The 48,384-nt window shown below is 67.2% G+C and carries 42 protein-coding genes; 24 read left to right on the top strand and 18 right to left on the bottom strand.

Translation table 11 applies throughout. The annotated features are described in order from the left end of the window. Positions 1–70: 70 nt before the first annotated feature. Positions 71–232 carry a hypothetical protein gene (locus tag KCI33_RS15525; RefSeq protein ID WP_212525721.1) on the bottom strand — a complete coding sequence of 54 codons (162 nt, stop codon included), beginning with the start codon at positions 230–232 and terminating at the stop codon, positions 71–73. Positions 233–445: 213 nt separating this feature from the next. On the opposite strand from KCI33_RS15525, the gene KCI33_RS15520 reads away from it, so the two are divergent. From KCI33_RS15520 to KCI33_RS15475, 10 genes are all read left to right on the top strand, one after another. Then, on the top strand, positions 446–1,960 hold the full coding sequence (locus KCI33_RS15520) for an ABC transporter substrate-binding protein (protein WP_212525720.1): 1,515 nt from the start codon (positions 446–448) through the stop codon (positions 1,958–1,960). A 79-nt stretch (positions 1,961–2,039) separates the two neighbouring features. Beyond that, the gene (locus tag KCI33_RS15515; RefSeq protein ID WP_212525719.1) at positions 2,040–3,053 is read left to right on the top strand and encodes an ABC transporter ATP-binding protein; all 1,014 of its coding nucleotides are present in this window, start codon (positions 2,040–2,042) and stop codon (positions 3,051–3,053) included. Beyond that, on the top strand, positions 3,043–4,053 hold the full coding sequence (locus KCI33_RS15510) for an oligopeptide/dipeptide ABC transporter ATP-binding protein (RefSeq protein ID WP_212525718.1): 1,011 nt from the start codon (positions 3,043–3,045) through the stop codon (positions 4,051–4,053). Before KCI33_RS15515 ends, KCI33_RS15510 begins: the two co-directional genes overlap by 11 nt. Then, positions 4,053–5,000 (top strand): ABC transporter permease, encoded by a 948-nt coding sequence (locus KCI33_RS15505; RefSeq protein ID WP_212525717.1) that lies wholly within the window; start codon positions 4,053–4,055, stop codon positions 4,998–5,000. Before KCI33_RS15510 ends, KCI33_RS15505 begins: the two co-directional genes overlap by 1 nt. Before the next feature lie 2 nt (positions 5,001–5,002). Continuing rightward, positions 5,003–5,902: an ABC transporter permease gene (locus KCI33_RS15500; protein ID WP_212525716.1), complete on the top strand. Its 900-nt coding sequence runs from the start codon at positions 5,003–5,005 to the stop codon at positions 5,900–5,902. Positions 5,903–5,924: 22 nt separating this feature from the next. After that, positions 5,925–6,872, top strand: a complete 948-nt coding sequence (locus tag KCI33_RS15495; protein ID WP_212525715.1) for a D-2-hydroxyacid dehydrogenase — start codon at positions 5,925–5,927, stop codon at positions 6,870–6,872. Further along, positions 6,872–7,837, top strand: coding sequence for a D-2-hydroxyacid dehydrogenase (locus KCI33_RS15490; protein ID WP_212525714.1), 966 nt, complete (start codon positions 6,872–6,874; stop codon positions 7,835–7,837). Before KCI33_RS15495 ends, KCI33_RS15490 begins: the two co-directional genes overlap by 1 nt. A gap of 30 nt (positions 7,838–7,867) precedes the next feature. After that, entirely contained in the window at positions 7,868–9,079 is a 1,212-nt protein-coding gene (locus tag KCI33_RS15485; protein WP_212525713.1) for a hypothetical protein, read from the top strand. 2 nt (positions 9,080–9,081) lie between these two features. After that, entirely contained in the window at positions 9,082–9,987 is a 906-nt protein-coding gene (locus KCI33_RS15480; protein WP_212525712.1) for an NAD(P)-dependent oxidoreductase, read from the top strand. A gap of 286 nt (positions 9,988–10,273) precedes the next feature. Further along, positions 10,274–10,789: a DUF2478 domain-containing protein gene (locus KCI33_RS15475; protein WP_212525711.1), complete on the top strand. Its 516-nt coding sequence runs from the start codon at positions 10,274–10,276 to the stop codon at positions 10,787–10,789. Positions 10,790–10,808: 19 nt separating this feature from the next. On the opposite strand, the gene glp is transcribed toward KCI33_RS15475, so the two are convergent. From glp to KCI33_RS15425, 10 genes are all read right to left on the bottom strand, one after another. After that, positions 10,809–12,074 (bottom strand): gephyrin-like molybdotransferase Glp, encoded by a 1,266-nt coding sequence (gene glp / locus KCI33_RS15470; RefSeq protein ID WP_212525710.1) that lies wholly within the window; start codon positions 12,072–12,074, stop codon positions 10,809–10,811. After that, complete coding sequence (locus tag KCI33_RS15465; RefSeq protein ID WP_212525709.1) at positions 12,071–12,688, bottom strand: carbonic anhydrase; 618 nt, start codon at positions 12,686–12,688, stop codon at positions 12,071–12,073. The genes glp and KCI33_RS15465 overlap by 4 nt, the downstream gene beginning before the upstream one ends. After that, positions 12,678–13,250, bottom strand: a complete 573-nt coding sequence (locus tag KCI33_RS15460; protein ID WP_212525708.1) for a hemerythrin domain-containing protein — start codon at positions 13,248–13,250, stop codon at positions 12,678–12,680. The genes KCI33_RS15465 and KCI33_RS15460 overlap by 11 nt, the downstream gene beginning before the upstream one ends. 12 nt (positions 13,251–13,262) lie before the next feature. Further along, positions 13,263–14,063, bottom strand: a complete 801-nt coding sequence (locus KCI33_RS15455) for a peptidylprolyl isomerase (protein WP_212525707.1) — start codon at positions 14,061–14,063, stop codon at positions 13,263–13,265. 4 nt (positions 14,064–14,067) lie between these two features. After that, positions 14,068–14,790: a respiratory nitrate reductase subunit gamma gene (gene narI / locus KCI33_RS15450; protein ID WP_212525706.1), complete on the bottom strand. Its 723-nt coding sequence runs from the start codon at positions 14,788–14,790 to the stop codon at positions 14,068–14,070. Between the two features lie 11 nt (positions 14,791–14,801). Next, the gene (gene narJ / locus KCI33_RS15445; protein ID WP_212525705.1) at positions 14,802–15,512 is read right to left on the bottom strand and encodes a nitrate reductase molybdenum cofactor assembly chaperone; all 711 of its coding nucleotides are present in this window, start codon (positions 15,510–15,512) and stop codon (positions 14,802–14,804) included. Next, complete coding sequence (gene narH, locus KCI33_RS15440) at positions 15,512–17,035, bottom strand: nitrate reductase subunit beta (RefSeq protein ID WP_212525704.1); 1,524 nt, start codon at positions 17,033–17,035, stop codon at positions 15,512–15,514. The genes narJ and narH overlap by 1 nt, the downstream gene beginning before the upstream one ends. Beyond that, positions 17,032–20,763 (bottom strand): nitrate reductase subunit alpha, encoded by a 3,732-nt coding sequence (locus KCI33_RS15435; protein WP_212525703.1) that lies wholly within the window; start codon positions 20,761–20,763, stop codon positions 17,032–17,034. Before KCI33_RS15435 ends, narH begins: the two co-directional genes overlap by 4 nt. Before the next feature lie 66 nt (positions 20,764–20,829). Beyond that, positions 20,830–22,437: an antiporter gene (locus KCI33_RS15430; RefSeq protein ID WP_212525702.1), complete on the bottom strand. Its 1,608-nt coding sequence runs from the start codon at positions 22,435–22,437 to the stop codon at positions 20,830–20,832. Positions 22,438–22,507: 70 nt separating this feature from the next. Beyond that, positions 22,508–23,878, bottom strand: a complete 1,371-nt coding sequence (locus tag KCI33_RS15425; protein WP_212525701.1) for a nitrate/nitrite transporter — start codon at positions 23,876–23,878, stop codon at positions 22,508–22,510. A gap of 259 nt (positions 23,879–24,137) precedes the next feature. Between KCI33_RS15425 and KCI33_RS15420 the strand changes: the two genes are divergently transcribed. Next, positions 24,138–24,836 (top strand): cyclic nucleotide-binding domain-containing protein, encoded by a 699-nt coding sequence (locus tag KCI33_RS15420; protein ID WP_212525700.1) that lies wholly within the window; start codon positions 24,138–24,140, stop codon positions 24,834–24,836. 120 nt (positions 24,837–24,956) lie between these two features. On the opposite strand, the gene KCI33_RS15415 is transcribed toward KCI33_RS15420, so the two are convergent. From KCI33_RS15415 to KCI33_RS15395, 5 genes are all read right to left on the bottom strand, one after another. Continuing rightward, positions 24,957–25,886, bottom strand: coding sequence for a 3-keto-5-aminohexanoate cleavage protein (locus tag KCI33_RS15415; protein ID WP_212525699.1), 930 nt, complete (start codon positions 25,884–25,886; stop codon positions 24,957–24,959). 15 nt (positions 25,887–25,901) lie between these two features. Continuing rightward, positions 25,902–26,834: a 3-hydroxyacyl-CoA dehydrogenase gene (locus KCI33_RS15410; protein ID WP_212525698.1), complete on the bottom strand. Its 933-nt coding sequence runs from the start codon at positions 26,832–26,834 to the stop codon at positions 25,902–25,904. Between the two features lie 12 nt (positions 26,835–26,846). Continuing rightward, the gene (locus KCI33_RS15405) at positions 26,847–29,357 is read right to left on the bottom strand and encodes a branched-chain amino acid ABC transporter ATP-binding protein/permease (RefSeq protein ID WP_212525697.1); all 2,511 of its coding nucleotides are present in this window, start codon (positions 29,355–29,357) and stop codon (positions 26,847–26,849) included. Positions 29,358–29,362: 5 nt separating this feature from the next. Beyond that, complete coding sequence (locus KCI33_RS15400) at positions 29,363–30,238, bottom strand: branched-chain amino acid ABC transporter permease (RefSeq protein WP_212525696.1); 876 nt, start codon at positions 30,236–30,238, stop codon at positions 29,363–29,365. A 79-nt stretch (positions 30,239–30,317) separates the two neighbouring features. After that, entirely contained in the window at positions 30,318–31,562 is a 1,245-nt protein-coding gene (locus KCI33_RS15395; protein ID WP_212525695.1) for an ABC transporter substrate-binding protein, read from the bottom strand. Between the two features lie 170 nt (positions 31,563–31,732). Here KCI33_RS15395 and KCI33_RS15390 point away from each other — a divergent pair, with 170 nt between their 5' ends. Continuing rightward, on the top strand, positions 31,733–32,473 hold the full coding sequence (locus KCI33_RS15390) for a GntR family transcriptional regulator (protein ID WP_212525694.1): 741 nt from the start codon (positions 31,733–31,735) through the stop codon (positions 32,471–32,473). Continuing rightward, positions 32,470–33,237, top strand: coding sequence for an SDR family oxidoreductase (locus KCI33_RS15385; RefSeq protein ID WP_212525693.1), 768 nt, complete (start codon positions 32,470–32,472; stop codon positions 33,235–33,237). The genes KCI33_RS15390 and KCI33_RS15385 overlap by 4 nt, the downstream gene beginning before the upstream one ends. Before the next feature lie 349 nt (positions 33,238–33,586). On the opposite strand, the gene KCI33_RS15380 is transcribed toward KCI33_RS15385, so the two are convergent. Next, complete coding sequence (locus KCI33_RS15380) at positions 33,587–34,285, bottom strand: GntR family transcriptional regulator (protein WP_212525692.1); 699 nt, start codon at positions 34,283–34,285, stop codon at positions 33,587–33,589. A 210-nt stretch (positions 34,286–34,495) separates the two neighbouring features. Here KCI33_RS15380 and KCI33_RS15375 point away from each other — a divergent pair, with 210 nt between their 5' ends. The 7 genes from KCI33_RS15375 to KCI33_RS15345 are packed head-to-tail and all read left to right on the top strand — an operon-like array spanning position 34,496 to position 42,158. Continuing rightward, positions 34,496–35,362: an oxaloacetate decarboxylase gene (locus tag KCI33_RS15375; RefSeq protein ID WP_212525691.1), complete on the top strand. Its 867-nt coding sequence runs from the start codon at positions 34,496–34,498 to the stop codon at positions 35,360–35,362. Further along, positions 35,352–36,053 carry an isochorismatase family protein gene (locus tag KCI33_RS15370; protein ID WP_212525690.1) on the top strand — a complete coding sequence of 234 codons (702 nt, stop codon included), beginning with the start codon at positions 35,352–35,354 and terminating at the stop codon, positions 36,051–36,053. Before KCI33_RS15375 ends, KCI33_RS15370 begins: the two co-directional genes overlap by 11 nt. Before the next feature lie 55 nt (positions 36,054–36,108). Further along, complete coding sequence (locus KCI33_RS15365) at positions 36,109–37,482, top strand: FAD-dependent oxidoreductase (protein WP_212525689.1); 1,374 nt, start codon at positions 36,109–36,111, stop codon at positions 37,480–37,482. After that, the gene (locus tag KCI33_RS15360) at positions 37,479–38,864 is read left to right on the top strand and encodes an MmgE/PrpD family protein (RefSeq protein WP_212525688.1); all 1,386 of its coding nucleotides are present in this window, start codon (positions 37,479–37,481) and stop codon (positions 38,862–38,864) included. Before KCI33_RS15365 ends, KCI33_RS15360 begins: the two co-directional genes overlap by 4 nt. Then, entirely contained in the window at positions 38,861–40,252 is a 1,392-nt protein-coding gene (locus KCI33_RS15355; RefSeq protein WP_212525687.1) for an amidohydrolase family protein, read from the top strand. Before KCI33_RS15360 ends, KCI33_RS15355 begins: the two co-directional genes overlap by 4 nt. Next, the gene (locus KCI33_RS15350) at positions 40,253–41,263 is read left to right on the top strand and encodes an asparaginase (protein ID WP_212525686.1); all 1,011 of its coding nucleotides are present in this window, start codon (positions 40,253–40,255) and stop codon (positions 41,261–41,263) included. A 1-nt stretch (position 41,264) separates the two neighbouring features. After that, a complete protein-coding gene (locus KCI33_RS15345) occupies positions 41,265–42,158 on the top strand; it encodes a polysaccharide deacetylase family protein (protein ID WP_212525685.1) in 894 nt (297 codons plus the stop codon). Positions 42,159–42,169: 11 nt separating this feature from the next. Here KCI33_RS15345 and KCI33_RS15340 read toward each other — a convergent pair whose 3' ends face one another. Beyond that, a complete protein-coding gene (locus KCI33_RS15340) occupies positions 42,170–43,528 on the bottom strand; it encodes a nitroreductase family protein (protein WP_212525684.1) in 1,359 nt (452 codons plus the stop codon). A gap of 175 nt (positions 43,529–43,703) precedes the next feature. Here KCI33_RS15340 and dctP point away from each other — a divergent pair, with 175 nt between their 5' ends. From dctP to KCI33_RS15320, 4 genes are all read left to right on the top strand, one after another. Next, entirely contained in the window at positions 43,704–44,720 is a 1,017-nt protein-coding gene (gene dctP / locus KCI33_RS15335; protein WP_212525683.1) for a TRAP transporter substrate-binding protein DctP, read from the top strand. Between the two features lie 65 nt (positions 44,721–44,785). Further along, positions 44,786–45,295 (top strand): TRAP transporter small permease, encoded by a 510-nt coding sequence (locus KCI33_RS15330; RefSeq protein ID WP_212525682.1) that lies wholly within the window; start codon positions 44,786–44,788, stop codon positions 45,293–45,295. 66 nt (positions 45,296–45,361) lie between these two features. After that, positions 45,362–46,672: a TRAP transporter large permease gene (locus KCI33_RS15325; protein ID WP_212525681.1), complete on the top strand. Its 1,311-nt coding sequence runs from the start codon at positions 45,362–45,364 to the stop codon at positions 46,670–46,672. 26 nt (positions 46,673–46,698) lie between these two features. Then, positions 46,699–48,081, top strand: coding sequence for an MmgE/PrpD family protein (locus tag KCI33_RS15320; RefSeq protein WP_212525680.1), 1,383 nt, complete (start codon positions 46,699–46,701; stop codon positions 48,079–48,081). Positions 48,082–48,384 lie beyond the last annotated feature (303 nt).

The raw sequence follows: 48,384 nt of genomic DNA, 5'->3' as shown, positions 1-48,384 counted from the left end.
GAAGGCCACGTCATAGAGACCGTCGAGGCCCTGCGCCGGGTCGATCACCCGGCCGCCCTTGAGGAGCAGATCATACATCGTCATTCATCCTGTTGCCGTCGATGCCGCGCAAGACCCCGCCGCCATCGCCCGCGGCGCGGCGTCCCGTGGGGTCAGGGTTTTCTTTCACGGAAAGCCATTCCCCGGCAAAGCGCAAATGCCGTATGCGGATCGTTTGATGCTGTTTTTTCATAACTGACGCCGGCGCCGCCCATGCGCGGCGGGCATGAGCGGATACCAAATCAGCATTGGCCTGTTTCTCGATCTGGCCGCGACACTAGCCGCGGCGTCGGATCTCAATGAACAAAGAAAAACTCCTGCGCCGGATCAATCAGGAAGCTGGACAGCCGGCCCGATCGGCCGCTGTGCACCCCGGTTTCCGCACAACAACAGGAGAGGAATTCAGATGCGATCTGCGATTCGAAACTTGGCGGGGCTGGCAGCGGCCGGCCTGCTTGCGTTCGGGGCCACCGGCGCCGCCAATGCCCAGGACAGGGCGTCCACACTGATCGTCGCCGAGGACGTGGTGCCTCAGACCTTCGACCCCATCCAGTCGTCGCAAATCCGGACATGGTATGTCTGGCAGCTGGTCTACGAGGGCCTCGTGCGCGCCGAGCTGGACGGTTCCATCACGCCGCTGCTGGCCAGCAGCTGGACGATCGACGAGACCGGCACCGTCTACGACTTCTCGCTGCGGGACGGCGCCCGTTTCTCGGACGGCAGCGCGGTCACAGCCGATGACGTCGTGTTCTCCTTCGAGCGGCTCAAGGCCGACGGCCTGCCCTACGCGCAGGACCGGTTCAAATCGCTGGTCTCGGTCGCCAAGGTCGATGACGCCACCGTCCGCTTCACCCTCAGCGGCCCCGACGCGGGTTTCCTGCTGAACCTCGGCAGCCCCTTCGTCGTGGGCTCGGCCATCATGAAGGCGGATTGGGTCAAGAGCCACGATCCCAAGCAGGAAATGCTGGGCACCGGCCCGTTCGCGCTGGTCTCCTACGCGCCCAACAGCGAGCTGGTGCTGAAGCGCAACGACAACTACTGGAACCCCGAGGCCGCCGCCAAGGTCGAGAACCTCAAGATCCGCTACATGCCCGAGCAGTCGGCGCAGATCGCGGCCATGCTGTCGGGCCAGATCGACCTGATGTTCCCCAGCGCCGAAAGCATGCTGCAGCTCAAGCGCGTGCCGGAGGTTACCACCGTCGCGGTCAGCTCGACCAACACGGTGCGGCTGAACATCAACACCAACCTGGAGCCCTTCAGCAACCCCGACTTCCGCCGCGCGATGTCGCTGTCGCTGAACCGCGACGAGATCGTCGCCGGCGCCTTCCTGGGTGAGGCCACGCCCAGCGCGCAGGTGCCTCCCTCCTACAGCTGGGGCCCGAAACTGGCCGATCTGAAATACCAGAAGCAGGACATCGCCAAGGCCAAGGAACTGCTGGCCAAGGCGGGCTATCCCAACGGCATCGACATCACGCTGAACCACCTGGCGGGCTATGCCACCTACCTGGACCGCTTCGCGGAAATCCTGAAGGGCCAGATGGCCCAGGCCGGCATCCGCGTGACCATCGAGGCCAACCAGACCGCCGTCTGGCTGGATAAGCAGAACTCGGCGAAATACGAGATCATGACCAACGAATACGCCTTCCAGGCGGATCCGCTGTTCTATCTCATGCCGCGCCCGGGCCGTCAGGGCCCCAACCCGCAGGAGATGGACGACCTGATCAACGCCGCCAAGAGCGGGCCGGCGGCGGAGTATTCCGCGAAGCTGGCCGAGGTCGCCGTGATGCAGGATGACCTGGTCTTCCCCGACATCACCGTCGCGGCGCGCAATGCCTGGGTGGCCTATGGCGATCACGTCGTCTCGGCCGAACCCGACGCCACGATCTCGCGCACCTTCCTGGCCGGCGTGGCACTGAAGTGACCCCTCCCCCGGGGCTGCCCGACCGCGCGTCGGGTGGCCCCGGCCCCTTTTGCCTCACCATTCGCCGGGAACCGGAACATTGAGCACCCCGCCCGTTCTCAGGGTCAGAGACCTCACAACGCGCTTCCACACCAGCCACGGCACCGTCACTGCCGTAAACGGCGTGTCCTTCGACGTCGCCCGGGGCGAGACCCTGGGGCTGGTCGGGGAATCCGGCTCGGGCAAGAGCGTGACCGCCATGTCCGTGCTGCGGCTCGTGGCCAAGCCCGGACGGATCGTGGGCGGCCGCGTCGAACTGAACGGCACTGACCTGCTGACGCTGAACGAGGAAGAGATGCGCCAGCGCCGCGGCAGCGAATGCGGCATGGTGTTCCAGAACCCGATGACCGCGCTCAACCCGGCGTTTTCCGTGGGCTGGCAGATGCGCGAGGCCCTGACCGCCCATGAGCGCGGCAACGGGACGGCCGGCCGCATCCACGCCGCGCTGGCCGATGTCGGTATGCCCGACCCCGAGCGCCAGGCGGCCTCCTTTCCGCACCAGATGTCGGGCGGCATGCGCCAGCGCGTGGTCATCGCCATGGGCATGATCAACGAGCCGCAGCTGCTGATCGCGGACGAGCCGACGACCGCGCTGGACGTCACCATCCAGGCGCAGGTGCTGGACCTGATGAAAAACCTCACGCGCGACCACGGCACCGCGCTGCTGCTGATCACCCACAACATGGGAGTGGTCGCCAAGATGTGCGATCGCGTGGCGGTGATGTATGCCGGCGAGATCGTCGAAGAGGCGCCCGTGGACGAGCTGTTCGGAAATTCGCGCCACCCCTACACCCGCGGGCTGCTGCGCTCCATCCCCAGGGCCGACCGGCCCCGCCAGAAGACTCCGACCCTCCCCGGATCGCCCCCCGACATGAGCCGCCTGCCCGCCGGCTGCCGCTTCCGCGACCGCTGCGTCTTCGCCGATGACCGCTGCGAGAACCACCCGGACCTGCTGGCCGTGGGCGCGCGTCACAAGGCGCGCTGCTGGAAAACCCAGAACGGCGAGACGCTGGACGAGACCGCCCTGTCCCAGGAGGTGCCGCATGGCGTCTGAAGGCAAGACCCCGCTGCTGCAGGTCGAGAACCTGAAAAAGCAGTTCCACGTCCGAAGCCGCGGCGCCCGCGACATCCGGCTGCTGCGCGCGGTCGACGGCGTGTCGCTGCACCTCGAGGCCGGCGAGACCCTAGGGATCGTGGGCGAATCGGGCTGCGGCAAGTCCACCCTGGCGCGGCTGACGGTGGGGCTGTTGCAGCCCTCGGAGGGCCGGGTGCTGATCGACGGTGGCGATATCTGGGAACCCGGCGCCGCCGGGAGGGAGCGCCGGCGAAAGTTCCAGATGGTGTTTCAGAACCCCTCGGGTTCTATGAACCCGCGCCGAACGGTGGGGGCCAGCGTGGCCGAGCCACTGCAGGCCAAGGGCGTGCGCAATACCGCCGAGGCGGTGGAGCGGATGCTGACGCTGGTCGGGCTCGACCCGGCGCTGGCCACGCGCAAGCCGCATCAGCTGTCGGGCGGGCAGCAGCAGCGCGCCTCGATCGCGCGGGCGCTGATCGCCGACCCGGCGATCGTGGTGCATGACGAATCCATCGCCTCGCTGGACATCTCGTTGCAGGCCCAGATCCTGAACCTGCTGCTGGATCTGCAGGAGGACCTCGGCACCTCCTACCTGTTCATCAGCCACGACCTGGCCGCGGTGCAGGCGATCAGCCACCGGGTGATCGTGATGTATCTCGGCGAAGTGGTCGAGGCCTCGGCCGCCGAGGAGTTCTCCGGCCGGCCGCTGCATCCCTATTCGGTGGCGCTGCGCAATGCCACGCTGCTCCCCGATCCGGCGCACGAGCGCGCCCGCGGCGACACCGCGCTGCGCGGCGACGTGCCCAGCCCGATGAACCCGCCCAGCGGCTGCCGGTTCCATACCCGCTGCCCGCTGGCCACCGATCTGTGCGCCCAGCAGAAACCGCTGCTGCGCGATGCCGGGCGGGGTCATCTCGTTGCCTGCCACTATGCCGAGGCCGGGGCCGGGGAAGTCGCCACTCAAGAGGGGGCCCTGTGATGCTCAAGATGATCGTGATGCGCCTGCTGGGCGTGGCCCTCGTTCTGCTGGCGGTGTCGGCGCTGGTCTTCGCCTTCGGGGCCCTGATCCCCGGCGACATGACCAGCGTCATCGTCGGGCAGGAGGGCGCGACCCAGGAGCAGTTCGAGGCCGTGCGCCAGCGGCTGGGCCTCGACAAGCCCCTGCCCGTTCAATACGTCAACTGGCTCGCCAACGCCCTGCAGGGCGATTTCGGGACCTCGCCGATCACCGGCCGCAGCGTCGCCTCGGACCTGGTCCGGCAGTTCCCGGTGTCGCTGGAACTGGCGCTGCTGACCCTGCTGGTCTCCACCGCCATCGGCTTGCCGGCGGGCATCGTCGCCGCGGTCCACGCCAACCGGCGGCTGGACGTGCTGATCCGCGTGACGCTGCTGTTCACCTTCTCGGTGCCGATCTTCGTGATCGGCATCCTGCTGCTGCTGGTCGGATCGCGCTGGGCGCCGGACCTGTTCCATGTCTCCTTCACCCCCTGGTCCGAGGACCCGGTGATGCATGTCCGCTCGATGGCGATGCCGCTGCTGACCATCGCCTTCCCGATAACCGCGATGACCATGCAGATGACCCGCGCCTCCATGCTTGAGGTCCTGCACGCGCCCTATGTCGTCACCGCCCGCGCCGGCGGGGTCCGCGAAAAGCGCATCGAGTATCTGCACGCGCTGCGCAACGCGCTGCCGCCGATCGTCACCTTCATCGGCTTCCAGCTGGGCATCCTGCTGGGCGGGCTGATCGTGGTCGAGCAGATCTTCAGCCTGCCGGGGCTCGGCCGCGGCATGCTGGAGGCGATCAACACCCGCGACTACCCGATGGTCACCGCCACCACCCTGGTCTTCGCCACCGCCTTCGTGATCATCAACGCGCTGGTCGACCTTCTCTATCCCCTTCTCGACCCCCGCCAGAGAGGACGATGACCATGAGCACGGCCCCTTCCGCTCCGCTGCCCAAGACCCGCCTGCGCCGGCCCTACCTGCTGGACCAGCTGCTGCGCCACAAGGGCGGCGCCTTTGGACTTGCCATCATGGCGCTGTTCATCCTGCTCGCCCTGTTCGGGCGGATGGTCGCGCCCTACGACCCCAACGCCAACGATTACCTCAACCTGCTGTCCGCGCCCTCCGCGCAGCATTGGTTCGGCACCGACGAGCTGGGCCGCGACACCCTAAGCCGGGTGATCGACGGGTCACGGATCGCGGTGGCGGTGGCCTTCCTGTCGGTTTCGATCGCGATGGCTATCGGCGTGCTGATCGGGGTGATCTCGGGCTATTTCGGCGGCATGGTCGACAGCGTGCTGAACCGCAGCCAGGACGTGCTGTTCGCCTTTCCCACGTTGCTTCTGGCGATCATCCTGGTGGCGGTGCTGGGGCCGGGGCTGTTCAACGCCTCGCTGGCCATCGCCATCGTCTATTCGCCGCGCTTTGCCCGCATCGCCCGCGCCAGCGCGCTGAGCATCAAGACCAGCGAATATCTGGACGCCGCGCGGCTGGCGGGGGTCAACACCCCGACCATCCTGGTCCGGCACATCCTGCCCAACGTGATGCCGCCCGTCATCGTTCTGGCCGCGCTCAGCATGTCGACGGCGCAGCTGGCCTACGCCTCGCTCAGCTTTCTCGGGCTGGGCGTCAGCCCGCCGCAGGCCGACTGGGGCAGCATGCTGTCCAAGGGGCGCGACTTCATCACCATCGCGCCCTGGCTGGTGATCTGGCCCACCGTCGCGCTGGTGATGCTGATGCTGGCCTTCAACGTGCTGGGCGACGCCATCCGCGACGTGCTGGACCCCAGCCACAGCAGCAGCAAAAGCACCGACACCCTGACCTGACACAGACCCGGATCCGCATCCCATGTCCAAGCCCTCTGTCGTGCTGCACCCCAACCTGCCCCCCGGCGTGCGCGAACACCTTGAGGCCCATCCCGGCATTGCCGCCCTGAGCCCGTCCGACAGCGCGGGCGTCGCCGCCGCGCTGTCGGACGGCGGCGAGGTGCTGGTCACCCACACCTGGGACAGCGCCTTTCTCACGCCCTCGCTGCGCTGGATCGCCGGCACCGGCGCGGGGTTCGAGCAATACCCGCTTGCGGGTTTCGACGCCCAGGGCGTGGTGCTGACCACCGCCGCGGGCGTGCATACCGACTGCGTGGCCGAACACGCCTTCGCCCTGCTGCTGGCCCTGACCCGCCGCATCGGCGAGGCGGCACGCAACATGGAGCGCGCCCGCTGGGAGCCGCTGATCGGCGAAGAGCTGGTGGGCAAGAAGCTGGCCGTGATCGGGCTGGGCCGGATCGGCGACGCGATCGCCCGCCGCGCCCAGGCCTGGGGGATGACGGTGGCGGGCCTGAAACGCAATCCCGCCGGTTACGCCGGGCCGGTCGCCGACGTCCGCGGCACCGACCGGCTGGCCGAGACCTGTGCCTGGGCCGATATCGTGGTGCTGGCCTCGCCCGCCCGCCCCGACGGGCGCCCGGTGATCGGCGCGCGCGAGCTGGAGGCGCTGGGGCCGGGCTGGATCGTCAATGTCGGGCGCGGCAGCCTGATCGATGAGCCGGCCCTGATCGGGGCGCTCAGCACGGGCCGCCTGCGCGGCGCCGGCCTCGATGTCACCGCGACCGAACCGCTGCCCGCCGACTCGCCGCTGTGGCGCGACCCCAAGGTGGTGATCAGCGCCCATAACGGCGGCGCCAGCCCGGGGTTCGGCAAACGCTGGGGCGTGCTCTTCGACCAGAACCTCGCGGCCTTCGCCGGCGCCGGCAGCTGGATCAACCGGCTGGGCCAAGACATTCCCAGGGGGACCTGATGAGCAATTTCGTGATGCTTCCGCCCAGCGACGAGCTAACCGAGGACTGGGCCCGCGCCGTGGCCGAGGCCGCCCCCGCCCTGAACGTGCAGATCGCGCCGAACCGCGAGACCGCGCTCAGGCTGCTGCCCGATGCGGCGGCGGCCTATGGCTCGCTCGACCCCGAATTGCTGGCGCGGGCGGACAAGCTGCAGTGGCTGCAGGCGCCCATGGCCGCGCCGCCGGCCGGGTTCTTCTTTCCCGAACTGGTCGCGCATCCCGCACAGGTCACCAACTTCCGCGGCATCTACAACGACCATGTGGCGACCCATGCGGTGGCGATGCTGCTGAGCATGGCGCGCAACCTGCCGGTCTACATGCGCCAGCAGACCCGCGGCGCCTGGGAGCGGCACCTGGCCGACGAGGACATCCTGCATCTGCCCGAAAGCACCGTGCTGGTCATCGGCGTCGGCGGCATCGGCGCCGAGATCGGGCGGATGTTGGCCGCCTTCGGCGCGCGGGTGATCGGCATCGACCCGCGCCGCAGCGACTGCCCCGAGGGCACGCAGGAGATGCACCCGCCCTCCGAACTCGACCGGCTGCTGCCGCAGGCCGACGCGGTGGTTCTGACCCTGCCGCACACGCCCGAAAGCGAGGGGATGTTCGACGCGGCCCGGCTGGCGCTGATGAAGCCCTCGGCGCTGTTCGTCAACATCGGCCGCGGCGCCACCGTGCGGCTCGACGCGGTGACCGAGGCGCTGCGGGCCAGGCGGCTGGGCGGCGTCGCGCTGGACGTGTTCGAGGAGGAGCCGCTGCCGCCCGAGCACCCGCTCTGGCAGGAGCCGCGCGCCCTGCTGACGCCGCATGTGGCGGTGGTCGGCCCCTACATCCCGGAACGCCGGCTGGCGGTGCTGTGCGAGAACGCCAGGCGCTTCACCGCGGGCGCGCCGCTGATCAACCTCGTGGACAAATCGCTGTGGTACTAGGCCGCCCGTGATCGGCCGGGGAGAGACATGATGAACGCTTCGGTTTTCGTATTCGGCACCGATCTGGTGCATGAGGGCACCCCTGAGGTGCTCGACGCCCTGCAGGACCGGGCGGGGGCGACGGATGTCGTCTTCTCGGCCACCTACCATGACGCCCGCGACGTGTTTCCCCACAACCCGCGCTACCGCGTCTACCGCCACGAGGGCGACATCGCCTGGTTCCACGCCCGGCGCGACCTCTACGACGCGGGCTTCGCCCCCAAGCTGGCCGAGGCCGCAGAGGGCGTGGATGTGCTGGACGGGCTGTGCGGCGCGGCGCGGGAACGGGGCATGACCGTCAGCGCCTGGACGATCTTCCTGCACAACTCGCGGCTGGCCGCTGCCCAGCCCGACTGCGCCACGCGCAATGTCTATGGCGATGCCTATCTGTCGGACCTCTGCCCCGCCAACCCCGACGTCCGACGCTACTGCCGCGCGCTGGCCGGCGACATCGCGCGCTACCCGGTCGACCGGCTTCTGGCCGAAAGCCTGCACTACCGCACGCTGGAGCATGGCGAGCACCACGAACGCTACCTGATCGCCCTGCCGGGCTGGGCGCGGGCGCTGATGTCGCTGTGCTTCTGCCCGCATTGCCGGGCGGTCGGCGAGAGGGCGGGCGTCAACACCGATTCCCTTGCGGATCATATCCGCCACGCACTGGCGCCGGTCTGGCAGGGCCAGCCGCCCGTCACCCCCGCGCTGAGCGAGAGCGCTGCCGAGGCCCTGGCGCGCTTCGGGCAGGCGCGCCGCGCCGTGGTCACCTCGCTGGTGGCCGAGGTGAAGGCGGCGCTGGAGCCCTCGGGCGTCGCACTGTCCTTCATCGACCACGGCGGTGCGATGGCCCATGTGCTGCCGGGCGTGTCGGCCGAAGACGACCTGATCGCCGTCGCCGGAGATCTGCTGGGCATCGATCCCGCGGCGGTGGCCGCGGAATGCGACGAATATGTCGTGCTGGGCTACACCGGCAGCCCCGAGCGGCTGGCGGCGCAGCTGCGCCGCTACCGCGAGGCTTTGGGCGCGGACACGCGGCTCGCTGTCGCGTTGCGGCCGCTGGCGGTCGATTGCGACGGCCCCGACAACCTGCGCGCCAAGGTCGGAGTCGCCCGCGCGGCGGGCGCCGCCAGCCTCGCCTTCTACCACTACGCCATGATGCCGCTGGACCGCCTCGACTGGATCGGCAGCGCGCTCGCAAAGGGAGAATGACCATGAAGATCCTTGTCACCGGCGCCTCGGGGCATGTCGCCCTGATGGGCCTGGCCGGGCTGGCCGGGCGACACGACCTGCGCCTGACCGACATGCGCGCGCCAGAAACGCTGCCGCAGGGCGCTGAGTTCCGGCCCTGCGACCTGGTGGGGGCCAGCGACGACGCCCTGCGGGACCTTTTCAGCGGCATCGACGTGGTGGTGCACAGCGCCTATCTCCACTCCTCGGCGCAGGCCGATGTCTATTGCCTCGAACCTCCGCAAATCGATCGTTTCGATGTCGAGCTGAAAAACATCCAGCTCGCCCAGCGGATCTACCGCCAGGCATTCGACGCGGGGGTGCGGCGGGTGGTGATGGTTTCCTCCAACCACGCAGCCGACTGGCATGAGCACGCCCAGGTCCACACCCGTCAGCGCGAGTTGGTCTCGCCCGGCGACTACCCGCTGTCGGACAATTTCTACGGTTGGGCCAAGGCGTCCTACGAATTGCTCGGCTTCCCCTATGCCTGCGGCACCTTCGGCCGCAGGATGGAGGTGGTCAGCCTGCGCATCGGCTCGCCCTACCCGATCGACGCGACACGTTACGCGCCCGGCGCGGAGCCGGCACGGACATCGCTGCCCAAGCTGACCGGCGTGGCCGGGTTCAAGCGCGCGCTCGGCGCCTATCTCAGCCCCCGCGACTGCGCCGAGCTGTTCCGCGCCGCGGCCGAGGCTCCGACGATCGAGGGAGAGGGCGGCGTGCCCTGGCTGGTCGCCTATGGCATCTCCGACAACACCCGCGCCTTCTGGTCGCTCGACACCGGGCGCAACAAGCTGGGCTATGCACCGATGGACGATTCCGAGATCGTCTACGCCGAGGACATCGCGCGCCTGCTTGTCGCCGGACAGCAACCCGGCCGGCTTGGCTGAGTGGCCCTTTCGCCACCGGATCGATTCCCGCCGGGGCAGGCGCCCGCGAAATCAGGGGACATTGCCCCCGCGCCCGGGGTGCGTGAAGCGCTCCGGCGTGAACAGCAAGGGAAACGCGGGGCCGGATAGCCCCGTTCCGAAGCAAGGCGCGTTCACATGCCGCCGCATCCCCGGTTGATATAAGTCAATTCATCCACTCCACACTTCGCCTAGTCTCGACCCGGGCCGGCTGCCCGAGTCGCGCCTGTCCGGGGCCCCTGCCCGGTTTTGAAACGGAGACACAGCCATGCGGATCGCAGCCATTTCTTCTGCCGTCAGCGGCGAAACCGACCGTCTTCTGACCGAAACGGCGCAATGGCTGCTCGACCAGCGGCGGATCCCGGTGGGGGTGGTCCGCGCGGCCAACGGGCGCGCCGGCTCCCACCCCTGCGACATGGACCTTCAGGTGCTGCCCGACGGCCCCGAAATCGCGATCACGCAGGATCTGGGGCCCGGCTCCCGCGGTTGCCGTCTGGACGCCGGGGCGCTGGAGCGCGCGGTCTTCGAAGTCGAGGCGCGACTGGCCGCCCCGGCCGACATCTTCCTCCTCAACAAATTCGGCCAGCACGAAGCCGACGGCCACGGCTTCCGCGACGCAATCGGCATCGCGCTGGAGCGCGGGCTGCCGGTGCTGCTGGGCGTCGGGCGCCACAATGCCGAGGATTTCAACGCCTTCGCCGGCGGGCTGGCCGACGTCTTGCCGCCGGAACAGGGCGCGATCCGGGCCTGGTGCATGGCGGCGATGGCGGCGCTCGTCGCCTGAGCGCCGCGCCCGCTTCACGTCAGAACCGCAGGAATTCCAGCCGCTCCCCCGCCCCGGCGCCGACCATGTCGGCCGGCAGCACGGCCAGCCCGTCCGCCGCCGCCAGCAGCGCCACGCGCGCCGAGTAGGAGGTGCTGAGCAGTTCAAGCCTCTCGTCACCCGTCTCGGGACAGCGGATCAGCCGGGCGGGGCGGAATTCCTGACGTCCCGGCTTGCGCCGGACCGGATGGGCCAGCGGCAGGACCATGCGCGGCAGGCCCGACCGGGCGAGCCCCGCGCGCCGGCACAGCACCGGCCAGCCCAGCACCTGCCAGGTCACGAAGGCCGAAACCGGGTTGCCCGGCAGGCCCACATAGATCGCCTGCCCCAACTGCCCCAGCGTGACCGGCTTGCCCGGTTTCATGGCGATCCGCATGGCGTGGATGTCGCCGCCCAGATCGCGCAGCAGGCGCGGCATGTGGTCGGCGTCGCCGACGGAGATGCCGCCGGTGGTGACGATCATGTCCGCGTCCCGCGCGGCGCCTTGCAGGCTTTCGGCCAGCGCGACCGGGTCGTCGGCCACCCGGCCCAGATCCCGCAGCGCGATCCAGGGCCGGTCCAGCGCGGCGCGCAGCATGTAGCGGTTGGAGTTCCATATCTGGCCGGGCGCCAGCGGCTCTCCGGGCTCGCGCAGCTCGCTGCCGGTGGCAAAGATCGCCACCCGCAGCCTGCGTCGCAGCGCCACGGCGCCAGCGCCGATGGCGGCCAGCGCGGCGGCCTCGCGCGGGCCGATCTCGACCCCGGCGGGCAGGATCTCGGCGCCTTCCCGCAGGTCCTCGCCGCGGCGGCGGATATTCTCGCCCGGCGCGGGGCGGTGGTCGAAACATATGCTGCCGCCGGCACGGCGCACCTTTTCCTGCATGATCACTGCATCGGCCGCCGCGGGCACCGGCGCGCCGGTCAGGATGCGCAGCGCCGCGCCGGGCGGCAGATCCTCCCGCGGCGCGTCGCCGGCGGCGATCGCGCCGGCCACGGGCAGGGTCCAGGGCCCCTCTCCCGTCAGGTCGGCCAGCCGCAGCGCGTAGCCATCCATCCCGGAATTGTCGAAGGGCGGAAGCGGCACGGGCGCGCGGGCGGGCGAGGCGGTGATCCGGCCCAGCGCCGCCGAAAGCGGCAGCGTCTCGGTCCCGGTCACCGGATCGGCCAGGGCCAGACCGCGGCGCAAAGCCTCGTCCAGGGGCATCAGGCCGGCGGCGGCGGCGTCGCAATCGCAGCCTGCGGCGTGACGGCGGGGCTGAACGGTCATGCGAAACCCTCCAGCTGCGCGGCTTCCCTGGAGATTGTGCAATCGAGATTGCGCAGCAGCCCGTCCCTCAGCCCGTAGATCAGCCCGTGCACCTTGACCGGATCGCCGCGGCGCCAGGCGTCGCGCAGGATCGGGGTCTCGGCCACCCGCGCCACCCCCTCGATCACGTTCAGCTCGGACAGGCGGTCGCGGCGGGTCTCGACGTCCTCGATGACGGACAGCTGATCGGCATAGCGCCGGGCAAGGCGCCGGATCGGCTCAAGCCAGTGGTCGGCCAGGCCGTGCGGCATGTCCTCGGTCGCGGCGCGCACGCCGCCGCATCCGTAATGGCCGCAGACGATGATCTCGCGGATGTTCAGCGCCTCGACCGCGAATTCCAGCGCGCTGAGCATGTTCATGTCGGAGGAATGGATCACGTTGGCGACGTTGCGATGGACGAAGACCTCACCTGGGTCCAGCCCGGCGATCACGTTGGCCGGCACGCGGCTGTCGGAACAGCCGATCCAGAAGAATTCGGGCGTCTGGCGCGTGGCCAGCCGGGCGAAATAGCCGGGTTCCTTGGCGTGGCGCTCGGCGGACCAGGCCACATTCCCGCGCAGCAGATCATTGAGCATCGTTGTCCTCTCTGGTCATGTCGATCCCGCGGCGCGCGCCCATGCGCAGCCGCAGGCTGATCAGGTCGTCCGGGGTCAGGCGCGCCCGCGCCAGGGGCAGGATGACGGCATTCTCGAGCTTCATGTGACGGCTGTTCGCGTCGGCGAAGCCGTGCAACGCGGACGGGTCGGGCAGCGCGCCCCCGGCAATCACCGCCTGCAACCCCTCGACGACGGCCTCCTCCAGCCGGGCGATCTCGTCATGCTCGGCTTCCAGCCGTTGGAGGAAACCGTCGAGATCGTCCTCGGGCAGAGCGCGCCGACGCAGGAGCGGGAACAGATCGGCGTCCTCGTCCAGCATGTGCAGGGGAAGTTCCCCCTCGATTCGCGCCAGCAGGTCGCGGGCGAGCGCCGGATCGGGCCGGTCGGCATCGGCCAGCGCCCTGAGGTCCTCGGCCAGCCCCCGCTGGCGCTGGTGATCGGCCGCCAGCGCATCGAGCGGATTGGCATGACGGCGCATATCGATGCCGTCGTCCCCGCCGTCGCCGGCAGGCGCGCTCTGCGGGGGGCTCGGCGCGGTCACGACACCCCCTCCTCAGACGATGGGGGCGGCCGGGTCGATCCCGGTCACCTCGGCGCGCGCGATCATGTCGGCCACGAACCGCTGCGCGGCCTGCGACCAGGCCGCCTTGGCCAGAGCCTCGGTGATCTCGGCGCGCACGGCCTCGAAGGGCCGGACCGCGCCCTTCGCGCAGGCATCCATGCGCAGGACATGCAGGCCATAGCGGGTCTCCACCGGCTCGGCGCGGATTTCGCCCTCGGCCAGACCGGCGAAGGCGGCCTCGAATTCGGGCACCGTGTCGCCCGGGCCGATCTGGCCCAGCTGCCCGCGGGCGTCGCGCGAGGGACAGGCGCTTTCCTCCGCGGCGATCCGGCCGAAGGCGCGTGGCTCCCGCGCCAGACGCTCCAGCGTGGCCGCCGCCTGCGCGCGCGCCGCGGCGCGGGCCGCGGCATCGTCGGGGGCCGCCGCGTAGAGGATATGCGAGACCTGCCAAAGGTCGGGCGCGCGGAACCGTTCGGGGGCCGCGTCATAGGTGGCACGGATCCGGTCGTCCGAAACCGGCTCGGGCACGATGCACTCTTCCGTCACGGCGCGGATGAGGGCCTCCTCTTCGGTCTCGAACCGGCCCGGGGCCAATTCGCGCGGGGTCGCGGCCAGCCCCAGTCGGGCGGCCTGTTGCAGCATCAGCTCGCGGATGACCAGGGCGCGCGCCGCGCGGCGCCAGGCGAGGCCCGGCTTGCCGGCCGGCGCGGCGTGGTTCTGCGCCTCCGCCGCGATCGCGGCGGAGGACAGCGGAACACCGTTGACGGTGACGTCTGGGAACAGGGCCGTCATCGCCTCACTCCGCCGGCTTGACGCGGGTCGCGTCGCGCTCGGGCAGCGGCTCCTGCCGGCGCGAGCGCACAATCTGGTAGCCCGGCCGCGTGAAATAACGCAGCGGCACCGACAGCATGTGCACCAGCCGCGTGAAGGGGAACACGAGGAAGATCGTCAGCCCCAGGAACAGGTGCATCTTGAACAGCCAGTGCACATCCGCGATGTAGCTGGCCGCCTGCCCGTCGAAGGTCCAGATGCCCTGCGCCCAGGCCATGAACTTGGTCATCTCGTACCCGTCGAGATGCTGCAGCGAGACGAAGATCGTGCCCACCCCCAGCACCAGCTGCGCCAACAGCATCGCCAGGATCGCGATATCGGCGAAGCTGGAGGTCTGGCGGATGCGCGGATCGGTCCAGCGGCGGTGGAACAGGATCCCCCCCCCGACCAGCGCCATGACACCGGCAATGCCCCCGGCGATCACGGCCAGCAGCTGCTTGGCGCCGTGGCTGATGCCCAGCGCGTCGAAGACCTGGATCGGGGTCAGCAGGCCGATCAGGTGACCGAAGAAGATGACCAGAACGCCGACATGGAACAGCACCGACCCCAGGATCAGCTGCTTGCGGCGCAACAGCTGCGAGGACGAGGTCTTCCAGGTGAACGGGTCGCGCTCATAGCGCGCGATCGAGCCGAGGATGGCCACCGAAAGCGCGATGTAGGGGTAAATCCCGAACAGGAAATTGTGCATCAGAGCCTCCATCACTCTGCCGCGGCCGGCCGGGCCGGCGCGGGCGTCAGGGGTGTATCCATGCGCGCGAGCATGTCGCGCACCTGCGGGCAGCCGGCATTCGGGTCGGGGCCGAAGGTGACCTCGGCCTCCTCCCAGACGGCGTCGAGCTGCTCCAGGTCGTTGGGATCGTCATCGGGCTGGGCCAGCATCTCGGCCACGCTGTCGCCGTCGGCCGTGGCGCCCGAGAGCTGCACCAGCGCCGCGAAGACCGGCGCATATGGGCTCTCGCGGCGTTCCAGCCGCCGGCGCAGGACCTCAAGGATATGCGCCGCGTCCGACAGGATCTCGCGCGCCTCGCCCAGCGGGCGTTGCGACAGGAACTCCAGCAACACCGGCAGGTGATCGGGCAGTTCCTCTGTCACCGGTTCGAACCCTCCGGCGCGGTAAGTCTCCAGCAGATCCAGCATCGCCCCGCCGCGGTCGCGGCTTTCGCCGTGGACATGTTCGAACAGGTTCAGCGACAGCGAACGGGAGCGGTCGAACAGCGTCACGAACCGCTCCTGCAGATCGTAGATATCCGCCATCTCGATATCCTTGAGCAGCGGTTCGAGCGCGGCGAGGGCCTCGTCGGGGATGAGCCCCTCCGAGGCCAGCACGCCCCGGATCTCGCTGACCGCGGTCTGCAGGTCCGGGCCGGGATAGGTCAGCAGCGCCGACAGGGCCTTGAGTGTCACGGTCATCAGAACGCCTCCGAAGGCAGGGTGAATTTCTTCTTCTTGCCGCCGAAGAGCGTCCCCTCCGAGACGCCCGTCGAACAGCCGTTGCCGTCGGTGAAACCGCAGCCGCCGCGGATATCCATCGCCTCTTCGGCCAGTTCGCGGTGGGTGGTTGGGATCACGAAACGGTCCTCGTAATCCGCAAGGGCCATGATCTTGTACATGTCCTCGATCACCCGGCCCGACAGGCCCACCCTGGCGGCGATGGCCTCGTCGATGACGCCATCCACGGTCTTGGCGCGCATGTAGGCGCGCATGGCCAGCATCCGCTCCAGTGCCTGGGCCACCGGCTTCTCGTCGCCGGCGGTCAGCATGTTGGCGAGGTATTTCAGCGGGATGCGCAGGTTGCGCACATCCGGCATCTCGCCGTCATGGCCCAGCCGGCCCGCCTCGGCGGCGTTCTGGATCGGGCTGAGCGGCGGGATATACCACACCATCGGCAGCGTCCGGTATTCCGGGTGCAGCGGAAAGGCGACCTTCCACTCCATCGCCATCTTCCAGACCGGCGAGTTCTGCGCCGCCTCGATCCATTCGGCCGGCACGCCATCGGCCAGCGCCATGTCCCGGACCACCGGATCGTGGGGGTCGAGGAACACGTCAAGCTGCGCGTCGTAGAGGTCGGTGGTGCGCTCGGCGCTGGCCGCCTTCTCGATCGCGTCGGCGTCATAGAGCACCACGCCGAGATAGCGGATGCGCCCCACGCAGGTTTCCGAACAGACCGTCGGCATGCCGGATTCGATCCGAGGATAGCAGAAGGTGCATTTCTCGGACTTGCCGGTGTCCCAGTTGTAATAGACCTTCTTGTAGGGGCAGCCGGAGACGCACATCCGCCAGCCGCGGCACTTCTCCTGGTCGATCAGGACCACGCCGTCCTCTTCGCGCTTGTAGATCGCGCCCGAGGGGCAGGACGCCGCGCAGGTCGGGTTCAGGCAGTGCTCGCAGAGCCGGGGGAGATACATCATGAAGGTGTTCTCGTATTCCCCGTAGATCTCCTTCTGCACGCCCTCGAAGTTGTAGTCCTGGCTGCGCTTGGCGAACTCGCCGCCCAGGATCTCCTCCCAGTTCGGGCCCCACTCGATCTTCTCGATCCGCTCTCCGGTGATCTTGGAATAGGGGCGCGCGGTCGGGAAGGCCTTCATCTCGGGGGCCGATTTGAGGTGATCGTGGTCGAAATCGAACGGCTCGTAATAATCGTCGATCTCGGGCAGCGAGGGGTTGCCGAAGATGTTGGCCAGGATGCGCCACTTGGCGCCCTGCTTGGGCTGGATATGGCCCCGGGAATTGCGCTCCCAGCCGCCCTTCCAGCGGTTCTGGTTCTCCCAGTCCTTGGGATAGCCGATGCCCGGCTTGGTCTCGACGTTGTTGAACCAGGCGTATTCGACGCCGTCGCGCGAGGTCCAGACGTTCTTGCAGGTGACGGAACAGGTGTGGCACCCGATGCATTTGTCGAGGTTCAGCACCATGCCGATCTGTGCGCGTACTCTCATTCCGCTGCCTCCTGGGTTGCGGGCTGGTCAAGCCAGTCGATTTTCTGCATCCGGCGGACGATGACGAATTCGTCCCGGTTCGACCCGACCGTGCCGTAGTAGTTGAAGCCATAGGCCAACTGGGCATAGCCGCCGATCATGTGAGTGGGTTTCAGCGTGGCGCGGGTGACCGAGTTGTGGATGCCCCCGCGCAGGCCGGTCTTTTCGGAGCCCGGCGTGTTCACGATCTTTTCCTGCGCATGATACATGAAGATCGTGCCTTCCTTCATGCGCTGCGACACCACGGCCCGCGCGGTCAGCGCGCCGTTGACGTTGTAGGCCTCGACCCAGTCGTTGTCCTCGATCCCGGCCTTCCGGGCGTCAGCCTCGGAGAGCCAGACCACCGGCCCGCCGCGGTTCAGCGTGAGCATGTGGAGGTTGTCCGAATAGGTCGAATGGATGCCCCATTTCTGGTGCGGCGTGATGAAGTTCAGCACCACATGCTTGCTGTCGGCATCCGTGTTCACGGCCGCGGTGACGGTCTTCAGATCGACCGGAGGGCGATATTGGCACAGCGCCTCGCCAAACGCGCGCATCCACAGGTGATCCTGATAGAGTTGCTGGCGGCCGGTCACGGTGCGCCAGGGGATCAGCTCATGCACATTGGTGTAGCCGGCGTTGTAGCAGACCTCCTCGCTTTCGATGCCCGACCAGGTGGGCGAGCTGATGATCTTGCGCGGCTGCGCGGCGATATCGTGGAAGCGGATCTTGGTGTGCTCCTGCCCCTCGGCCAGATGCGCGTGCTGGCGGCCGGTGGGTTTCTCCAGCGCGTGCCATGCCTTGACCGCCACCTGGCCGTTGGTCTCGGGCGCCAGCATCATGATGACCTCGGTGGCGTCGATGTCGGTGACGATCTTCGGGCAGCCCTTGGCCGGTCCGTCCGCCCAGGTGCCGTTGAGTTGGCGCAGTTCCTCGATCTCGTGCTTGGTGTCCCAGCCGATGCCCTTGCCGCCATTGCCGAGCTTGTCCATCAGCGGTCCCACGGCCACGAAGCGGTCGTAGAGCGCGGGATAATCGCGTTCGACCGCAATGTAGTTCGGCGCGGTCTTGCCCGGGATCAGGTCGCATTCGCCCTTCTTCCAGTCCTTCACCTCGGGCTGGGCCAGCTCGCCCGCCGTGTCGTGCAGGATCGGCGCCTGGACGATATCGGTCTCCTTGCCGAGGATCTCGGGGGCGACCTCCTGGAACTTCTTCGCGATGGCCTTGAAGATTTCCCAGTCTGACTTGGACTCATAGGCCGGGTCCACCGCCGCCTGCAGCGGGTGAATGAACGGGTGCATGTCTGAGGTGTTGAGGTCGTTCTTCTCATACCACGAGGCGGTGGGCAGAACGACATCGGCATAGACCGCCGTGGTGGACATGCGGAAGTCGATGCAGACCAGCAGGTCCAGCTTGCCCTGCGGCGCCTGGTCGTGCCAGACGGCCTCCTTCGGCTTGGCGCGGCCTTCCTCGCCCAGATCCTTGCCGAGGATGCCGTGATCGGTGCCCAGCAGGTGCTTGAGGAAATACTCGTGCCCCTTGCCCGAGGAGCCCAGCAGGTTCGACCGCCACACAAAGAGGTTGCGCGGCCAGTTCTCGGGCGCGTCGGGGTCCTCGCAGGACATCTGCAGCTCTCCCGACTTCAGCTTCTCGGCGACATAGACCGGGATGTCCTTGCCCTCGGCCTTGGCCGCCTTCGCGACCTCCAGCGGGTTGGTCTTGAGCTGCGGCGCCGAGGGCAGCCAGCCCATGCGTTCGGCGCGGATGTTGTAGTCGATCAGCGACACGTCCCAGTCGCCCTCAGGCGCGGTCGGCGACAGGATCTCCTGCGCCGAGAGCGTCTCGTAGCGCCACTGGTCTGTATGGGCATACCACGCGCTGGTCGAGTTCATGTGCCGCGGCGGGCGCCCCCAGTCCAGCGCGAAGGCCAGCGGCGTCCAGCCGGTCTGCGGGCGCAGCTTCTCCTGGCCGACATAGTGGCTCCAGCCGCCGCCCGACTGGCCCACGCAGCCGCACATCACCAGCATGTTGATGATGCCGCGGTAGTTCATGTCCATGTGATACCAGTGGTTCAGGCCGGCGCCGAGGATGACCATCGACTTGCCGTGGGTCTTCTCGGCGTTCAGCGCGAACTCGCGCGCGACGGTGATGATCTTGTCGGCGGAGACGCCGGTGATCTTCTCGGCCCATTTCGGGGTGTAGGGCATGTCGTCGTCGTAGGACCGCGTCACCCAGTCGCCGCCCACACCCCGGTCGAGCCCGTAATTGGCGCAGAACAGGTCGAAGACGGTGGCGACATAGACCTCCTCGCCATCGGCCAGCGTCAGCTTGCGCGCCGGGATGTTGCGGGTCAGCACCTCGGGGTGTTCGCATTTGACGAAGTTCGCGGTGGCCGCGCCGCCGAAATAGGGGAAATCGACGCCCACCACCTCGTCGTGGTGCTCTTCCATGATCTGGCTCAGGCGCAGCTTGACCTCGGTCTTTCCGGCGCGCTCTTCGAGGTTCCACTTGCCCTCCTCGCCCCAGCGGAACCCGATCGAGCCGTTGGGGACGACCGGCTTACCGGTGGTCTCGTCATAGGCGACGGTCTTCCATTCGGGGTTGTTGCTCTCGCCGAGCTTGTCGGAGAAGTCATCCGCGCGCAGCATGCGCCCCGGCACCAGCCGGCCGCCCTTCTCGTCGAGGCGGACGAGCATGGGCATGTCGCTGTATTTGCGCGCGTAATCCTCGAAATACTCGGCCTGACGGTCGAGGTGGAACTCGCGCAGGATGACATGGCCCATGGCCATGGCCAGCGCGCTGTCGGTGCCCTGCTTGGGGTTCAGCCAGATGTCGCCGAATTTCGAGGCTTCGGAATAGTCCGGGCAGATCACCGCCGACTTGGTGCCGCGATAGCGCGCCTCGGTGTAGAAATGCGCGTCAGGGGTCCGCGTCTGCGGCACGTTCGAGCCCCAGATCAGCAGGAAGCCGGCGTTGTACCAATCCGCCGATTCCGGCACGTCGGTCTGCTCGCCCCAGGTCTGCGGACTGGCCGGCGGCAGATCGCAATACCAGTCGTAGAAGGACATCACCGTGCCGCCCAGCAGCGACAGGTAGCGCGCGCCGGCCGCGTAGGAGACCATCGACATCGCCGGGATCGGAGAGAAGCCGAAAACCCGGTCGGGGCCGTATCTCCTGGCCGTGTAGGCGTTCGCCGCCGCGGTGATCTCGGTCGCCTCATCCCAGCTGGCGCGCACGAAGCCGCCCTTGCCCCGGATTTTCGTGTATTCGGCGCGCAGGATCGGGTCGCTCTGGATCGCGGTCCAGGCCTCGATCGGCGACTTGGCCTTGCGCATCTCGCGCCACATCTTCAGCAGCCGGCCGCGCACCAGCGGGTGCTTCACCCGGTTGGCCGAATAAAGATACCAGCTGTAGGACGCGCCGCGCGCGCAGCCGCGCGGCTCGTGGTTGGGCAGGCCCGGGCGGGTGCGGGGATAGTCGGTCTGCTGGGTCTCCCAGGTGACGATCCCCGACTTGACGTAGATCTTCCAGCTGCATGATCCGGTGCAGTTCACCCCGTGGGTGGAGCGCACCACTTTGTCGTGGCGCCAGCGGTTGCGATAGGTGTCTTCCCAGCCGCGGTCTTCCTTGGTGACCTGGCCCCAGCCGTCGGAATACTGTTCCAGCTCCTTGGGCTTGAGGAAGTTCAGTCTGTCGAGAAGGTGGCTCATCTCGTGCCTCCAATGATGCGAATTGGGGCGGCGGCCGTGCGACCGCCACCCGTTAAACCGTGGCGATCAGGGGTTCTGGATGTAGGCGTTCGGCCGCAGGTAGAACCACCAGTTGATCACGATGCAGAGCAGGTAGAAGACCGCGAAGCCGTAGAGCGCGTATTGCGGGGAGCCGGCGCTCATCTGCTCGCCGAAGACCTTGGGGATGATGAAGGCGCCGTAGGCCGCCACCGCCGAGGTCCAGCCCAGCACCGGTCCGGCCTGCTCCTTGTCGAAGGCCACGGCGATGGTGCGGAAGGTCGAGCCATTGCCGATGCCGGTGGCCGCGAACAGGATCAGGAACAGCCCCAGGAAGGGCAGGAAATACTGCTCCGGTGTGGCCGAACCGTAGGCCTTCTGGATGAAATAGGCGACGCCCAGCGCGGAGACGACCATCACATAGGAGATCCACTGCGTCACACGGGCTCCGCCCAGCTTGTCGGCCAACATGCCGCCCACCGGGCGGATCAGCGCGCCGATGAACGGGCCCATCCAGGCATACATCAGCGCCGAGGGGCCGTTGGCGTTGACCGTGGTGTGGGTCAGCACCCCGTCCACTTCGACATGCTGGAAGCCGAACACCACCTTGATCGTCAGCGCCAGCGCCGCCGAGAAGCCGATGAAGCTGCCGAAGGTCATGGTGTAGATGACGGTCATCGCCCAGGTGTGCTTGTTGCCGAAGATCCGGTACTGGCGGGTCAGGTTCTGGCCGACCTGGCCGGGCAGGATCTTGAGCAGGCCCACGGTCAGCGCGATCACGACCGGCAGGGCGATCCATTTCGACACGTTGAAGCCCGAGCCGCCCACGTCCGCCGGCAGCATCAGCCACAGGCCGAAGGCCGCGGTCACGAAGCCGATCAGCAGCATCACCGAGATGATCGAGAAGGCGCCGATCGGGCCGGGGATGTCGGGCGAGACATGCGGATCTCGGATGTTGTTCATGCCAAACCAGCCGGCGAAGGCAAGCGGCACCAGGAACAGCAGCCAGACGAAGCCCGCGTTGTGGATATAGGTCTCGGAGCCTGCGGGGATCTTGCCGATCAGCGTGCCCGAGGTGTTGACCAGGATCATCGGCTCGCCGCCGAACAAGGCGAAGGTCATTACCAGCGGGATCAGGATCTGCATCGTGGTCACGCCGAAATTGCCCAGCCCCGCGTTCATCCCCAACGCGTAGCCCTGGATCTTCTTGGGAAAGAAGAAGCTGATGTTGGACATCGAGCTGGCGAAGTTGCCGCCGCCGATCCCCGACAGGAAGGCCAGCACCTGGAACACCCACAGCGGGGTCTCGGGATCGCGCAGCGCGAAGCCGGTGCCGGCGGCCGGGATCATCAGCAGCGCGGTGGTGAAGAAGATCGTGTTCCGCCCGCCCGCGATGCGGATGAAGAAGGTTGAGGGGATGCGCAGCGTCGCACCCGTCAGGCCCGAGATGGCCGTCAGGGTAAACAACTGGGCGTTTTCAAAGGGAAAGCCCAGGTTGAGCATCTGCACGGTGATGATCCCCCAATACACCCACACGGCGAAGCCGCACAGAAGCGACGGGATCGAAATCCACAAGTTGCGGTTGGCGATCGCCTTGCCCTTTGACGCCCAGAAGGCCTCGTCATCGGGGTTCCAGTTTCTCAGGTCTTGTCCCACGACACTCTCCGTCTTTCTGGGATTGCATGGCGGGGGACAGGCGCGCGCTGCCCGCCCCCCGGTGTCATTGTCATTGCGCCGGGCGCCCGGCGGCAGAGGCGGCCTCTGCCTCGGGCCGGCCGCTTGCGGGGGCGGCCAGCGGCTTGTCGGGAACGTCCGACAGGAAGCGCTCCTCCTCGAGGCCCGGGTGGCGGCGGCGCTCCATCCGGCGGATGGCGACGTGCATCCACACGGTCATGATCGCGACCAGCACGAAGGTCAGCATGAAGGGCGCGGTCCACACTCCCGTCAGGTCAAGCAGCGCGCCGAAGGCGATGGGCAGGAAGAACCCGCCCAGGCCGCCGATCATGCCCACGAGCCCGCCGACCGAGCCGACGTGATACGGGTAGTAGACCGGGATGTGCTTGTAGACGGCCGCCTTGCCGAGGCTCATCACGAAGCCCAGCACCACGGTCAGCGCGACGAAGACACCGACCGAGATGCCGAAGTCGAAGGTGATCGGCCCGGTGATGCCGGCGACGGTGTAGCTGGTCTCGGGGTAGCTGAGGATGAACAGGATAACGAGCGAGACGATGAAGGTCAGATACATCACGAAACGCGCGCCCCAGCGGTCCGACATCCAGCCGCCCAGCGCCCGGAACACCGAGCCCGGCAGCGAGTAGAGACCCGCAAAGACGCCCGCGGTGGTCAGTTCCAGCCCATAGGCGCCGACGTAGTAGCGCGGCAGGAACGAGGCAAAGGCGACGAAACCGCCAAAGACGAAGAAGTAATAGGTGGCGAAACGCCAGACCTGGATGTTCTTCAGCGGCGCCAGCTGATCCGCGGTCGAGACAGGCCCCTCGCCGGTGCGCTTGCGCGCCTCGTGCACGGGGTCGTTCTTGGCCAGCAGGTAGAACAGCACCGCGGTGGCGGCCAGCACGATGGCGTAGATGCGCGCGGTGCCTTCCCAGCCGACCGCGACCACGAGGAAGGGCGCGGCGAAGTTGGTCACCGCGGCGCCCACGTTGCCGGCGCCGAAAATGCCCAGGGCGGTGCCCTGATGTTCCTTGTCGAACCAGCGCGAGGTGTAGGCGATGCCGATGATGAAGGACCCGCCCGCCAGGCCCAGCCCCAGCGCCGCAAGCAGGAAGACCGGATAGCTGCTGACCGAGGTCAGCAGCCAGACGCAGACCGCCGTGGTCAGCATCTGCAGCGGGAACATCAGGCGCCCGCCGAACTGCTCGGTCCACACGCCGAGGAAGATCCGGCTGACCGACCCGGTCAGGACCGGCGTCGCGACCAGAAGGCCAAACTGGCTTTCCGAGAGACCCAGCTCGCCTTTGATCTTCACCCCGATGATGGAGAAGATCGTCCACACGGCGAAACACACCGTGAAGGCGAAGGTGCTGAGGCCCAGCGCGCGATACTGATCGCCGCGTGTCACCCCTGCGAGTGTATTCATGACAAGTCCTCCTGGCTGCGCACGGCTGGCAGGCCCGCCGCTTCGATTTCCGGGCACCAGAACGTGCCCCTGAGTCCAAGGGCTTGATCGAGATCAAGAAACGGCGTGTGGAGGGGCGAAATAAGTTCTGCTAAGCTGTAGATCATGTGCCGCACGCTTGACCCTCAAGCGATGACCAGTAATACGCCACGTCAGCAATTGACAAATATCAAACGGCCGGCCCACCTATGCCGCGAACCGACACAGGGGCTTCGAGGGAATGAAGGAAAAGGATTTCGAGGGAATCAGGTCGCTGCCCCTGTTCCACGAGATGGAGGAGGAAAATTTTCAGGAACTGATGCGGGTTGCCTATTTCCAGACCTTCCCGCCCCAGATCGAACTGATTTCCGAGGGCGAGCCCAGCGACTTCCTGCACATCGTCGCCGACGGCATGGTCGAGCTGTTCTCGAACTGGAACAACCGCGAAACCACGATGGCGATCGTGCGCCCGGTCGGAACCTTCATCCTGGCCGCCACGGTGCGCGATGCGCCCTACCTGATGTCGGCCCGCACGCTGGAAAAGTCGCGCATCGTCCTGCTGCCCTCGCAGGATGTGCGCGCCGTGTTCGACAAGGACAACGCCTTTGCCCGCGCCGTGGTCACCGAGCTTGCCGCCTGCTACCGCAGCGTGATCAAGGCCAGCAAGAACCTCAAGCTGCGGACCTCGACCGAGCGGCTGGCCAATTACATGCTGCGCCGGCAGGAACTCGCGGGCGGCGCCCCCAGCTTCGAGCTGCCCATCGAGAAGCGCAAGATCGCCTCGCAACTGGGCATGACACCCGAGAACCTGTCGCGCGCGCTGCGCACGCTGGGCGAATACGGGCTGGAGATCGACGGGCTGAAGGTCACGATCGCGGACCGCGATGATCTCACCCGTTTTGCCAAGCCCACCCCGCTGATCGACGATCCCGGCACCTGACGCCGCAAGGCGGCTGGCGTGGCCGGACGCCGATCAGCCGGGCGGGCAACGTCCGGGTGACCTGCCACCGGGCCTAGCCCCATCAGGAAGCGTGTCCGCCCCGGCGAAGGGGCGGGCGGATCAGAACCCCACCTTGTCGGCCCCCTTCAGTTCGAGGATTTCGCGCGCCTCATCGGCCGTGGCAAGCACCAGCCCGAGCCCCTCGATGATCTGCCGCGCCTTGGCCACCTGTTCGGCGTTGCTACGGGCCAATTGCCCGGGGCCCACCCAGAGCGAATCCTCAAGCCCCACGCGCACATGCCCGCCCATGGCGGCGGCCATGGCGGCGATGGGCATCTGGTTGCGCCCCGCCCCCAGCACAGACCAGCGGTATTGATCGCCGAAAAGCCGGTCTGCCGTGCGCTTCATGTGCATTACATCCTCGGGATGCGCGCCGATCCCGCCCATGAGGCCAAAGACCGTCTGGATGAAGAGCGGCGCCTTCACCAGCCCCGCGTCGAAGAAGTGCTTGAGGTTATAGAGGTGCGAGGTGTCGTAGCATTCGAACTCGAACTTCGTTCCGAGCGGCCCGAGCGTCGTCAGGATGTGTTCCACCTGTCCGAAGCTGTTGGAGAAGATGATGTTCTTGTTGCTGATGTAATCCCGCTCCCACTGGTGCTTGAGGTTCGGAAACCGTTTCAGCATCGGGAAGAGGCCGAAGTTCATGCTCCCCATGTTGAGCGAGGCGACCTCGGGCCGGTGCGTTTCGGCGGGGCGGATGCGTTCCTCGATGGTCATGGTGGGGGCGCCGCCGGTGGTGATGTTCACCACGCAGTTCGAGGCCTGTTTGATGACCTTGAGAAAAGGCGTGAAGGCCTCGGGCGTCTGGTCCGGGCGGCCGTCCTGGGGATCGCGGGCGTGCAGGTGGACGATCGCCGCCCCGGCCTCGGCGGCGCCTATGGCGGCCTCGGCGATTTCGGACGGTGTCACGGGCAGGTGCTCGGACATCGACGGCGTGTGGATCGCGCCCGTGACGGCGCAGGAGATGATCACCTTGCGGGGTTTGGCCATGTTGGTCTCCTTGGGTTAGCTTTGTTCGGACGCGAGGTGGCGGCGCAGCGCGGCAAGGCGCCCATCGCGCCGGTCCTGTCGCGCGCGGATGCTTTCGGGGCTGCGGTCCTGCGGCCATGCGGCGGCGATCTTCTCGGCATTCTCGATGGAAAAGACCTCGGGACTCGCGGGGTCCTGGGCGAGGCGGGCGTAGAAGCCGCCGTAGCGCGTGGCGTAATCGACGATGCCGCCCGGAGCGTTGAGGTCGATGGTCTCGATCGGCCCCATCAGCGCCCAGCGGAGCCCCAGCCCGTCCTTGATCGTGGCATCCAGACCCTCGACCGAGACGACGCCCTCGCCCAGAAGCCGCAGCGCCTCGGCCAGCAGCGCGCCCTGCAGACGGTTCAGGACGAAGCCGTCGCGTTCGGCGGTCATGCGCACCGGCACCTGGCCCATCCGCGCATAGATCGCCTCGGCGCGGTCCAGCGTTTCGGTCGCGGTCCAGGGGGCGGGGCAGAGTTCCACCACCGGGATGAGATGCGGCGGATTGGCCGGGTGGCAGACGAGACAGCGCTCCCGGTGCGTCAGCCCCTCGGTGAAGCGCGAGGCGACGATGGCGGACGTGGACGAGGCGATGATCGCCTCAGGCGCGGTGGCGGCGTCGAGCCGGGCGAAGAGATCCTGCTTGAACTCGATCCGCTCGGGGGCGTTCTCCTGAACGAAGCTCGCGCCCGCGGCCGCCTCTTCCAGGGTCGGGCATGTGCGAATGCGCGCGAGCGTGCCGTTGCGGTCCGTGAGCAGCTTCTCCGCAACGAGCGTGTCGCAGAGCGTGGCAATGTCACCGGCAAAGCGGTCGAGAACGCCCGGGTCGGCGTCCCAGACCTGCACCTGATATCCGGCGCGGGCGAAAAGCGCGCTCCAGGAGCGGCCGATGAGGCCCGCCCCGATGATGGCAACCGTATCCGTCATGATGGTCCTTTCTCAGAGCCAGAGCACCTTGCGGCGCAGGTCGATGTCGGTGGCCAGCGCCGCGGAGGCCCCCTCGTGGATGATGCTGCCCCGCTCCAGCGCCACGGTCCGGTCCGAAAGCGTCAGCGCGAGGTCGAGATTGTGGTCTACGATGATGATCGAGACTTCCTTCCGCAGCTGGTCGAAGGTCTCGAAGAGTTGCTCGACCACCGCCGGCGACAACCCCTCGAAGGGTTCGTCGAGCAGCAACACCCGGGTGTCGCCCGACAGCGCGCGCGCCACGGCGGCCATCTGCTGCTCGCCGCCCGAAAGGTAGTCGGCGGGTGTGTCGAGACGCTCCTTGAGGCGCGGGAAGTAGGAGAAGATGCGGTCTTCCGTCCAGTGCACCCCGTGGCCGGTCTGGCGCTGGATGCGGCCGAGTTCCAGGTTCTCCTGCACCGACATGCCCGCAAACAGTCTGCGCCCCTGCGGCACATAGGATATCCCGGCGCGGGCCATCGCGGCAGAGGGCAGGCCGGAAATGATCTCGCCGTCGAGCCGGATTTCGCCGCTGCCCACCGGCGCGATGCCGATGAGGGATTTGAGCAGCGTCGATTTGCCCGCGCCGTTGCGGCCGAGCAGCGCGAGGATCTCGCCCTGCCGCAGATCGAAGCTCACGTCGTTGAGGATATGGCTCTTGCCGTAGCTCACGTTCACCTTGTCGAGCGACAGCAGCACCTTGTCCTGCACCGCGCTCACCCGCGGCCGCGCGGCCACGACAGAGGTGCCGGAGCCGATATAGACCTCCTGCACCCGCCCGTCCGAGCGCGCCTGCTCCACCGCGCCGTCAAGCAGCACCTCACCCTCGTTCATCACGGTCACCTGGTCGGCGAGTTCGAAGACCCGGTCGATGTCATGTTCCACCAGCAGCACGGGGATATCGGCCGACAGCGCCTTGAGCAGGCGCCCGATGCGTTCGCGCTCGGCGACCGACAGGCCCGCCAGCGGCTCGTCGGCGAGAAGGATTCGCGGGTGGTTTCCAAGCGCCAGCCCTAGGTCCAGCAGCCGCTGCCCACCATAGGAGAGCGAGGCGGCCTCGGCCTCTTCCATCCCGGCGAGGCCCGCGTAATCCATGATCTCGGCGGTGCGGGCGTTGACCTCCTCCAGCCTCCGGGCCCGGATGAGCGGGTTCATGCGCTGGGGGGCGCCTGCCTGAACGGCCAGCCGGATGTTCTCCTGCACCGTGAGCGAGGGGAAGAGGTTGGTGATCTGGAAGCTCCGCCCGATCCCGGCCTCGGATATCTCCTCGGGCGTGCGGCCCGAAAGCGGCTGGCCGCCCAGCGTCACCTCGCCCGCGTCGGGCTTGTAGAGACCGGAGAGCAGGTTGAAGGCCGTGGTCTTGCCCGCGCCATTGGGCCCGATCAGCGCATGCAGCGTTCGGTCGCGGACCGAGATGCTGACATCCTCCACCGCCTTGAGCCCGCCGAAGTGCTTGGAGATGCCCTTGGCCACCAGCAGCGGCCCGTCCACATGGTCGGTCGGTTTCAGGAAGCCGGGCAGAGGATGCACCCCGGCCTTGCGGTCCGCCATGGCGGCGCCGGTCTCGGCGGGCGGGTGGAAATGCCGCCTGATCTGGCCGGGCAGGCCGATCAGCCCGTCGCGCGCGTAGAGCACGAAGATCACGAAGACCAGGCCGAACCAGAACAGCCAGTTCTCGGAATAGATCGACAGGTATTCCCGGAAGAGGATGTAGAAAAGCGCCCCGAGGGCGGGGCCGAGGAAGCTGCGCATGCCGCCAATGACGACCATGGCCAGCAACTCGCCGGAGAAGACGACCGACATGGGCTCGGCCGAGGTCATGCGGTTCTTGTAGAGCAGCAGGACGCCCGCCAACGCCGTGATCGTGGCCGAGAGCACGAAGGCGGCAAGCTTGTAGCGATCGACCTTGTAGCCCAGGAACCGCGCGCGCTGCTCGTTCTCGCGGATCGCAAGCAGCACGGTGCCGAGCGGCGAATTGTTGAACCGCCAGAGCAGGACCAGCACGGCAAAGGCGATGGCCGCGACCAGCCAGTAATAGGGCTGGGACATCTCGAAATCGAGACCCAGGAAGGACGGCCGCTCGATGCCTCCCAACCCGTTCTCGCCGCCCGTCACCTCCGTCCAGCGGAAAGCGACGGTGAAGCCGAGCGCCGACAGCGCCAGCGTCATCAGCGAGAAATAGACGCCGCGGCGGCGCAGGATCAGCGCGCCGAAGATCGCGGCAAGAACCGCCGTGGCAGCGACCGCCAGCAGCAGCGGCACGAGGAACGCGCCCCCCATGGCGAGCGAGGTCAGCCCCGCGATATAGGCGCCAAGGCCGAACCAGGCGCCGTGCCCGAAACTCACGAGCCCGGTGCGCCCGGCGAGGATGTTGAGCCCCATGCAGGCGAGGCCATAGACCACGACTTCGGTCGCAGAGGTATAGGTGAGGCCTGCCGCGAGGATCAGGAAGGGCAGCGCGATCAGCGCGGCGCCCGCGACAAGAAGCGGATGGATACGGATCATTGGACTCACTCGAAGCGGAGGATGCGTTCGCCCAGAAGGCCCCGGGGGCGCAGCAGCAGGACGACGAACATCAGCAGGAAGATGGCAGCGGTGGACCAGGACGACAGGCCGATGGCGACAAGCACACCCTTGGTGAGCCCCACGAGGACAGCGGCAATGATGACCCCCCAGAAGGAGCCCAGCCCCCCGATCACCACCACGACGAAGGCGAGCGTGATGATCTCGGCCCCCATGGCGGGGTGGATGGTGTAGATCGGCGAGAGCAGCACCCCCGCAAGCCCGGCAAGCCCGATGCCGATGCCCGCGACGATGGAGAGATAGGGGCGCAGCGAGATGCCCAGGGCACCGACGATTTCGGGGCTCTGCACCCCGGCGCGCACGATGCGGCCAAAGGAGGTGCGGTTCAGCAGCAGCCAGAGCCCGGCCACGGCAACCGCGGCCACGGCAATCAGGAAGATGCGGTAGCGCGAATAGATGAAGTCGCCCAGAAACACCTGGCCCCGCAGGATGTCGGGAATGTTGTAGCTCTGAGGCGACGCGCCGAAGACCCATCGCAGCCCCTGCTCGATCACCATGGCAATCCCGAATGTCAGAAGCAGGGAATAAAGCGGGTCTATCCGGTAGAAGCGGGTGAAGAGCGTCCGTTCCGTGACCATGCCCAGCCCCGCCACGATCAGCGGCACCGCGACCAGCGCACCGAAATAACCGACGTAGGGCGTGATCAAGAGTGCCAGATAGGCGCCGATGGCAAAGAACGCCCCATGCGCGAGGTTGATGATCCCGCCCAGCGAAAAGATCAGCGACAGCCCAAGCGCGATGAGCAGGTAATAGGTGCCGTCCAGAAGCCCGTTCAGGACCTGCGCGATGAAAAGCCCCAGCATGGCGGCGCAAAGCCTCCCCGTGTCTTGTCTTTGGAATGGTCGGGGCAGAGGGCGCCATGGCCCGCTGCCCCGGGGATGTTCACAACGAGCAGGTCCCGCCCGTGACGCTGTGCGCCAGCCGCTCCAGCGGCTCGTCGGAGCCGGGCAGAGGGTCGGATGTGGTGAAGATATCCCACTGGTTCTTCACCTCGCCTGCGGGCAGCGCGGTGATGGCGAAGATCTCCTGGATGAGCTGGTGATCCGAGGGGCGGAAATAGCCCTTGCGGTTCTTCATCAGGTCGAACTGCGCCTCCGGGCTCTCCAGATAGGCGACCAGCGCGTCGCCGGAGGCGTCGCCCGCCTCGGCCACGGCCTTGGCCATGATGAGACCGGCGTTGTAGTCGCCCCAGGCCTGGTTTTCCGGCGGCTTGCCATAGGCGTCGGTGAAGGCCCTGACGAAGGCCTGCGAGGCGTCGTTCGGCACCAGATGGTTCCAGACGTTGGGCCAGGTGCCGCGGAAGTTCTGCGCCCCCGCCGCCCAGGCCGACACCGTGTCGAAGCCGAAGCCGCCAAGCGTGAAGTCGAGGCCGAACTCTCCGTATTGCTTGAAGAAGTTGGTGATCTGCGTCCCCGCAAGGTTCAGCGCCACCACGTCAGGCTGGGCCTGGCGGATCTTGAGCAGGTAGGACGAGAAGTCCGTGGCGTCGGTCGGCACCAGATCCTCGCCCACGAGCTCGCCGCCATTGGTGTCGAGGAAAGCCTTGGCGGCCGCGAGCAGGTCGTGACCAAAGGCGTAGTCCGCCGTCAACGTATACCACTTCTTGCCGTCGACCATGCCTCCGCTGCGGAAGAATTCGCCCTCGGCGTTCACATACATCGAGTTTTGCGTTTCGACATGGAACATGTAGCGGTTGCAGTCCTGCCCGCGCAGGCTGTCCGAGTTGCCCCCGGTGTTGACGAAGCACTTGTTGTAGCGCGCCGCCACCTGGCTGATCGTCAGGCATGAGGCAGAGGAGATCTCGCCGATGATCATGTCGACCTGATCGCGCTCGAACATCCGTTCGGCCTTGGTCGAGGCCGTCTGCGGGTTGACGCTGTCCTCCATGACAAGCTCGATCTGACGGCCGCCGGCGCCACCGTTGGCGTTCAGTTGCTCCACCGCCAGCTTGATGCCCATCTGCGCATATTCGCCGAGCGGCCCGAGAAAGCCGGTGGTGGGCGTCAGGTGGCCGATTTTCAGCGGTGCGTTTTGCGCCCGCAGATAGGCCGGGGCCGCCACGCCAAGCGCCAGGCCGGCCGCGCCGTTCCGCAGGAATCGCCTGCGGGTCGTGTTGGTGATTGTCATGGTTCTCCTCCCTGAGACCAGTTGCTGAAGATCACGCCGGGTGAGGGATCTTTCGACTAGCTTGCTTCCTCTGGCGGGAAATCAACGGTTGCAGTCGCGTTCGATCTGGTGTGATCTGAGATCACAGTTGCAGAAGTGCCGGCGCCGAGTCAACAGGAGACAACGAGTTCATGCCCCAGCCGCTCGACCAGCTACGCCCGGCCCGTCGGCAAACGCTTTCAGATCAGGTGCATGACACGCTGAGCGAAATGCTTCTGTCGGGCGCGCTGAGGCCGCGCGACCGGCTGTCGCTGCGGGATCTGGCAGAGCGGCTTGAGGTTTCGATGATGCCCGTGCGCGAAGCGGTGAATCGCCTCGCCGCGAGCGGCGCGCTCGAGGTCTCGCCGAAACGGGCGGTCATGGTGCCGCTGATGACGGCGGCGGAATTCGCCGACCTGACCATGGTGCGGATGCTGAACGAGGGGCAGGCGGCGCGTCTGGCCGCCGAGCGAGGCAGCAAGACCGAGATCGCGGGGGTTATCGCGCTGGCGGAACGCTTCGAAGAGGTCCTGGACAGCGCCTATGGCAGCGCCGCGGCGGTGGCGGCGAACAAGGATCTGCATTTTGCGCTCTATCGCGCGGCGGGGTCCGAGGCGTTGATGGAGGTGATCACCATGCTCTGGCTCAAGGCCGGGCCGATCATCAACTTCGACATCGGGGTGGAGGCGGGCGTGCCCTTGGAGGAGGAGATGACGCGCTCGCGAAGCCACCACTCGCGCGAACATCACCGCATGCTCTGCGAGGCGCTGCGGGCACGGGACGGGGCGGCGGCGGCGCATGCGATATCTGAGGACATCCGCCTGGCCTCGAACCTCATCCGTGCGCAGGCGGGACTGGATACGGAACACAGCAGGAGGAGGATCATTCCGTGAAACTGGAACTTGAGGGGGCGCGGGTCATCGTGACGGCCGGCGCGCAGGGCATCGGGCGGGCCATCGTCGATGCCTATCTGGCCGAGGGCGCGCAGGTCGCCACCTGCGATATCGACACGGCGGCACTGGACACATTGCCCCGAGAGGTATTCCGGCAACGCGCCGACATGGGGGATGCGGCGCAAATCGCGGATTTCATGGCGGCTGCTCTGGGGCATCTCGGCGGGCTCGACGTTCTCGTGAACAACGCCGGGATCGCGGGACCGACCAGTCCGGTGGAAGAAATCGACCCGGAAGACTGGCACAAATGCCTGGACATCTGCCTGACCGCGCAATTCCACTGCGTCCGCTACGCGGTGCCCGTCCTGCGGCAGAGCAAGAACCCCTCGATCATCAACCTGTCGTCGCTCGCCGGGCGGCTGGGATTTGCGCTGCGCACGCCCTACGCGGCGGCCAAATGGGGCGTCATCGGCTTTACCAAGTCGCTTTCCATCGAGCTTGGCAAGGACGGAATCCGTTGCAACGCCATCCTGCCAGGCATCGTGGCGGGCGACCGCCAGAGGCGCGTGCTGGAAGCCAAGGCGCAGCGCCGGGGCATCAGCTTCGAGCAGGTGGAGGCCGAGGCCTTTTCCTATACCTCGCTCAAGGAATATGTGCAGCCTGAACAGATCGCCGACCAGATCCTGTTCCTCACCAGCCCGCGCGGGCGGACGATTTCGGGGCAAGCGGTGTCGATCTGCGGCGACGGGCAGATGCTGGCGTGACGCTCCGTGTCCGCCGCCGGCACCCCGGCGGCCGGACGACACAAGGACCTTGTTGCGCCGGCGGGCTCTGCGGGCGACTTTCCCCGTGGCCCGGCGGCGCCGCCTCAGAAGGGCAAAGGACGCGCCCGGAACCGACCACACCGAAAACCGGGGCCCAAGTTTGCGCCTGTGCCCCTCCCCCAGCAGGGAGGCAACTGGCGCCTTCTGGAACACAGACCCCCGGTGCGGTCGGTTGTTTCGCTTCGGCCTCCTGGGCGCCCGCACGGGTGGATAACTGTCCCGCATGGGACGCGCGTCGCTGCCCGGCCGTGCGACGCCCTTCAGCCAGGGGAACCCTGGCCGTGTCGGATCAAAGCATCGCGAGGCTGCTTTCACGCGCGGCCCGGATATGGGCGCGCATCGCCTCTTCTGCCCCGTCGGGATTGCGCTGCTTGAGTTGCTCGACGATCTCGAAATGCTCTTTCAGCGCCTTGTCGGCGCGGCCCGGCTGCCGCGATGAGCGCAGACGGTGGATGCGCAGTTGATAATACACCTCGTTCAGCAACAGACGCTCGATATTTTCGCACTTCGACGCCTGGGCGATCGAGAAGTGAAAATCCTCGTCGGATGTGCGCTGACGATAGACGCGCTTGCCGGCGCCCTCGATCTCCGAGGAATGCCGCTGCAGCATCGCCTCCAGGCTGCGCAGCCATTTGTCGGACGCATTTTCCGCGGCGAGCCGCGCCGCCATGCCCTCCATCGCCTCGCGGAGATAGAAGAGCTGCCTGAGTTCCTCTTCGCCGAACTGGATGACCCGCACCCCGATTCTGGGCACGCGCGACACCAGACGCCCCTCGAGCCGATGAAGCGCCTCGCGGATCGGCCCGCGGCTGATGCCGAGTTGGCGGGCAAGATGCGCCTCCGATATCTTCTGCCCCGGCTCGAATTCGCCGGACGTGATCGCCTCGACCACCCTGTCGAATGCCTCGGATGCCAGCGAGGTGCTTTTTATCTGTTCCATATCTGACCTCGAAGTGGGCTGAGCCGAAAGCGCGCAAGCGTCGGCCACAAGAGTTTTCCTTCACGTCTCACTCTGCCGCAAAAGGCAAAACGCATCCGTCTCAGCACTTTACCTGCTGCACCGAGCATCTGTCGAGAAGGTAGGTTCTTGCATTTATTTCGTCAACTGTTGACAGTTTTGCAAGTGGCGCGCTACCTATTTTGCCAAAATGACACCTCAGATTTGGCCACCCAGCGGCCTTGGAGATAGAAGCTCGGCATGAAAAACACGACAAAGCTCAAGACGTTAGTGGAGCAACGGCAGGCCATCACGGTTCCGGGCGCAGCCAATGGCATGTTCGCCCGGGTGATCGAGGACCTGGGTTTTCAGGCGGTCTACGCGACCGGGGCGGGTATCGCGAACATGAGCCTGGGCGCCCCGGATGTCGGGCTGACCACCGTGACGGAAGTGGCACAGGCCGTCGCGGCAATGTCCGATGCCGTGGAACTGCCGATCATCGTGGATGCCGATACCGGCTTCGGAAATGCCGTCAACATGGTCCGCACCGTGCGCCTGCTTGAACGCGCCGGCGCCGCGGCGATCCAGATCGAGGATCAGGTCTTCCCGAAGAAATGCGGCCATTTCAGCGGCAAGGCGGTGATCCCGCAGCAGGAAATGGTCCAGAAGGTCAAGGCGGCCGTGGACACGCGGCGCGACCAGGATCTCATGATCATCGCGCGGACCGACGCGCGCGCGGTCGAGGGGCTGGACGCCGCCATCGCCCGGGCCCATGCCTATATCGAGGCCGGCGCCGACATGACCTTCGTGGAAGCGCCGCAGGATTTCGACGAACTGGCCCGCATCGGGCGCGAACTGCCGGTGCCGCAGGTGGCCAACATCGTCTTCGGCGGCAAGACGCCCGACCCCGGACGCGCCGTGTTGACCGAGAACGGATTTGCCCTGGTGCTCTATGCCAACGCCGCGCTTCAGGCGGCGCTGAAGGCGTCGCGCGAAGTGCTCGAGGCGCTGAAGACCGAGGGCACGCTGGCGCCGGTCGCCGACAGGCTGGCCTCGTTCCAGGAGCGGCAAATGACGGTGGCAAAAGCCAAATGGGACGCGCTTGAGGAGAGATACAATGACGAATGACACCAAATCCGGCGCCCGTCCGTGGGACGGCATCATCAGCGACGAGGAGAAGCGCGCCTATGCCGCCGCGGGCTTCGGAGCGCCCACCGGCATGGGCAAGCGCCCTGCCCTGCTCATCATCGACGTGCAGTACCGCACCGTCGGCACCACGCCGAAGCCGTTCTTCGAGGCGGTTAAGGAATTCCCGACCTCCTGCGGCCAGGTGGGCTGGGACGCCGTGGCCAGGATCGCCCGCCTGGTGAAGCTGTTCCGGGAGAAGGGCTGGCCGATCCTTTATCCCTATGTCGCTCCGAAGGAGAGCTTCGACGTCGGCCGGCTGGCCGAAAAGGTGCCCGCGCTGATGGGCGTTGCCGCGAAGGGTTATGAATTCGTGCCCGACGTCGCCCCGGCCGAGAACGACATTCTTCTGCCAAAGAAGCATCCCAGCGCCTTTTTCGGCACGCCGCTGACCAGCTACCTGATCGACCTCGGCGTCGATTCCCTCGTGGTGACGGGGTGCACGACAAGCGGCTGCGTCCGCGGCTCGGTCGTCGATGGCTTCGCCTACAACTTCCACATCACCGTGCCGGAAGATGCCGTCTATGACAGGTCGCGGACCTCGCACGCGGTCAACCTTTTCGACATGGCGTCGAAATATGCCGATGTCATGCCGACCGACGACGTGATCCGCACCCTCGAAAATCTGGACTGAACCGGCCGCCCGGCGTGGCGCCCGGCCTACCCTTACACGGAAACAGGTGATCCAAATGGCCAATGATGTCGATTTTCTGGTGATCGGGGCGGGGGCTTGCGGGCTGAGCGCGGCGATCGCGGCGGCGGATGCGGGGCTGAGCACCGCGATCGTCGAAAAGACCGAGAGGCCCGGCGGCAACTCGGCGCTGAGCACGGGCTCCGTCCCGGCGGCGGGCACGCGGTTCCAGAAGGAGGCCGGGATCGACGACGATGCCGCGACCTACTACCGCGACCTGATGCGGATCGCGGGCGAAACCGACGATCCCGCCCTGGTCCGCCGCATGACCGAGGTATCGGCCGAGACGGTGGAATGGCTGGTCGATGCGGTGCAGGCCCGCATCGAGCTTGTCACCGCTTACAAACACATCGGCCATTCGGTGCCCCGCCTGCACGCGCCGAAATCGCGCCGCGGCGCGGATCTGGTCGACGACCTGCTGCGCGCGGCGGAGGAGCGGGGCATTCCGCTCGCGGTCGGCAACCGGGTGAAACATCTCATCGTCGAGGACGGCGCGGTGAAAGGCGCGGTCGTGGATACCGGCGACGGCCAGGACGTGGAGATCCGCGCCGCGGCCACGCTGCTGGCGCTCAACGGATTCGGCGCCAATCGCAGCCTCGTGGCGCGGTTCTGCCCCGAGATCGCCGGGGCGCAGTATTTCGGCGCGCAAGGCTCCGACGGGGAGGCCGTCGAGTGGGGCGAGATGCTCGGGGCGCGGCTGGACAACATGGCCGCCTATCAGGGCTATGCCGCGGTCGCCGATCCGCATGGCAGCATCCTGTCCTGGACCACGATCGAAAAGGGCGGCGTGCTGCTGGGGGAAAACGGCGAACGGTTCGGCGACGAAAGCCTCGGTTACTCAGGCTTTGCGAAACACGTTCTGGCGCAGGGGCAACATGCCTATGCGATCTTCGACCAGCGCATCTTCGACATCGCGATGCAGGAAGAGGAATTCGCCGAACTGCACGCACATGGCGGCCTGAAGACCGGCGCCAGCGTGGCCGAGGCCGCGGCGGCCCAGGGGCTGAACGACGAAGCGGCCCAGGCCGCTGTCGATGCCTATAACGACGCGGCCCGCGCGGGCGGGCCGGATGCGTTCGGGCGGCAGGATTTCGGCCTCGCCCCGCTGCAAGGGCCCTTCTACTCCTGCCGCGTGGTCCCTGCCCTGTTCCACACCCAGGGCGGGCTGCATGTCACCGCCGATGCCCGCGTGCTGAAAGAGGACGGCACCGCCGTTCCCGGCCTCTTCGCCGGCGGCGGCGCGGCGGCCGGGATCAGCGGACGCGCGGGCGCGACGGGCTATGCGTCCGGCAACGGCCTGCTGACGGCCATCGCGCTCGGACGGCTCGCGGCGCTGGCGGCGGCCGACGACCTCGGGGCCGCCGCCACATGACATTGCTCACCGACCTCCTTGACCGTATCGACGCCATCGGCGCGCTGCCCCCCGAGGTGGAGGCTTGTGCCGCAAACCATATCCTCGACATCACGGGAGTGGCGATCGCGGCGGCCAGCACGAAGGTCGGCGCGCCCTGGAGGGCCTATGGCGAGACGGCGTTGATCCCGGACGGACCCGCCACGATCCTCGGCATGAGCGGCGGCGCGCGCCCTGCCGAGGCGGCGCTGGTCAACGGCGGGCTGATGCACAGCCTGGAGTATGACGACACGCACACCGCATCCATCGTGCACGGCAGCTCCGTGCTGGCCTCGACCGCGCTTGCGGTCGCCGAAGCCGAGGGCAGCAGTGGGCGCGAGATGCTGCGCGCCTACGCGATCTGGTACGAGGTGCTGATCCGGCTGGGCCTCTCCGCGGCCGGAGGGTTCCAGAACCGCGGCTTCCAGGTCACGTCGGTCGGCGGCGCGCTCTGCGCGGCGGGCATCGCGGCGCAGTTGCGCGGGCTCAGCCGCGGCGACAGGGCAGCCGCGGTGGGCATCGCGCTGAGCCAGGCCTCGGGCGTCTTCGCCTTTCTGTCGAACGGCGCCACGGTCAAGTCGATGCATCCGGGATGGGCCGCGCATTCGGGCATCAAGGCCGCCGACCTCGCCGCGGCCGGGATCAGCGGCCCCGACAGGCCCTTCGAGGACGTGTTCGGCCTCTTCGCGGTCTTCGCCGGCGATCGCGGGGCCGCGGAACGGTTCGGCGGGCATCTCGGCGATCTGGGCCGGACATGGCATCTGCCAGCGGCCGCCTACAAGTTCCTGCCCTGCTGCCACTATATCCACCCTTTCGTGGAAGCCGCCGAAAATCTCGCCGAGCAGGGCATCGCGCCCGCAGACATCGAAGAGATAAGCTTTGGCGTTCCCGCGGGGGCAGCCGCGATCATTTGCGAGCCCTGGGACGAGAAATGCCGCGCCACGGGACACCAGGCGCGCTGGAGCCTGCCGGTGGTCGTCGCGATGCAGCTTGTCGATGGGCAGGTGGGCCTGGACAGTTTCGACCGCGCCCCCGCCCCCGACGTGCACCGCCTGGCCACCCGGTCGCGCTGGGAGCCGCTGGCCGACAGCGCCTTCCCGGCGAAATTCGACGCCGCGCTGCGCCTTCGCCTGACATCGGGCGAGATGCGGGAGAGGCGGATCGAGGATGTCTACGGCAATGCCTCGCGGCCGGCCTCGGACGCGGCAATCGCCAACAAGTTCACTACCAACATATCGCGGCAGGCGGCAGCGGAAGATGCCGCGCGTCTGGGCAAGGCACTGCGCGGCATCGCGCAGCTGTCCGACCTCGGGCCCGTGACGCGCCTGCTGCGGTCCGCATCGGCAAGGGAGCAAGAGAAATGACCTATGACCTCGTCATCACCGGCGCCGAGGCGATCATGCCCGGAACCGGCCGGACACGCTGCGACATCGCGGTAAAGGACGGCAAGATCGCCGCGATCCTGGCCGCGGGCACAGCGGTGGCGGCCACCGAAACGCTGGACGCCACCGGCAAGATCGTGATGCCCGGCGTGATCGACGCCCATCTGCATCTGGGCCACGGCAAGGACATCTCGCGTCCCCGCGTGCCCGGGGACGCGGACCGGGAAACCGCATCCGCCGCGATCGGCGGCGTGACCTGCATGATCCCCTATCTGATGAACTCGGGCCCCTATGAGGACATCTTCAGGGAGGTCGTCGAGATCACCGAGGCCGGCGCGCGCATCGACTTCGGCTATCATTTCATCATCTCGACCGAGGATCAGCTTGCCGGGGTGCCGACCTATATCAACGAATACGGCGCGCCGACGCTGAAGATCTTCATGAACAACCGCGGCGGCGAGGGCGAGCGGCTCGGGCTGCCCGACATCGACGACGGATACCTTTTCCGGCTGGCCGAAGTCGCCGCGCGGCACGGCGGCATGGTCAACCCGCATCCCGAGACCATCGAGGTCGCCTGGGTGCTGCGCGAACGCGCGATGCAGAGCGATCCCGAGGGCAAGGGCGGGCTGGCCGCATGGGACGCGACGCGCCCCGGCTTCGTCGAGGCCGACGCGGTGCAGCGCGCGGCCTATCTGGTGAACAAGGCGGGCGCGCCGCTCTATGTGGTGCACACCTCCTCCGCCGACGCGCTGGAGGCCGCGCTGGTCCGGCGCAAGGCGGGCGACACGGTCTATCTGGAGACCTGCCCGCATTATCTGACCCACGACACCGGCTGGAGCGGCGGCGCGGTCGGCAAGATCAATCCTCCGCTGCGCGGCGCCGCGGACCGAGAGCGCCTTTGGCAGGCGATCTTCGACGGGGATATCGACACGGTGGCGACCGACCATGTGCACCGCGACATCTCCTCCAAGGAGGGCGGCATCTGGAAGGCTTCGCCGGGATGCCCGGGCATGGAAACGCTGCTGCCGGTCATGCTGAGCGAAGGGCATCACGCCCGCGGACTGCCGCTGGAGCGCATCGCCGCGCTGCTGTCGGAGAACCCGGCGCGCCTGATGGGCCTGTCGCATTGCAAGGGGAGCATCGCGCCTGGACTGGACGCCGACCTCGTGGTCGTGGACCTGCACGCCGAACGCACGCTGACGCGCGAAGATGTCGTCTCCTCGGCCGGTTACTCCATCTACGAGGGATGGACGCTGCGCGGCCGGATCGAGCACACCTTCCTGCGCGGCGCGGCCGTCGTGAGGGATGGCGCGCTCGTCGAGGGCACGCAGGGCCACGGCCGCTATGTCCCCCGCAAGCTGGTGAAGTGAATGACCTCCGATGCATCCCTGCTGCCCCGGATCGCGGTGATCGGCTGCGGCGGCACGATCTCGACCCTCTCGTCCGGTCCGTTCGACTACCTCGACTATCCCGAAAGCGGCACCAAGCTCTCCGCTGAGGAAGTGATCGCCCACATGCCCCAGCTGGGCGTTCTCGCCCGCCTCGAACCGCTGCCATTCCGCGAGATCGGCTCCAGCAAGATGGCGCCGCAGGACTGGTGCGAACTGACCGCCACCATCACCCAGGCCCTCGCCGAGGATCCGGAACTTGCCGGGGTGGTGGTGCTCCACGGCACCGCGACGCTGGAGGAGACGGCCTATTTCCTCGACCTGACCCTCGACACCGACAGACCGGTGGTTGTGGTCGGCGCACAGCGCCCCCTTCACACCGTAGGCAGCGACGCCATCGCCAATGCCGCGGCGGCGGTCCGCGTGGCGGCGGCCGCACAAAGCCGGGGGCGCGGCGTGCTGGTGGTCCTGAACGACGAGATCCATGCCGCGCGCGACGTGACCAAAGGCTCCACCTACCGGGTGCATGCCTTTGCCTCCGGTGTCTACGGCCCTCTGGGCGTGGTCGATGCCGACCGCGTGGTGTTCATGCGCCGATCCGAGCGGCGCCGGCCGCGCGGTCTGTTTGCGGTGTCCGCCGACACGGCACTGCCGCGCGTCGATGTGCTCTATGCCTGCGCGGGGGTCGATGGAACCTTCGTCCGCGCCAGCCTCGCGGCCGGCGCCCGCGGACTGGTTTCGGCGGGCTTCGCACCGGGCATGACGGCGCCGCGCGAACGCGAGGCGCTGAACGTCGCCGCGCGGCAAGGCGTGGCCATCGTCCAGTGCAGCCGGGTCGGCGCCGGCCGGGTGGCGCGGCGGCAGGTGCTGCGCCGGGACGGCTGGATCGCGGGCGACGATCTGACCCCGCAGAAGGCGCGCGTCCTACTGATGCTCGGCCTGACGAAAACCTCCGACCCCGAGACGCTCCAACGCTATTTCGAGGATTACTGACATGGAACTCCGTCACCACGATCGTTACGACTACATCCCCCTGCCCGAGCGCACGGACTACACTTGGCCCGGCGGCAAGCGCCTGGCGCTCTGCGTCTGCAACAACCTTGAGATTTTCGGCTACCGGGAAGGGCTCGGCAGCGACAGCGCGGTGCTGAACGCGCCGCAGACCCACCGCAACTTCGCCTGGCGCGACTACGGCAACCGGGTCGGCCAATGGTATCTCTTCGACCTGCTGGACGAGCTGGGCCTTCCGGCGTCGCACAATTCGAACTCCGGCCTGCTGAGGGCCTATCCCCAGCTCCTTGAGCGGATCCGGCAGCGCGGGGACGAGGTGGTTGGCCACGGCCGCACCAACGGGGAGCGTCAGGACGTGCTGGACGAGGCCAGCGAACGGCAGCTCATCGCCGAGGCGACCGCCGAGTTCATCGAGACGCTGGGCTATCAGCCGAAGGGCTGGATGGGCCCCTATTTCGCGCAAAGCGAGGTCACGCTCGATCTGCTGGAGGAAGCCGGATACAAGTTCATGCTGGACTGGCCGGCCGACGACCAGCCCTTCTGGATGCGGACGCGGGCCGGACGCATCATGTCGGTGCCCTATTCGGTCGAGCTCAACGACTCTCCGTCGCTGGTCTTCCGTCAGGAAAGCATGATGTCCTTCGAACGCATGATCGTGGACCAGTTCGACGAGATGCTGCACCAGTCGGCGAAATATCCGCTGGTCTTCACCGTGGTCCTGCACCCCTTCGTCATCGGTCACCCCTACCGGCTCCGCGCGCTGCGCCGGGCGCTGCAGCATGTCCTCGCCCACCGCGACGATCTGTGGATCACGACCGTCGGCGGCGTCCATGACTATTGCGCGTCGCTTCCCGACGGGGTGATCCCGGGCGCCTGAGCGCGGCGCGCTCAATCGGCGGTGGCGCGAACGGCGTAGAGGCGACGCCGGTAGCGCCCCCAGCCCTCGGTCGTTTCGGCGTCATAGCCGGCCGCGATGCCGATCCCGCGTTCGGCCTCGATCCGGAAATGCGCCGCGATCGCCTCGCGCAGGGCGCGCGCGGGAAGCGGAGTGAACGGCCCCTGAAGCGGCACCTGTCCCCGGCTTTCGCTCTGCCGCCATTCAAGCCCGTATCGGGACGTCATGTTCCGGCTGCTGGCCAGCAGGGCGCCGCCCGGCTTCAGCACGCGCCGCGCCTCTTTCAGGATGCCGCCGAGGTCCGGCACCTGTTCCAGCGATTGCGGAAAATAGACCGCGTCAAGCGCACCGTCCGCGAAGGGCAGCCTGCCATCCTGGCTCAGCAGGAAATCGGTCTGCGGCTGCGCGCAGCCCTCCTGCTTCAGGCGTTCGCGGATGAAATCCAGGTTGTTGACCGAAAGCTCGACGACGCTCAGCCGTGCGCCGGGCGCCAGGCGACGCCGCAATTCCACCGTCGAGGTGCCGCCCCAAGCCATGAACTCGGCCACATGGGCGCCGGTGGCCAAGCAAGGCAGCATCGACAACTCGCGCGCGAAGGCGTCGGCGTTGCGCCGGGATGCGAAGACGCCCGCGGTCGGCGACTTGGCCCACACCGAGTAGCCGCGAAAATCGGCAAGCTGTTCCCACGACCACGCCCGCGGATCCCACTGCGCGAAGGGATTGTCGTCGTTGCTGATTCGCTCCATCGGGTAGGAGGGCGCGGGTTTGACGGGGTAGATCGTGGCGGCGGGGCGCTCGAACCGGTCGAAAGACATGATGACATCGGCGGCGCGGCGCGGCGCCTTGATGGCGGGCGCGCCCGGCGCGGCGCGGCCGATGGCGATGGCGCCCTGGATTTCGAAGATCTCCGGCACGCCCAGCATCTCGCGCAGCGCCGCGTGATCGCCGATGCCGGCATTCCAGATCGACGCGAAGCCGCGCAGATGCGCGCTGAGGATCATGTGATAGGCGGCGGCGGCCACCGACTGGACCACCGAGTGGTTGCGATGCGCCCACCCCTTCTGGAAACACAGGTAAATCAAGGCGCTGCATTCGGAGAAATGCGGATTTCCCCCCGCGATGTCCCGGGCGTGACGCAGTTTTTCGCGATCGGTGACGATCACGAAATGCCATTGCTGCTGGTTGCACGACGACGGCGCCTGTGTGCCGTCGATGACGATCTGCCGAAGGGTCTCGACCGCGATCGCGCTCCCGTCGAAGACCCGGCAGGAATGGCGCGATGCCAATTCCTTGAGCATCTCGGCCGCCTGAAGCGACTTTTCCTTCTGCTCTCCATGCACCTCGTAAACCACAGGCTTTCCCTTTCCGATTGCCGCTTTCGATTTATTGACAGGCAGGACTCGAAATGTAAACTGTTGACAGGTTGCAGGTCACAAAGCCAGTCTCTCCGAGGCAGCTTTGAACTGCATCGAAAGCTCCGCAAGCACAGCAGGACGGGGCCGCATACTGAAACAAGGATCGGAACAAATGACACTCAACAGGTTGGTTTTCTTGGGCGCCGTCGCCGCTGCGTCCCTCGCCGCGGCGGGCGCGCAGGCGCAGGAGTTTCGGCTGAACTGGGGGCACTATCTGTCGAACGGCCCCTTCTTGCAGGTCGAGCAGGAATTCATCGACGCCGTCGAAGAGCGCTCTGAGGGCCGCGTCGAATTCAACGTCGTCTATTCCGGCGGCCTGGGGTCGGGCGGCGAACTGCTGACCCTGGCGGGCCGGGGCGCCATCGACATGGCGGCGGTGGTACCGGGCTATTACGCGGACCAGCTGCTTTTCGCCAAGGCGCTTCAGATCCCGTTCGTCTTCGACTCCCCGAGAGAGGCGATCAAGGTCGCGGAATACTCCTACGCGGAGATCCCGGCCTTCCAGGAAGAGCTCAAGACCCTCCGGGTCCGCCGTCTGTTCCACCAGCCGCTCGGCTCCTACTACATGGCCGGGGCCGACGACAGTTGCGCGACGCTCGAGGGGATCAAGGGCAAGAAGGTGCGGACCTTCGGCTCGGACATCCCGCTGATGATGGATGCGGTTGGCGCGGTGCCGCAGTCCGTGCCCGCCGGCGACCAGTACGAAGCGCTTGAGCGCGGCACCCTCGACTACGCCTTTGTCAACATGGGCAACATCGAGGCCTACCGCCTGTATGAACCCGGCCCGAACATGTGTGGCCCGGCGCTGTCCATGGCCGGCCACATGGTCGTGATCGGCGAGCGCGCGTGGCAGCGCCTGCCCCAAGACATTCAGGACATCATCAGCGACGAGGCCGCGAAGGCGCAGCAGCGCTATGTTGAATGGGTGGATGAAAGCGAAGCCGCCGCAGCGGAACGCGTGAAGGCCGCAGGCGCCAACGTCACGACCTACTCCGCCGAGCAACTGGCGACCTGGCAAGCCGCCGCGCCGGATCTGCTGGCGAAATGGGTCGAAGAGCTGAAAGGCCGCGGCCGCGGCGAGGAAGCCGTCGCCACCGCCGCGAAATGGCGTGAGCTGACGGCTGACTGACACGCCCATTGAAAATGCATGGTCGCAGGTGGAGATTGCGCCTGCGACCTTCATGAGGGGCTGACATGCTCGCAACGACCCAACGTTTCATAGAACGCCTGGCGTTTCTCACCGTTCTTCTCGGCGGCCTCGGCCTGTTGATCTCGATGTTCCTCGGCATGGGGGATGTCGTCGGTTCGCTTTTCGACAATCCGCTGCCCGGCGCGCTGGAAGTGACCGAGAGCACGATGGTCCTTATCGTCTTTGGCGGTCTGGCCTACGCGCAGATCCGGCAGCGTCACCTCCGCGTCGAACTGGCCTACCTGAAGGCAGGCCCCAAGATGCGCTCGGTCATGGACATCATCGCCTCACTGAGCGGCGTCACCTTCTTTTGCCTGATGGTCTGGCAGGGCTTCAACGAGGCGTTGTTCAGCTACACGATCTCGGAGGCAACGTCGGGTCTCGTGCGTTTCCCGCTCTACCCGGCGCGGTTCGCGCTGGTGCTGGGGGCCTCTCTGCTCGTGGTGCAGCTCGTCTTCGACCTGGTCCGGGATATCGTGAACTTCGGCGTCGACAAGGATTTCGAACTCGGTTGATCGCGCCTCGCGCCCGCATGCGCCCATCCGCGATCCCGCAACTTCACAGCGAAAAGGTCACAACCAGTGCTCGACCCGGTCACGGCATTTCTCATCGTCATAGCCCTTGTGGCTTTCCTTCTCGTCGCCGGCGCGCATATCGGCGTGTCGCTGGGCCTGGGGGGTCTTCTGGGCATGTATCTTTCCATCGGCCCGGATGCCGCGCTGGCCCAGCTTGCCACGGTCCCCTTCAGCACGACGAATTCCTTCACGCTGGCGGTGATCCCGCTGTTCATCCTGATGGGATCGCTCGCCACGCAGGCCGGGTTGACCTCGGAACTCTACACCGCCGCCTACAACTGGGTGTCGCGCCTGCCCGGCGGGCTGGCGATGACCACCACCATCGCCTCGGCGGCCTTCGGGGCGGCCTCGGGGTCGACCATCGTCAACGCCGCCGTCTTCACCCGCATGGCGATGCCCGAGATGACCAAGCTCGGCTACAGCAAACGTCTCAGCGCGGGCGCGATCGCGGCCTCGGGCACGCTGGCGGCCATGATCCCGCCCAGCGTGCTGATGGTCATCTACGCCATCATCACCGAGCAATCCGTGGGTCTCCTGCTGATGGCCGGGCTGGTGCCCGGCATCCTGACCGCGCTGGTCTTCCTGATCGGCATCTACGTCATGGTGCGCCGCAAACCCGAAATCGCCCCGGTGCCGCGCGATCCGATCCCCATGTCGGAAAAGATCGGATCGCTCAAGAACGTCTGGGGCATCGTCGTTCTGTTCACGCTGGTGATCGGAGGCATCTATGGCGGCTTCTTCGTGCCGACCTATGCCGGGGCGGTCGGCGCCTTCGGCGCCTTCGTGATCGTGGTGCTGAAACGCCGCGCCAAGGGGCCGGTAATGGCCGAAACCTTCCGCGACGCGGTGGTGACCAGCGCGACGATCTTCACCGTCATCATCGGCGGGATGCTGTTCGCGCGCTTTCTTACCTATACCGGCCTGGTGTCCACCGTTTCGGAAACCGTCCTGGCCTTCGGCCTGCCGCCCTTCGCCTACCTTCTGGCCTTCGCGCTGCTGTTCCTCGTCCTGGGAATGTTCATCGAGCCGATCGCGATCATGATCATGACGCTCCCGGTGATGTTCCCGGTGATGACCGAGGTCGGTTACGATCCGGTGTGGCTGGGGGTGATCGCCGTTAAGATGGCCGAAATCTCGCTGATCACGCCGCCGGTCGGGCTGAACGTCTATGTGGTGCGAAGCGCCTCGCCGGTGCCGCTGCAACTGGGCGACGTTTTCAGCGGCGTGGCGCCCTTCATCCTGATGGAGGGGCTGATCCTGATCCTGCTGATCCTCTTCCCCGAGATCGTTACCTTCCTGCCGTCGATGGCCCAATGATGCCCGCCGCCAGAGAGGAGAGCGCGATGACCGAAAGCGCGAAACAGCACGCCCTCGCCCGATCCGTCGCGCAGTTGACGGACTGGAGCACCCGCCTGCGCTGGCAGGAGGTGCCCGCCGATATCCGGCGCCGCGCCGCCCTGATCTTCCTGGACGATTTTGCCGCGATGGTCGCAGCGCGCGACGAACCCGAGTTGATCGCGCTGCGCCGCCAGATCGAGCTGCACGCCGGGCCCGGCGAAGCCACGGTATTCGACGGCGGCGCGCGGCGGGTCGATCGGTATTCGGCCGCGCTCGGGAATGGCACGGCGGCGGACTGGTGCGAACTCGATGGCGGCTATCGCCCGGTGGTCTGCCACGCCGCGCTCTACTGCATCCCGGCGATCCTGGCCGAGGCCGAGGCGAGCGGAAAGAGACTCGACGAGATGCTCCTGGCGCTGCTTGTCGGCTACGAAACGGTTGCGAGGGTCGCCAACGCCTTCGCCTTCCCCGCGCTCAGACTTCACCCGCACGGCGGACTTGCCACCATCGGCGCCGCCGCCGCGATCGCCCGCCTGCGCGGGCTCGACGCGGAACGGGCCGCGGCCGCCATAGGCTCGGCCGCGACGATGGTTCTGCCCGGCCCCTTCGGCCATGCGGTCGAGGGGGCCCTGATCCGCAATGTCTGGCCGGGGATTTGCGCGCAGAACGGCATCCGCGCGGCGGATTGGGCGCAGATCGGGATTACCGGCACGCCCTCCAGCCTGTTCGAGGTTCTGGCAGGCATCCTGAATGCGGAGTGTGTGCCGGAGGCGCTGACCGGCCGCCTCGGCACGGAATGGGCCGTCACGAAGGGCTACCACAAGATGCACGCCTGTTGCCAATACGGCCACTCCACAGTCGAGGCGGCACTCGAAGCGATCCGGGAAACCGGCCCCCTCCCGGCCGGCGCGGTCCGCTCGATTCGCGTGGAAACCCATGAAAAGGGCCGTAAACTGGACAATCCGGCCCCCGCCACCACGCTGGCCGCGAAATTCTCGACCCAGCATATCGCGGCGGCGACGGTGGCCTACGGACATGCGGGTGCTGCGGCGTTTCACGCCGGCACCCTGACCGACAGCGGCATGTCGCGCCTTCGGGAGACGGTCAGCATCGCCCCCTACCTGCCCGAGTTGCCAGCACCCAACGACCGCCCCGCGCGTGTGACGATCACGCTTGAGGACGGACGCAGCCTGCGTGGCGAGTGCCTGAGCGCGCGCGGCGGCGAGGATCGCCCCTTTTCCGCCGAAGAAATCGTGGAGAAGGCCCGCGGCAACCTGGACGGCGCCTATCCCAAGGCGGCCGATATCCTTGCGCCACTTCAGGAGGAAGATGCGGAAATGCCCTCGATGGATTGGGCGACCCTCGTGAAGGCATTCAGCACCAGCTGAAGCAGAACAGCGGCGCATTTCAAAAGGTCCGAGGAGGGCTGGGAGTTCAACCACCCTCCTGTCCGTAGTGACCGGCCAGGGGATTGCCATCCAGCCGGCACCAGAGCCGACGGGGTTGACGCGCCCCCACGCCTAGGTGGAGCAGCCGACCTCCGCGCGGCGCTTTCCGTTTGCCGGGTGCGCAGGTCGATTGCGGTTAGCGGGTGACCTGCCCCCCACGAAGTCCCGCACCATGATGTAGAGTCTGCTCAACCCTGAAGGAGCAGACGAATGCGAAAGAGCCGTTTCACCGAGGCGCAGATT

Source organism: Actibacterium sp. MT2.3-13A (genome assembly GCF_018139985.1).
Lineage (GTDB): Bacteria > Pseudomonadota > Alphaproteobacteria > Rhodobacterales > Rhodobacteraceae > JAGSOU01.
Note: the sequence above shows the minus strand (reverse complement) of the source record. Positions and strands in the feature narration are given on the sequence as shown.

Excerpts from the sequence above, each read along its gene's own strand:
- KCI33_RS15525 (WP_212525721.1), bottom strand. The coding sequence starts at position 232 with ATGAAAAAACAGCATCAAACGATCCGCATACGGCATTTGCGCTTTGCC.
- KCI33_RS15520 (WP_212525720.1), top strand. The coding sequence starts at position 446 with ATGCGATCTGCGATTCGAAACTTGGCGGGGCTGGCAGCGGCCGGCCTG.
- KCI33_RS15510 (WP_212525718.1), top strand. The coding sequence starts at position 3,043 with ATGGCGTCTGAAGGCAAGACCCCGCTGCTGCAGGTCGAGAACCTGAAA.
- KCI33_RS15505 (WP_212525717.1), top strand. The coding sequence starts at position 4,053 with ATGCTCAAGATGATCGTGATGCGCCTGCTGGGCGTGGCCCTCGTTCTG.
- KCI33_RS15500 (WP_212525716.1), top strand. The coding sequence starts at position 5,003 with ATGAGCACGGCCCCTTCCGCTCCGCTGCCCAAGACCCGCCTGCGCCGG.
- KCI33_RS15495 (WP_212525715.1), top strand. The coding sequence starts at position 5,925 with ATGTCCAAGCCCTCTGTCGTGCTGCACCCCAACCTGCCCCCCGGCGTG.
- KCI33_RS15490 (WP_212525714.1), top strand. The coding sequence starts at position 6,872 with ATGAGCAATTTCGTGATGCTTCCGCCCAGCGACGAGCTAACCGAGGAC.
- KCI33_RS15485 (WP_212525713.1), top strand. The coding sequence starts at position 7,868 with ATGAACGCTTCGGTTTTCGTATTCGGCACCGATCTGGTGCATGAGGGC.
- KCI33_RS15480 (WP_212525712.1), top strand. The coding sequence starts at position 9,082 with ATGAAGATCCTTGTCACCGGCGCCTCGGGGCATGTCGCCCTGATGGGC.
- KCI33_RS15475 (WP_212525711.1), top strand. The coding sequence starts at position 10,274 with ATGCGGATCGCAGCCATTTCTTCTGCCGTCAGCGGCGAAACCGACCGT.
- glp (WP_212525710.1), bottom strand. The coding sequence starts at position 12,074 with ATGACCGTTCAGCCCCGCCGTCACGCCGCAGGCTGCGATTGCGACGCC.
- KCI33_RS15465 (WP_212525709.1), bottom strand. The coding sequence starts at position 12,688 with ATGCTCAATGATCTGCTGCGCGGGAATGTGGCCTGGTCCGCCGAGCGC.
- KCI33_RS15455 (WP_212525707.1), bottom strand. The coding sequence starts at position 14,063 with ATGACGGCCCTGTTCCCAGACGTCACCGTCAACGGTGTTCCGCTGTCC.
- narI (WP_212525706.1), bottom strand. The coding sequence starts at position 14,790 with ATGCACAATTTCCTGTTCGGGATTTACCCCTACATCGCGCTTTCGGTG.
- narJ (WP_212525705.1), bottom strand. The coding sequence starts at position 15,512 with ATGACCGTGACACTCAAGGCCCTGTCGGCGCTGCTGACCTATCCCGGC.
- narH (WP_212525704.1), bottom strand. The coding sequence starts at position 17,035 with ATGAGAGTACGCGCACAGATCGGCATGGTGCTGAACCTCGACAAATGC.
- KCI33_RS15435 (WP_212525703.1), bottom strand. The coding sequence starts at position 20,763 with ATGAGCCACCTTCTCGACAGACTGAACTTCCTCAAGCCCAAGGAGCTG.
- KCI33_RS15425 (WP_212525701.1), bottom strand. The coding sequence starts at position 23,878 with ATGAATACACTCGCAGGGGTGACACGCGGCGATCAGTATCGCGCGCTG.
- KCI33_RS15420 (WP_212525700.1), top strand. The coding sequence starts at position 24,138 with ATGAAGGAAAAGGATTTCGAGGGAATCAGGTCGCTGCCCCTGTTCCAC.
- KCI33_RS15415 (WP_212525699.1), bottom strand. The coding sequence starts at position 25,886 with ATGGCCAAACCCCGCAAGGTGATCATCTCCTGCGCCGTCACGGGCGCG.
- KCI33_RS15410 (WP_212525698.1), bottom strand. The coding sequence starts at position 26,834 with ATGACGGATACGGTTGCCATCATCGGGGCGGGCCTCATCGGCCGCTCC.
- KCI33_RS15405 (WP_212525697.1), bottom strand. The coding sequence starts at position 29,357 with ATGATCCGTATCCATCCGCTTCTTGTCGCGGGCGCCGCGCTGATCGCG.
- KCI33_RS15400 (WP_212525696.1), bottom strand. The coding sequence starts at position 30,238 with ATGCTGGGGCTTTTCATCGCGCAGGTCCTGAACGGGCTTCTGGACGGC.
- KCI33_RS15395 (WP_212525695.1), bottom strand. The coding sequence starts at position 31,562 with ATGACAATCACCAACACGACCCGCAGGCGATTCCTGCGGAACGGCGCG.
- KCI33_RS15390 (WP_212525694.1), top strand. The coding sequence starts at position 31,733 with ATGCCCCAGCCGCTCGACCAGCTACGCCCGGCCCGTCGGCAAACGCTT.
- KCI33_RS15375 (WP_212525691.1), top strand. The coding sequence starts at position 34,496 with ATGAAAAACACGACAAAGCTCAAGACGTTAGTGGAGCAACGGCAGGCC.
- KCI33_RS15370 (WP_212525690.1), top strand. The coding sequence starts at position 35,352 with ATGACGAATGACACCAAATCCGGCGCCCGTCCGTGGGACGGCATCATC.
- KCI33_RS15365 (WP_212525689.1), top strand. The coding sequence starts at position 36,109 with ATGGCCAATGATGTCGATTTTCTGGTGATCGGGGCGGGGGCTTGCGGG.
- KCI33_RS15360 (WP_212525688.1), top strand. The coding sequence starts at position 37,479 with ATGACATTGCTCACCGACCTCCTTGACCGTATCGACGCCATCGGCGCG.
- KCI33_RS15355 (WP_212525687.1), top strand. The coding sequence starts at position 38,861 with ATGACCTATGACCTCGTCATCACCGGCGCCGAGGCGATCATGCCCGGA.
- KCI33_RS15350 (WP_212525686.1), top strand. The coding sequence starts at position 40,253 with ATGACCTCCGATGCATCCCTGCTGCCCCGGATCGCGGTGATCGGCTGC.
- KCI33_RS15345 (WP_212525685.1), top strand. The coding sequence starts at position 41,265 with ATGGAACTCCGTCACCACGATCGTTACGACTACATCCCCCTGCCCGAG.
- dctP (WP_212525683.1), top strand. The coding sequence starts at position 43,704 with ATGACACTCAACAGGTTGGTTTTCTTGGGCGCCGTCGCCGCTGCGTCC.
- KCI33_RS15330 (WP_212525682.1), top strand. The coding sequence starts at position 44,786 with ATGCTCGCAACGACCCAACGTTTCATAGAACGCCTGGCGTTTCTCACC.
- KCI33_RS15320 (WP_212525680.1), top strand. The coding sequence starts at position 46,699 with ATGACCGAAAGCGCGAAACAGCACGCCCTCGCCCGATCCGTCGCGCAG.